54 protein-coding genes and 1 pseudogene (2 of these 55 running past the window's edge) are annotated in these 56,829 nt (G+C 66.8%); 31 read left to right on the top strand and 24 right to left on the bottom strand.

Features of this window, described 5'->3' with window-relative positions; all coding sequences use genetic code 11:
- Positions 1–298: the 5' portion of a type III secretion system chaperone gene (locus IAI54_RS17515; RefSeq protein WP_187968414.1), read on the bottom strand. Its footprint begins 176 nt before the window's first position; 298 of the gene's 474 nt are visible here — the first part of the coding sequence; its start codon is at positions 296–298; the stop codon falls past the left edge of the window.
- A 291-nt stretch (positions 299–589) separates the two neighbouring features.
- Between IAI54_RS17515 and glmM the strand changes: the two genes are divergently transcribed.
- The 3 genes from glmM to IAI54_RS17500 all read left to right on the top strand — a co-directional run bounded on the left by glmM (position 590) and on the right by IAI54_RS17500 (position 4,189).
- Positions 590–1,942 (top strand): phosphoglucosamine mutase, encoded by a 1,353-nt coding sequence (gene glmM / locus IAI54_RS17510; RefSeq protein WP_187968413.1) that lies wholly within the window; start codon positions 590–592, stop codon positions 1,940–1,942.
- Between the two features lie 227 nt (positions 1,943–2,169).
- On the top strand, positions 2,170–3,027 hold the full coding sequence (locus IAI54_RS17505) for an outer membrane protein (RefSeq protein ID WP_187968412.1): 858 nt from the start codon (positions 2,170–2,172) through the stop codon (positions 3,025–3,027).
- Positions 3,028–3,241: 214 nt separating this feature from the next.
- Positions 3,242–4,189, top strand: coding sequence for an outer membrane beta-barrel protein (locus IAI54_RS17500; RefSeq protein ID WP_187968411.1), 948 nt, complete (start codon positions 3,242–3,244; stop codon positions 4,187–4,189).
- Positions 4,190–4,400: 211 nt separating this feature from the next.
- Here IAI54_RS17500 and IAI54_RS17495 read toward each other — a convergent pair whose 3' ends face one another.
- From IAI54_RS17495 to IAI54_RS17435, 12 genes are all read right to left on the bottom strand, one after another.
- A complete protein-coding gene (locus IAI54_RS17495; protein WP_187968410.1) occupies positions 4,401–5,396 on the bottom strand; it encodes a tyrosine-type recombinase/integrase in 996 nt (331 codons plus the stop codon).
- A gap of 172 nt (positions 5,397–5,568) precedes the next feature.
- A complete protein-coding gene (locus IAI54_RS17490; protein ID WP_187968409.1) occupies positions 5,569–6,699 on the bottom strand; it encodes a phage portal protein in 1,131 nt (376 codons plus the stop codon).
- Between the two features lie 89 nt (positions 6,700–6,788).
- Positions 6,789–7,322: an HK97 family phage prohead protease gene (locus IAI54_RS17485; RefSeq protein WP_187968408.1), complete on the bottom strand. Its 534-nt coding sequence runs from the start codon at positions 7,320–7,322 to the stop codon at positions 6,789–6,791.
- On the bottom strand, positions 7,319–7,582 hold the full coding sequence (locus IAI54_RS17480) for a head-tail connector protein (protein WP_187968407.1): 264 nt from the start codon (positions 7,580–7,582) through the stop codon (positions 7,319–7,321). The genes IAI54_RS17485 and IAI54_RS17480 overlap by 4 nt, the downstream gene beginning before the upstream one ends.
- A complete protein-coding gene (locus tag IAI54_RS17475; protein ID WP_187968406.1) occupies positions 7,582–7,848 on the bottom strand; it encodes a spike base protein, RCAP_Rcc01079 family in 267 nt (88 codons plus the stop codon). The genes IAI54_RS17480 and IAI54_RS17475 overlap by 1 nt, the downstream gene beginning before the upstream one ends.
- 3 nt (positions 7,849–7,851) lie before the next feature.
- Positions 7,852–9,111, bottom strand: a complete 1,260-nt coding sequence (locus IAI54_RS17470; protein WP_187968405.1) for a phage major capsid protein — start codon at positions 9,109–9,111, stop codon at positions 7,852–7,854.
- A gap of 59 nt (positions 9,112–9,170) precedes the next feature.
- Positions 9,171–9,605, bottom strand: a complete 435-nt coding sequence (locus tag IAI54_RS17465; RefSeq protein ID WP_187968404.1) for a hypothetical protein — start codon at positions 9,603–9,605, stop codon at positions 9,171–9,173.
- 159 nt (positions 9,606–9,764) lie between these two features.
- Positions 9,765–10,379: a hypothetical protein gene (locus IAI54_RS17460; protein WP_187968403.1), complete on the bottom strand. Its 615-nt coding sequence runs from the start codon at positions 10,377–10,379 to the stop codon at positions 9,765–9,767.
- Positions 10,380–10,459: 80 nt separating this feature from the next.
- Entirely contained in the window at positions 10,460–10,792 is a 333-nt protein-coding gene (locus IAI54_RS17455) for a hypothetical protein (RefSeq protein ID WP_187968402.1), read from the bottom strand.
- Positions 10,793–11,048: 256 nt separating this feature from the next.
- Positions 11,049–12,674 (bottom strand): terminase large subunit, encoded by a 1,626-nt coding sequence (locus tag IAI54_RS17445; protein WP_187968400.1) that lies wholly within the window; start codon positions 12,672–12,674, stop codon positions 11,049–11,051.
- Complete coding sequence (locus IAI54_RS17440; protein ID WP_187968399.1) at positions 12,674–13,087, bottom strand: HNH endonuclease; 414 nt, start codon at positions 13,085–13,087, stop codon at positions 12,674–12,676. The genes IAI54_RS17445 and IAI54_RS17440 overlap by 1 nt, the downstream gene beginning before the upstream one ends.
- 285 nt (positions 13,088–13,372) lie before the next feature.
- Complete coding sequence (locus IAI54_RS17435; protein WP_187968398.1) at positions 13,373–14,824, bottom strand: primase-helicase family protein; 1,452 nt, start codon at positions 14,822–14,824, stop codon at positions 13,373–13,375.
- 364 nt (positions 14,825–15,188) lie between these two features.
- On the opposite strand from IAI54_RS17435, the gene IAI54_RS17430 reads away from it, so the two are divergent.
- From IAI54_RS17430 to IAI54_RS17370, 13 genes and pseudogenes are all read left to right on the top strand, one after another.
- Positions 15,189–16,361 (top strand): phosphoserine transaminase, encoded by a 1,173-nt coding sequence (locus IAI54_RS17430; RefSeq protein ID WP_187968397.1) that lies wholly within the window; start codon positions 15,189–15,191, stop codon positions 16,359–16,361.
- 191 nt (positions 16,362–16,552) lie between these two features.
- A complete protein-coding gene (serA, locus tag IAI54_RS17425) occupies positions 16,553–18,151 on the top strand; it encodes a phosphoglycerate dehydrogenase (protein ID WP_187968396.1) in 1,599 nt (532 codons plus the stop codon).
- A 143-nt stretch (positions 18,152–18,294) separates the two neighbouring features.
- Positions 18,295–22,098, top strand: a complete 3,804-nt coding sequence (locus IAI54_RS17420) for a PAS domain-containing hybrid sensor histidine kinase/response regulator (RefSeq protein WP_235679418.1) — start codon at positions 18,295–18,297, stop codon at positions 22,096–22,098.
- 266 nt (positions 22,099–22,364) lie between these two features.
- Entirely contained in the window at positions 22,365–23,402 is a 1,038-nt protein-coding gene (locus tag IAI54_RS17415) for a PstS family phosphate ABC transporter substrate-binding protein (RefSeq protein WP_187968394.1), read from the top strand.
- Positions 23,403–23,499: 97 nt separating this feature from the next.
- Complete coding sequence (pstC, locus tag IAI54_RS17410; protein WP_187968393.1) at positions 23,500–24,963, top strand: phosphate ABC transporter permease subunit PstC; 1,464 nt, start codon at positions 23,500–23,502, stop codon at positions 24,961–24,963.
- Positions 24,960–26,270 (top strand): phosphate ABC transporter permease PstA, encoded by a 1,311-nt coding sequence (gene pstA, locus IAI54_RS17405; protein WP_187968392.1) that lies wholly within the window; start codon positions 24,960–24,962, stop codon positions 26,268–26,270. Before pstC ends, pstA begins: the two co-directional genes overlap by 4 nt.
- A gap of 14 nt (positions 26,271–26,284) precedes the next feature.
- The gene (pstB, locus tag IAI54_RS17400) at positions 26,285–27,100 is read left to right on the top strand and encodes a phosphate ABC transporter ATP-binding protein PstB (protein WP_187968391.1); all 816 of its coding nucleotides are present in this window, start codon (positions 26,285–26,287) and stop codon (positions 27,098–27,100) included.
- A gap of 28 nt (positions 27,101–27,128) precedes the next feature.
- Positions 27,129–27,836: a phosphate signaling complex protein PhoU gene (gene phoU / locus IAI54_RS17395; protein WP_187968390.1), complete on the top strand. Its 708-nt coding sequence runs from the start codon at positions 27,129–27,131 to the stop codon at positions 27,834–27,836.
- A gap of 14 nt (positions 27,837–27,850) precedes the next feature.
- Positions 27,851–28,540, top strand: a complete 690-nt coding sequence (gene phoB / locus IAI54_RS17390) for a phosphate regulon transcriptional regulator PhoB (protein WP_187968389.1) — start codon at positions 27,851–27,853, stop codon at positions 28,538–28,540.
- A 73-nt stretch (positions 28,541–28,613) separates the two neighbouring features.
- The gene (locus IAI54_RS17385; protein WP_187968388.1) at positions 28,614–29,000 is read left to right on the top strand and encodes an MbcA/ParS/Xre antitoxin family protein; all 387 of its coding nucleotides are present in this window, start codon (positions 28,614–28,616) and stop codon (positions 28,998–29,000) included.
- A pseudogene (locus tag IAI54_RS17380) lies at positions 28,997–29,513 on the top strand (RES family NAD+ phosphorylase). The gene IAI54_RS17385 and the pseudogene IAI54_RS17380 overlap by 4 nt, the downstream one beginning before the upstream one ends.
- A 102-nt stretch (positions 29,514–29,615) precedes the next feature.
- Positions 29,616–30,941, top strand: coding sequence for a vanadium-dependent haloperoxidase (locus tag IAI54_RS17375; RefSeq protein ID WP_187968387.1), 1,326 nt, complete (start codon positions 29,616–29,618; stop codon positions 30,939–30,941).
- 2 nt (positions 30,942–30,943) lie between these two features.
- Complete coding sequence (locus IAI54_RS17370; RefSeq protein ID WP_235679083.1) at positions 30,944–32,554, top strand: CRTAC1 family protein; 1,611 nt, start codon at positions 30,944–30,946, stop codon at positions 32,552–32,554.
- Positions 32,555–32,570: 16 nt separating this feature from the next.
- Here IAI54_RS17370 and IAI54_RS17365 read toward each other — a convergent pair whose 3' ends face one another.
- A complete protein-coding gene (locus IAI54_RS17365; RefSeq protein WP_187968386.1) occupies positions 32,571–33,815 on the bottom strand; it encodes an ROK family protein in 1,245 nt (414 codons plus the stop codon).
- Between the two features lie 220 nt (positions 33,816–34,035).
- Here IAI54_RS17365 and xylF point away from each other — a divergent pair, with 220 nt between their 5' ends.
- The 3 genes from xylF (at position 34,036) to IAI54_RS17350 (ending at position 37,321) form a co-directional block, all read left to right on the top strand.
- Positions 34,036–35,070 (top strand): D-xylose ABC transporter substrate-binding protein, encoded by a 1,035-nt coding sequence (gene xylF, locus IAI54_RS17360; protein ID WP_187968385.1) that lies wholly within the window; start codon positions 34,036–34,038, stop codon positions 35,068–35,070.
- Between the two features lie 131 nt (positions 35,071–35,201).
- Positions 35,202–36,515 carry a sugar ABC transporter permease gene (locus tag IAI54_RS17355; RefSeq protein WP_187968384.1) on the top strand — a complete coding sequence of 438 codons (1,314 nt, stop codon included), beginning with the start codon at positions 35,202–35,204 and terminating at the stop codon, positions 36,513–36,515.
- Between the two features lie 14 nt (positions 36,516–36,529).
- Positions 36,530–37,321, top strand: a complete 792-nt coding sequence (locus tag IAI54_RS17350) for an ATP-binding cassette domain-containing protein (RefSeq protein ID WP_187968383.1) — start codon at positions 36,530–36,532, stop codon at positions 37,319–37,321.
- A gap of 75 nt (positions 37,322–37,396) precedes the next feature.
- Here IAI54_RS17350 and IAI54_RS17345 read toward each other — a convergent pair whose 3' ends face one another.
- The 5 genes from IAI54_RS17345 to IAI54_RS17325 form a co-directional block, all read right to left on the bottom strand.
- Positions 37,397–37,648, bottom strand: a complete 252-nt coding sequence (locus IAI54_RS17345; RefSeq protein WP_420838231.1) for a glycine zipper domain-containing protein — start codon at positions 37,646–37,648, stop codon at positions 37,397–37,399.
- Positions 37,645–37,992: a hypothetical protein gene (locus IAI54_RS17340; RefSeq protein WP_187968382.1), complete on the bottom strand. Its 348-nt coding sequence runs from the start codon at positions 37,990–37,992 to the stop codon at positions 37,645–37,647. The genes IAI54_RS17345 and IAI54_RS17340 overlap by 4 nt, the downstream gene beginning before the upstream one ends.
- A gap of 39 nt (positions 37,993–38,031) precedes the next feature.
- The gene (locus tag IAI54_RS17335; RefSeq protein WP_235679082.1) at positions 38,032–39,081 is read right to left on the bottom strand and encodes a sensor histidine kinase; all 1,050 of its coding nucleotides are present in this window, start codon (positions 39,079–39,081) and stop codon (positions 38,032–38,034) included.
- Positions 39,082–39,245: 164 nt separating this feature from the next.
- Positions 39,246–39,413 carry a DUF1328 family protein gene (locus IAI54_RS17330; protein ID WP_187973209.1) on the bottom strand — a complete coding sequence of 56 codons (168 nt, stop codon included), beginning with the start codon at positions 39,411–39,413 and terminating at the stop codon, positions 39,246–39,248.
- A 123-nt stretch (positions 39,414–39,536) separates the two neighbouring features.
- Positions 39,537–40,331 carry a response regulator gene (locus tag IAI54_RS17325; RefSeq protein WP_187968381.1) on the bottom strand — a complete coding sequence of 265 codons (795 nt, stop codon included), beginning with the start codon at positions 40,329–40,331 and terminating at the stop codon, positions 39,537–39,539.
- A 211-nt stretch (positions 40,332–40,542) separates the two neighbouring features.
- Here IAI54_RS17325 and IAI54_RS17320 point away from each other — a divergent pair, with 211 nt between their 5' ends.
- The gene (locus tag IAI54_RS17320) at positions 40,543–40,743 is read left to right on the top strand and encodes a NepR family anti-sigma factor (RefSeq protein WP_187968380.1); all 201 of its coding nucleotides are present in this window, start codon (positions 40,543–40,545) and stop codon (positions 40,741–40,743) included.
- Positions 40,740–41,291 (top strand): sigma-70 family RNA polymerase sigma factor, encoded by a 552-nt coding sequence (locus IAI54_RS17315; RefSeq protein WP_187968379.1) that lies wholly within the window; start codon positions 40,740–40,742, stop codon positions 41,289–41,291. The genes IAI54_RS17320 and IAI54_RS17315 overlap by 4 nt, the downstream gene beginning before the upstream one ends.
- On the opposite strand, the gene IAI54_RS17310 is transcribed toward IAI54_RS17315, so the two are convergent.
- The 3 genes from IAI54_RS17310 to IAI54_RS17300 all read right to left on the bottom strand — a co-directional run bounded on the left by IAI54_RS17310 (position 41,274) and on the right by IAI54_RS17300 (position 44,102).
- Positions 41,274–41,669: a response regulator gene (locus tag IAI54_RS17310; RefSeq protein WP_235679081.1), complete on the bottom strand. Its 396-nt coding sequence runs from the start codon at positions 41,667–41,669 to the stop codon at positions 41,274–41,276. The two genes, IAI54_RS17315 and IAI54_RS17310, sit on opposite strands and share 18 nt — an antisense overlap.
- 104 nt (positions 41,670–41,773) lie before the next feature.
- Complete coding sequence (locus IAI54_RS17305) at positions 41,774–42,922, bottom strand: CaiB/BaiF CoA transferase family protein (RefSeq protein WP_187968378.1); 1,149 nt, start codon at positions 42,920–42,922, stop codon at positions 41,774–41,776.
- A 91-nt stretch (positions 42,923–43,013) separates the two neighbouring features.
- Positions 43,014–44,102, bottom strand: coding sequence for an AI-2E family transporter (locus IAI54_RS17300; RefSeq protein ID WP_187968377.1), 1,089 nt, complete (start codon positions 44,100–44,102; stop codon positions 43,014–43,016).
- A 137-nt stretch (positions 44,103–44,239) separates the two neighbouring features.
- Here IAI54_RS17300 and IAI54_RS17295 point away from each other — a divergent pair, with 137 nt between their 5' ends.
- Complete coding sequence (locus tag IAI54_RS17295; RefSeq protein ID WP_187968376.1) at positions 44,240–44,587, top strand: ElaB/YgaM/YqjD family protein; 348 nt, start codon at positions 44,240–44,242, stop codon at positions 44,585–44,587.
- An 11-nt stretch (positions 44,588–44,598) separates the two neighbouring features.
- On the top strand, positions 44,599–45,045 hold the full coding sequence (locus IAI54_RS17290) for a hypothetical protein (protein WP_187968375.1): 447 nt from the start codon (positions 44,599–44,601) through the stop codon (positions 45,043–45,045).
- Between the two features lie 22 nt (positions 45,046–45,067).
- Here IAI54_RS17290 and IAI54_RS17285 read toward each other — a convergent pair whose 3' ends face one another.
- A complete protein-coding gene (locus IAI54_RS17285) occupies positions 45,068–45,982 on the bottom strand; it encodes a diacylglycerol/lipid kinase family protein (RefSeq protein WP_187968374.1) in 915 nt (304 codons plus the stop codon).
- A gap of 246 nt (positions 45,983–46,228) precedes the next feature.
- On the opposite strand from IAI54_RS17285, the gene IAI54_RS17280 reads away from it, so the two are divergent.
- The 8 genes from IAI54_RS17280 to IAI54_RS17245 all read left to right on the top strand — a co-directional run bounded on the left by IAI54_RS17280 (position 46,229) and on the right by IAI54_RS17245 (position 55,259).
- Positions 46,229–47,326 (top strand): PRC-barrel domain-containing protein, encoded by a 1,098-nt coding sequence (locus tag IAI54_RS17280; RefSeq protein ID WP_187968373.1) that lies wholly within the window; start codon positions 46,229–46,231, stop codon positions 47,324–47,326.
- Positions 47,327–47,557: 231 nt separating this feature from the next.
- Positions 47,558–48,487 (top strand): VOC family protein, encoded by a 930-nt coding sequence (locus tag IAI54_RS17275; RefSeq protein WP_187968372.1) that lies wholly within the window; start codon positions 47,558–47,560, stop codon positions 48,485–48,487.
- A gap of 20 nt (positions 48,488–48,507) precedes the next feature.
- Positions 48,508–49,137, top strand: a complete 630-nt coding sequence (locus IAI54_RS17270) for an alpha/beta hydrolase (RefSeq protein ID WP_187968371.1) — start codon at positions 48,508–48,510, stop codon at positions 49,135–49,137.
- A complete protein-coding gene (locus tag IAI54_RS17265; protein WP_187968370.1) occupies positions 49,134–49,433 on the top strand; it encodes a GNAT family N-acetyltransferase in 300 nt (99 codons plus the stop codon). Before IAI54_RS17270 ends, IAI54_RS17265 begins: the two co-directional genes overlap by 4 nt.
- Positions 49,434–49,623: 190 nt before the next feature.
- On the top strand, positions 49,624–49,959 hold the full coding sequence (locus IAI54_RS17260) for a hypothetical protein (protein WP_187968369.1): 336 nt from the start codon (positions 49,624–49,626) through the stop codon (positions 49,957–49,959).
- Between the two features lie 41 nt (positions 49,960–50,000).
- A complete protein-coding gene (locus IAI54_RS17255) occupies positions 50,001–50,297 on the top strand; it encodes a GNAT family N-acetyltransferase (RefSeq protein WP_187968368.1) in 297 nt (98 codons plus the stop codon).
- A 200-nt stretch (positions 50,298–50,497) separates the two neighbouring features.
- Positions 50,498–53,098, top strand: coding sequence for an ATP-dependent chaperone ClpB (gene clpB, locus IAI54_RS17250; RefSeq protein WP_187968367.1), 2,601 nt, complete (start codon positions 50,498–50,500; stop codon positions 53,096–53,098).
- Between the two features lie 673 nt (positions 53,099–53,771).
- Positions 53,772–55,259, top strand: a complete 1,488-nt coding sequence (locus IAI54_RS17245) for a L,D-transpeptidase (RefSeq protein ID WP_187968366.1) — start codon at positions 53,772–53,774, stop codon at positions 55,257–55,259.
- A 239-nt stretch (positions 55,260–55,498) separates the two neighbouring features.
- Here IAI54_RS17245 and IAI54_RS17240 read toward each other — a convergent pair whose 3' ends face one another.
- Positions 55,499–56,829, bottom strand: the 3' portion of a protein-coding gene (locus IAI54_RS17240; RefSeq protein ID WP_187968365.1) for a M23 family metallopeptidase. It continues 619 nt past the right edge of the window; the window shows 1,331 of its 1,950 coding nt (coding positions 620–1,950); its start codon lies beyond the right edge, outside the window; its stop codon occupies positions 55,499–55,501.

Raw genomic sequence — 56,829 nt, 5'->3', positions numbered from 1 at the left:
CGCGCACCACCCAGCGCTCGCAGAAGAAGGCGGCGTGGTCGCCGTCGACGGCCAGCCGGCCGGCACCGGTGCCCGAGCCGAGCAGGTTGGCCTCCAGCATCACCCACATCATCGCCGGGTCGGCGAAGTCGATGTCGGGGAGCGGCACGCTCCATTCCACGACGTGGTCGTCCAGGCGTGCGGCATAGAGGACGGCGCCTCGTCCGAGTTCGATCGTCAGGCGCCCGTCGGCGTCGAAGGCTGTGTCGCTCAGTCCGAGCTTGGTTGCGAGCGTGCGGATGGTCTGTCCTGCATCCATTGGGTGAATCCTCTCCATTCCATGCCTGAGACGACCGCCGGAGTTAGGACTTCGGCGGAGATGGGGGAGACTAGGTGCTGAAGGGGCGGACGGGCTGTATCGTCGGGCACAAACCGGCGGCGGATGCGGCGCGGCCGGGCTGCCGTCCTCACGCGCGCCGCGCACCGCTTTGCCCTCCCGCATTTCAACCGAACGGTTACACAAACTCATATATTGTGATTACGGGATGAGTCGTCGCTATGGCACACCCGAGGGGCTGGGGAAGCCTGAGGCGGTGAGGAACCGACACGCATGTCGAAGCAATATTTCGGGACGGACGGAATCCGGGGACGGGCCAATTCCTTTCCCATGACCGCGGAAGTCGCGATGAAGGTCGGCATGGCCGCCGGCCTCTCCTTTCAGCGCGGCAGTCATCGCCACAGGGTGGTCATCGGCAAGGACACGCGCCTGTCCGGCTACATGATCGAGAACGCCATGGTCGCGGGCTTCTGCGCCGCCGGCATGGACGTGTTCCTGCTCGGCCCGATCCCGACGCCTGCCGTCGCCATGCTGTCGCGCTCGCTGCGCGCCGATATCGGCGTCATGATCTCGGCCTCGCACAACCCCTATTTCGACAACGGCATCAAGCTGTTCGGGCCGGACGGCTACAAGCTTTCCGACGAGATCGAGGCGCGCATCGAAGGCATGCTCGACAAGGACCTGTCGCGGCAGCTCGCCAGTTCCGAAGGGCTCGGCCGCGCCAAGCGCATCGACGGCGTGCACGACCGCTACATCGAGTTCGCCAAGCGCACCCTGCCGCGCTCGATGTCGCTCGCCGGTCTGCGCGTCGTCATCGACTGCGCCAACGGTGCCGCCTACAAGGTGGCGCCGGCGGCGCTGTGGGAACTCGGGGCGGAGGTCTTCGCCATCCACGACGAGCCCAACGGCTTCAACATCAACGACAATTGCGGCTCCACCGCGCCGCAGAGCCTCTGCGACAAGGTCCGCGAGGTCCGCGCCGACATCGGCATCGCGCTCGACGGCGACGCCGACCGGATGATCATCGTCGACCAGAACGGCGAGATCGTCGACGGCGATCAGGTCATGGCGGTCATCGCCGAATCCTGGCACCAGGCGGGGCGCCTCGCCGGCGGCGGCGTGGTCGCCACCGTCATGTCCAATCTCGGCCTCGAGCGCCAGCTCGGCTCGCTCGGCCTCACCCTGCAGCGCACCAAGGTGGGCGACCGCTACGTGGTCGAGCACATGCGCGCGCACGGCTTCAACGTCGGCGGCGAGCAGTCGGGCCACATCGTGCTGTCGGATTTCGCCACCACCGGCGACGGCCTCGTGGCGGCGCTGCAGGTGCTCGCCTGCATCAAGCGTTCCAACAGGCCGGCCAGCGAGGTCTGCCGCAAGTTCGAGCCGGTGCCGCAGGTGCTGAAGAACGTTCGCTTCACCGGCGGCCGGCCGCTGGAGAGCGAACCCGTGCGGGCCATGATCGAAGATGCCCGCCAGCGCCTCGGCACGGCCGGCCGCCTCGTCATCCGGCCCTCCGGCACCGAGCCGCTGATCCGCGTCATGGCCGAGGGCGACGATCCCTCGCTGGTCGAGACGGTCGTCGACGACATCGTCGGCGCCATCGGCAGCATCCGGACCGCCGCCTGATTCCGCGTCGGGGTCAATGGTGCACCGGTCGGTGCCGGGCGCGCTCCTTCCAGTTTCGAGGAAGCCTTCTCCTCCCCCTTCCCGGGAGAGGCCGCCCGCCATCCGTCCAGACAGATTCACGGTAAACGAACAGGGTTAAATCCTGTTTAACCTTTCGGTTTCATTATCCTTGCGAGTTCAACCACGTCCCGGCCAGACCAACCCGGGACATCCCAAGGATAAGCCTCATGCTGAAGCCCGTCAGGCTGATCATCGGCGCGATGGCGCTCGCGCTCGGCCTCGTTTCGCCCGTCCTCGCCGCCGACATCTACGAGCCGCCGGTCATCGAGTACCAGCCGCCGGCACCGATCTACGAACAGGCCGGCGGGTGGTACATCCGCGGCGACATCGACTATCATGCGCCGAAGCTGCGCGGCACCGAATACATCACCTATGGCTGCTGCGATCCCGAGCCCGGCACGAACACCTTCGATTCGACGAGCCTCAAGGGCGCGCTGTCGCTCGGTGCCGGTGTCGGCTACCAGATGAGCAGGTACTTCCGCGCCGATCTGACCGGCGACTACTGGTTCAAGTCGAACTTCCGGGGCAGCACGAGCGGCACCTGCGGCGGCAATCCCTGCGTTTCGGAAGACGAGTCGGATCTCTCGGCGCTTCTGCTGCTCGCCAACGCCTATGTCGATCTCGGCACCTATTACGGCGTGACGCCCTATGTCGGCGCGGGTCTCGGCGGCGCGCATGTCCGCTGGGGCGATCTGCGCAACACCACCGGCAGCGGTACCGACATCCACAAGGGCACGTCCGGCTGGCGCTTTGCCTACGCGGTCATGGCCGGCGCCTCCTACTGCATCACCCACAACCTGCAGGCCGACCTCGGCTATCGCTACAGCCGCATTGAGGGCGGGCGCATGTTCGAGGAATACTCGCCCTCCGGCGCGTCCATCGGCGTCGGTCCGGGCTTCGACAAGGGCATCAACACCCACGAGGTCCGCGGCGGCCTGCGCTGGAGCTTCGGCGGCAACGCCAACTGCGCGCCCGAGCAGGTCGCGTTCCAGCCGGAGCCCGTCTTCGAGCCGGTCTACAAGTAGCGTCGGCGCGACACCGTCGCGTCGCGAGGGCCGCCCGGCGCCAGCCGGGCGGCCCTTCTCGTTCGTCTCGCCGCCAGGCCGGCGAAACCCTTGAAAAGACTGCGGCGGCGGTTCAGCTATGCTTAACCCGCATTTAACCACTATGGTTAATAGTGCCTCATGAACCGGTCGCGGGCGCTTTCCCGCCCGGGCGGGTGATACCGGAGTGAGGCCCATGAAACTGCTTTCGCGTCTGCTCTTGTCGGGTGCTGCGCTTTCGGTCCTGCCGTCGGCGCCTTCCGCCGCCGCCGACTACGACGCGCCGCTCTACGTGGAGGAGGCGCCGGAATACGTCCCGGTGGAAATCGGCTCTGGCTGGTACCTGCGCGGCGACGTCGGCTATGATTTCAAACGGGACTACTCGAACATCGCGTTTTCCATCGCCGATCCGCTCGACATCACGCAGGAGACCGGCTTCGACGAGACGAAGACCGTGGTCAGCGGCACGGTCGGCTTCGGCTACCACGTGAACGACATCTTCCGCGTCGACCTCACGGCGGGCTTCCTGGGAGCCAGCAAGGCCAGTTCCTTCGGCATCCGGGAGGATGCCTGTGCCGTCGAGCAGACCGTGAGCGTCGTGACCTTCGATCAGCTGGGGGACCCGATCGACCCGCCGACCGTGACGACGACCGACGCGAACGCCGACTGCTATTCCGAATCCTCGGCCGAAGCCTCGGCCTGGACCGGCATGGCCAACGTCTATGCGGATCTCGGGACGGTCGCCGGATTCACCCCCTATGTCGGCGCCGGCATCGGCCTCGTCTACACGCCTGTGCGTGGGAGTTTCAACGACCGGACCTGCAGCGCCAGCGAAACCGTCCAGACCGTCGCCGGGGTTTCCGAGACAACCACCACGCAGCTCTGCGAAGGCCAGACGAGCGCGACCGACGCCGACGTGGAGTACCCCGGCACGTCGATCGACCGCAACAAGGTCAGCCTGCTCTATTCGCTCGGCGCCGGCGTCAGCTACCAGCTGTCCCAGAATGCCTCGCTGGACGTCGGCTACAACTGGATCACCGCGCCCGGCGCCGAATCCGTCGCGATCCGCAACGACGACGTCGTCGTCGTCAAGGGCATGAACATCCATCAGGTCAAGGTCGGTCTCCGCTACGATCTCTGGTAGAGCGCTCGCGACGGCCCTTGCATCTAGCATCCCTGTAAGACGGCGGCTGGTCCGCCGTCTCATTGTTTCACGGCATCCAGACCGCCGCCATCCGTCCTTCCTGCGACGAAAACTTTCCCCTTGACGCCACCGGGCGGGAGGGACTATCGCCGTCCGTGGGCCACCCCTCCCCAACGAGGGCGCGGGTTCTTCACGGATTTTCCCTTTCTTTTCAATCATTTACTGCCTTGGCGGCGGGTTCCTGTGTCAATTCCGTGCCAAAAATCACGTTGGTGATGGTCCTGTCCGTCATCGCGTGGGCGTAGTTCTTGACCAGCGTCGCCACGTCGGCCCATCCGCCCATATCGGCGACGGTCTTCACATCGACACCCGCATGAAGCATCGTCGTCGCGAAGCCGTGTCGGCAGCAGTGCGGCGTCAGGGGCTTGATGCCGGCCCGCTTCACGGCCGTGTTCCAGACCTTCCGCAGGTTGTGCCGATCGTCGTAGCCGAACACGCGGTCGCCCGGATGCCGGTTCGATGGGATGTTGCCGAGCGCGGCCACGAGGCGCGGCTGCAGATGAGCTAGCCGCTCCGCTCCGACCTTGGTTTGCCGGATCCTCGCCGATCGGCCGGACAGGTCGACGTCGCCCCATGTCAGCGCCAGCGCCTCGCCGAGACGGGCGCCCGTGGCGAACATGAAGACGGCGAGGGCGCCAAGCTTCGGTGAGGCTTCGGCCGTGAAGGCGTCGATCCATGCCAGCGTCACCGGCTCCCTGATCTTTTTCTCCACCTTGAAGCGCTTCACCTTCAGCCAGGAGCACCAGCCCTGTTCGGCAGCGTAGTTGATGACGGCTTGCGTCGGCGCGATCATCTGGCGATTCCGGGTCGCGTTGGTCGCCTTCGGATAGAGCCGCATCGCGGCGGTCCGGATCGCGCCGTCCGTGATGTCGCGCACGAGCGTATCGCGCCAGTGGTCCTCGACCTTGGCAAGGAACCTGTCAGACCGGCCGGCGCCCCGATAGGCAATGGCCGCGTCCGAAAATCTCAGCGTCGCACCTGGTCCATCGAGATGACGCGTCCACGCCCGCTGTTCGGCTTCGGCTGCGATGCGCTGCGCTCTTGCCTTGTCCTCAGTGCGCGTAGAGCCTCGTAGCCGCCTTCCGGCGACGGTGCCCCGGTAGTGCCAGACCTTGCCGCCTTTTCGGCGGTAGATTTCGAGTGGCATGGCCGTGTCGCCTCCATAATCGTAGTGACGTCGCCCTCGGTCAGAATCATCCGTTTCCCGAACTGGCGGCAGGCGCCGAGCGCGCGCGCCGTCTCGCGCAAGCTGCGCTCGGATATGCCGAGATGATCCGCCAGCTCTGCCGGCGTGATGAAGGCAGGGAGAAGCTTTCCGCTCATTCGGTCGGCCCTCCGACACGCGCGTCGATCGGCGTCATGTTGAGCGGGGATAGGTACTCGTCGCCGCCGTCGATCGCCGGCATGTTCTCCCATCCGCGAATCTCGTTCGGTGAAAGCCAGCCCCATTCGCGGCCGATCCTGTAGCCCTCATACCGAGCCTTCATGTCGCCCCGCTGGAGACCGGCGAGGTCGTGCTCGACGAAGAGTGTGCGCCGGCTCCCGGTCGGCAGCAGCGCCACGTTCATCGCCTGCTCGACGCGCCGGGCCACCGGTGCAAGGCACCGGACGACGAGGGCGCGGCTCTCCATCTCGACGTTCGAATAGGTGCCGTGATCGAGGATGCCGACGACCGTCGGCGGCACGCCCCATATGCGGCAAATATCGAGGTTGGTCAGCTTGCGGCTTTCGAGGAACTCCGCATCGCGCGCCGTCATGGAGAAGGACTTCCACTCCACGCCGCCATCGAGCACGAGCACATTCGATGTCAACGTGTCGGCCTCGATCTTCGCCTTGAGTTTGCCAAGCGCGCTTTCCTTGCCTTCCCGCCCGATCATCTGCGGAAAGACGAGCGCCCCGGAAGGACGGTTGCCGCGCGCCGCCATGCCGGCCGCCGCGTCCTGTTGTGTCAGCGCCAGCGAGATCGTCTCGCGGGCAAGCTGGATCGGCGACAGACCCATGACGCCGTCGCGGGCGAGCCGGTAGCGAAGATGCAGGATCTCGTCCTGGAGGTAGACGCGGACGCTGCCGTTGCGGTCGGTCACGCGGTAGCGAAGCCTCCCGCTTTCGAGCCGCTCGACGACGACGCGGCCCGGGTCGATCGGGTCGAGCCCGACCACCTGTCCACGTGCGTTCCAGTCAAGCACGGCATAGGCGTTGCCGGAAATCAGGAGGTTCGCGATCAGCATCTCGCGGGCCTCGAACGCGGTCATGACGCCGTTCGGCGCATCGTGGAGCACGCCATAAAGCGGGTGCTCGGTCGCCCGCTCGCGCCCGCCGTTGGCCGTGCGGCGGTAGAGGTTGAGCGGCACGGATGCCAGGGCCTGCGACACAAGCGAGATGCAGGCCCCGGCCGTGGCGAGGCCGCTGGCGCGCTGCGGATCGACATAGGCGCCAGTTCCACCATTCATCCCGAACCACTCCGCAATGAACGGATCGCTGGACTGGATGCGGGTTTCAACGGCTCGCCTCTCACGGCCAAGGATCCGGGAAAGCAGGCTCATCGGGTCAGCTCCCAAAGCTTGAGGGTGCGCTCGGCATAGCGCCGGAAGGGCGCGGGCGCCTCGGAGGCGCGCGCCTGGATGATGGTGCCGTCATAAGCCGGCCAGGCCAGCACCACAGACACCTCGTGCAGATCGACCGCGCGCAGCTCGCGGCGGTCGCCGTCGCGGTGCTCGTCGATCGCCGTGAAGCCGAACGACATGCCGCCGAGGTCGCCACGCTCGGCGAGCGCCAGCACGTCGCGGCCGGCGGTCGTGTCGGGCACGTCGAGATCGAAGGACAGACCGCGCGTGTCCTCGGCGAGCCGCAGCGTGCCGGAGCGGGTGCGGGCCAGCACGCGGCCCGGATCATGGTCGACGAGGGCGAGGATATCGCCCCGGCTTCGCAGCGTGGCCGCGAAGGCCCCGCGCGCGATCGTCTCTGTGAACCGTCCGCCGATCGACGCGGGGTTGTCGAAGGTGGCGGCGTAGCCTTCCAGCCGCCGCCCCTTGGCGCGGATGTCCATCGCGATTGCGCGGCGTTCGGGTGTCATAGGTGAACCTCGCGATATGGCCGAATGAGACGGTCGACTACGCCTTGCGGCGTGGCGTCGGTATCGTCGCGGTGGTCGTAGAAGAACGCGGTCAGCATGAGCACCGCGAGTTCTACGGCAGGTGGTATCGGATCGGCGTCCGTGTCGACGCCGATGCTTGCGAGATGGTCGGTTGCCGCCGCGATCATGCTCGTGATCGATGCATCATCATCGGAGGTATCGACGCGGCAGAACTCTTTCGCGGCGGCAAGGTCAACCATCAGAGAAGCCCCACGATCCCGGTTGCGGTCGTCCCCGTCGCCATTACCTTGACGGCCCGGCAGGGCAGGAGCGTTGCATCAGGGACGTTCAGAAGCGTCACCGGCTCATCGTCGTCCTTCATCAGGAAGGTGACGTTGCCCGACGCGCCAATCCAGAACGCCCGCGGAACGGACGGAAGGATGTCGTCATCATCGGGAACGACCGCAAAGGCGCTGGTGGCCGGCGCCGTGAGGCTGCTCGCCAGGTTCTCGAAGGGATCGGACATGTGTCAGAACTCCGCAAAGGCGAACGCGTCGGTGTGGCGCACGGCCACATCGGCATCGAGGAAGGCGTGCATCAGCGCGCCTCCATTGGAGGCGACGTCGGGGTGATACGGGTTGATCAGGATGTCGACCGCCGACCAGTAGCCGAGCACCAGCTCGCCCCACTGCCCGTAGATCAGCGCCGACTTGTCCCCTCCGCTGCCGATGTTGGTGGGAACCTGCGTCGACGATTCGACCCGCTGATTGTGGAACAGCTCGGCCATGGGGATGACATGGCCGTCCGCGTCCCGCAGCTTGCGGACCTGCTTCATCACGGTCGGGTTCGTCAGGAACGCCCCGGTGCCGGTCACGTCGTCGAGTTCCAGAGCGCCGATGAGGTCGGACGTGCTGTCGACGAAGCCGTTGGACACGAGCGTCACCCCCCCGATGTTCTCGACGCCGGGCGTGTTGAGGATGCCGAGCGGCTCGGAGTTCGACCCGCTGCCGTTGATGGCCGCCAGGTCGAGGCCCTGCGCCAGCAGGAAGCCGAGGTCGCGGCGCAGGAGATCCTCGATCGACGCGCCGGACTGCAGCATCAGGCGCCGGGACAGGCGATACTCGCCAGTGATCGTCTTCGGCCCCATGCTGACCTTTTCGAACGCGACGGCGCTGCGCGTTGCGTCGCCGTTCTCGTCCACCCACGCCGCCGCACCGGACGAGGCGAGGTTCGGCAGGTCGAGGAAGCCGGTCAGGTTCGCCATGACCATCGCGCCCATGGACTGGACACGAAGCGCCGGCCGGAAGCGGTCGGCCACGGCGGCAACCTGCGTCGCCACGGTGTAGCCGCCGGCCGGGTCGCTGCCGACCGTCTGCCCGGCGCGCGTCTCGCCGAGAAGGATCTCGGTCGGAACGGCGAGGTGGATGCCGGCGCCGGTTCGCTGCTCGCGACCGCGCGAAAGCTCCTGATGTACTTCGGCCTCGCGCCCGCTCAGCCGCCCGCCGAGCGCGCCGTTGATGGCGTTGGCGAGGGAGTAGTTCCGCAGCTCGCGGCGCATCTCGCCGTCGCCGCCGACACGCTCGCCGTTCGCCTCGAGCCGTTCATAAGCGGCCAGCCGTTCGGCGCGGCCGATCTGCTCGTCGAGCGCGCGGATCTCGGTATCCAGCGCGCCGAACTGGCGGCGCTCGGCGTCATCGAGGTCGCGGTTTTCGTTCATGGCTTTGTCGTTGAGGGCGCGCGCTTCCGCGATCTTGGCGGCGCGCTTTTCGCGAAGTTCCTGAATTCTCATTGAAAAATCTCCATCTAAGGGACTGTACTGTCGTCGCGACGTTCAATCGGGGTTGAAGATCAGGCCACCGGCGCGTTGCGCGGGTAGCCCAGGATTGCGACCGCGCCGATCGGCGTGGCCGCGCCATGGGTGCCGGAGAAGTCGGCGAGAAGCTTGGCGAAGGGCTTGCCGCCGACGTAGCCGACGCGGGTGACGGTCGCGGCGGCATGGGCGGCAGTGAGGCTGTGGATGATGCCACCGGAACCGACGGCGTCGATGCCCTGCACGTCGTCGATGGTGACGGCGGTATAGGTGCCGTCTTCCTCGTCGGCATGGGTGAGCTTGAACTCGACCTTGTTCGTGCCGGAGAAGGTGATGCCGCCGACGCCGACGTGAATGGCGAAGATCGCGCCGTCGAAGCCGCGAAGGTCGATCGCCGGCGGCGTGTTGTCGGCGCTGTAGCTGGCGGCGGGGATGGCGATTTCCACGCCCATGTTCGAGATCAGGTCACGCATGTTGAAGTTCTCCATCGGTGGGACATGCCGCCTCACGGCGGGGGAAAAGGTGCCGGCTTGCCGTCCTTGAATGCTCCACGATCTCGCACCCGCACAGGACGGCTTCCCGCTGTTGGCCGGCCGGCACGGCCGCAGAAGAGTGGGTGCGAGGGAAAGGGTTCATGCGGATTTCTCCGCAATCGGAGCCAGCGAACGAAGCCTGTCGACGACCTTCGTTCCCTCCGGCGTCGCCTCGGGCTGCCTGGCTCGCATGAGCTGGCAGGTGAACAGAAGAGCCTCGAATGGGATATGCGCGGATCGGGCGAAGAAGGGGTTCGGTTCTAGAACGAACCTCTCAATTTCGTCCACGTCGAGACCGGCCGGAAGCCGGAACCGCAACACCCGGTCGCCCTTGCCGCCGTCAGGCGAGGCGGGCAGGTGGATGTCAATGCCGAGTCGCGTGTCATAGACCGTGATCGACACGTCACCCCATTCGCGATCGCGGATGCCGCCTGCCGATGCTGCTCCGAACATGTCACGGATGACGGCAATCGCCGTCAGCGGTCCCATGTTCGTCATCGCCACGAGGCGGGAATAGACGTCGACATAAAGGCCCACCGTCTTGATCTTCGGCTTCAGGGCGAGGGCCAGAAGCAGTTTCGCCGCGTGTTCGGCCCGGACGTGCGCGACAGCCCGCCCGCTGCTCTTCGGCAGCGCGCCCGCGTCGATGAGGGCGCGCGCGTAGACGTTGACGGACTTGCGTTCCGTCATCGTTACCGTCGCCATCATTTCCACGAGCTGCTGAACCGTTGCCATATGGCCTCCTGATTTGAATTTTTACAATCCAAATCAAAAATATTCAAGGGCCGATATAGCTAGGCGGGATTATTTCGGAGCGCCGCGTGCCACTTCTCGTTCACCCGGCCGATCCGGGCGTCGAGGGCGTCAGCCCATTCCGAGGAGCGGTTCGCCGCGAAGCCGAGGATCTCGCGGTCTCGACGCGACATGTGGTAGTAATCCGGGCTGGTCGGATGCCGGTGTGCCGGCGGGAAGAACAGGGTCTCGATGTGTTCGACCAGGATCATCACCATGCCCCGGAGTTGGTACGCGTCGCCGATCACGTCGTCGAAGTCATTGAGGATGTCTTCCAGTTTCGGCGCGGGCGCGGAGGTGCTATCGTGAATGTCAGCCATGATCGATCCCTTCATGATCGTTTTGGTTAGGGCCGGGAAAGCGTTGGCGCGCTTGCCCGGCTCGTTTTTTTATGACACTATAAATTTATTATGTCAAATTCTAATGTTAAAAAATCGCGCAGGGGTCGGCCAAGGGTTGAAAGCTCGGCTGTTACGGTGCGCGTGCACGCGGAAATGATGCATCAGATTGATCAATGGCGCCGCGAGCAGACCGACATGCCAGGCCGCCCGGAAGCAATCCGCCGGCTCGTCGAGGCCGCGCTTGCCAAGCCTACTCCATGAGCTCCTGAAGGCATGCCGGCATCTCTTCCGGCTCATGCCGCTTTGCCACGCACAGCGCCATCGCCAGCGCCACCAGGCCATCGATGCGCCCCGCCGCCTTGTGCTTGTCGAGCTTGCGCCCGCCGGCTGGATCGCGGCTGACGACGGCGTTCGCCGCGCACATGTTCATGACCGGGTTCCCACCGTGCCGCAGCAGCTTTTCGGCGACACACCGCTCGAGCATGTCGACGGCCGGGCTGAAATCCTTGTAGCCCTGTCCGAAGGGAACGATCGGCAGCGACGCGCCGAAAATGCCAAGCTCGCGCTTCAAATCCTCGATGCGCCAGCGGTCGTAAGCGATCGACTGGACGTCGAACCGGTTCGCCGCCATCGCCAGCACCTCGGCGATGTATGCCGGGTCGTTGGTGGCTCCGGGAATGAGCGTGATAAAGCCCTGCTTCGCCCACAGGTCATAGGGCACGCGGTCCTCGTTCGATCGCTCTTCGATGTTCGATTCCGGCATGAAAAATTGGGGCAGCACGTCGATGCGCCCGGCCTCGTCTGGGAAGACCAAAACGAAGGCCGTCAGGTCGCGTGTCGCGCCCAGGTCAAGGCCGCCGTAGCAGACGCGGCCGGGAAGCTCGTCCACGGCCACGGGCGCGGCGTTGGCGTCCCATTCGGCTTTATGGATGAACCGCGAGACGGCCGAAACGCGCTGGTTCAGGATCAGGTTTCTGAAAGCCGATTCCTTGGACGGGACGAGCCGGGCCTGCGCGGCCTGCCGCTGGACGTCCTCCATGGATCGGAAGTCGCCGATCGCCGGATTCGCCAGTGCCCACGTGTCGGGATGCCATGGGTCCGCATCCTCCGGCGCAGCGTAGATCGTCAGGTGAAAGCTCGGGTCTTCGACGTCGCCATCGAGGACGCGCAGGCCATAGTCCACAAGCTCCGACATGACGGCGTGGTCGGCCGCCGCCTGCGTGCTGATGACCATCATCAGCGGGTTTTCCCGGGCGCCTGTGGCCGTGTCGAGCGCGTCAAAAAGCGCCCGGTTCGGCGCGCTGCCGAGCTCGTCATAGACGACGAAGGATGGCGATAGGCCAAGCTTCGAACCGGCGTCGGCAGACAGCGCGGAGTAGAAGGAGCCAGCCCCGTCACCGGTCAACACTTCGATCGTCTTCGTGAACTTCACGATGTTGCAACGGTCGGCCAGCTCGTCATGCGCCATGAGGATCGCGACCATCTCGGCGAACAGCTTGGCCGCCTGGTCGCGTGTCAGCGCGCAGGAATATACCTCGCCGCGGGGTTCGGCCTCCGGTCCTACCAGGTGGCAGAGCGCCAGCGCCGCGGCGAGCTGCGTCTTGCCGTTTTTCCGGCCCATGGAGAGCACCGCCGTCCGCACCGGCCGGTTGCCCGTCTCGTCCTCGGCGTAGACCGCGCGGACAAATTTCCGCTGCCACTCGCGCAGCCGCATGGGCGTGCCGGCGAGCTTGCCGGCCGTGATCGGGAGATCCTCGCAGAAGGCGATAACCCGCTCGGCCCGCGTGAGACCCGGCGCCTGCCAGGGCGTCACGGCCCGCCCGGCGACCTTCCCGCGCGATGAAAGCGGCTTCGCCCCTACGCCTCGAAGTGACATCAGGCAAGCCCTTCTTCATCTAAGTCATTGGAAACTAAGTATTTGTTCATTGAGGACGACGGTCCAATCCGTTGGCCATTGCCGTGATTTGAGGCCCCCCCACCATGCCAATCATCGCATGGATCGATCGGATTGCCGTTCGCATCGAAGCCCTTGAACCGGCGCGGCACGGCGGTCAGGTGTCCGCGATCAACCGCGCTTGTCTTCTCATTGTGGCATCGCTCGCACATGCTCATCAGTCCATCGAGCGGAGGGAATGGATGGCCTCCTGCGTTGATGGCTTTCACATGATCGACCGCCACGGCCGCGACCGCACGCCCGCGCAAACCGCAGGCGTAGCAGAGCGGATCGCTGGCCAGCTTTGCCTTGCGCAACCGCTGCCATGTGCCGGTATTGTAGGGCCAATCAGCCAAGGCCTATCATCCTTCCCTATCAGCAGTGCCCCAACTGCCCCAACGAATTGAATATTAGCATGTCGTTGGGGCACCGAAATTCACAAGCGAATTCAATACCTTGCCCTAACTGCCCCAACTGCCCCAACAAAAATAGAAGTAGTTGGAATTTTCCGTCTCGTGGTTCTTGTGGGGAACGCGCGCGCGTACGGGTGCGCGAAAACCGTTGGGGCAGTTGGGGCACATAGGGCACCCTATTGATATCTTTGAGGTTTTTCGCGCCCCAACGAGATGAAGTGCCCCAACTCATGTTGGGGCACTTTCATCATCGGTGCCCCATTCATTGCCCTGACTGACCTGTCCATCGAAGGCTTCGCGGCAGACTTCCAGCGGAGGCAGGAAGTACACCCATGGGCGCCGGGTCGACGCCCCGTCTTCGGCGGGCACGGTCTGTTTCCGGCGACGAAGATCGGGGATAAGCCGCGCGATCTGGGTGCCGAACGACTGGCTGGAAACCCGTCGCTTGATGCCGAGCTTCTCAGCATGTGCCAGATAGTCGGCGTATAGGCTAGAGCATTCGACGTACTCGGGCCAGGCCTCCATCCGCGAAAGCGGCCCGCCATCGCCGAGTCGGTCAAACCACCACTGCTCGACTGCATCGAGGGAGCGCAGCTTCTGCTCCAGGAGTGCCCCCGTCTTCGGAATCTCGCGAAGGTTGACGCGTGATAGGTCGAGCGCCAGGAGATCATGCAGGAGCGCCTCCCGGCCGCCCGCATCAAGCTCCGCCTCCATCTCGGCGAAATAGTCCGTGTTCTGCGCGCATCGCGGGTTGACGTCGAAGACCGCGAACCTGCGCTCATCCTTGCCAGCCGGGATCACCCACGCCTCATTCGAGGTCATCATCAGCCGGACGAAGTTCGACACTCGGATCGGGTCGACGCCCTTGCTCTCGATCATCTGCTTGTCGGACGTCACCAGTCCGCGAAGGTGTCCTTCGGCGGCCTTGTCGCCGGCAAAGACCGCCTCATCTGCCTGCAACAGGAGGCAGGCCGCCATAAAAGCATTGAACTGCCCTACGACGTAGCGCGGGTTGTCGACGTGGAAATAGTGCGACTGTACGAGTGATCCGAAGACCTCGCCGACCTTCGTCTTGCCGGCGCCCATCCCGCCGCGCAACACGATCGCGGTGCCCGGCTTCTCGCGCGGCCGCTGGACCATTTGCGCAAACCATCCGAAGAGCCAGGCGAAGTTTCCCTCGTCGCCGTCGCAGACGTTTGTCAGAAGATGATCGCGGAAGATGGCATAGGAGCCGCCCGGCTTCGGCTCGACGGAAAAGCCGCGCCAAAGGTTATAATATCCGGGTCGGCCCTCGACTTTTTCCCGGTCGGGATGGAACTCGATGCCGTTGAACTGCCGACGCCGCCGGCTGTCGAGCCAAGCCTCGGCGAAGGTTTTCCACTTGGGCTTTCCGTCCGCCCCACGAACCTCGGTGTAGCGGTTGCCGTGAAGGAGCTGGAAAGCGGATGGCTTCAGGAGCTGCAACCGCTCCTCGGCTGGCGCGTCCGGCTTTTCCCACAAGATCACGGCTTGACTGCCGATCGGCACGACCGCGAATTCAGCATTGAATTCGTCGAGGTCGAAACCGTTCGCGTCCGGCTCCAGGTCATCGCCGGTCGGCACATCTGAATGCCCGGCCGAGCGCATCGAGGCGGCAACCCGATCGATGTCCTCGCGGTCAGCTTTCTTGCGCCGAGCCATCAGCTGCGCGACCTTTGGGCGGCTTCGACGGCAAGCCGAACGCGATCTCTGAGCGCGTCAACCGCGATCTCGACTGCATCAGGGTCGACGTCCGACAGGTCGGCCATGAGATCCTCGATAGCTTGGGAGAGCGCGCGTTTCAGAGAAGGGAAGGGGTCGCGAACGTCGGGAACATCCGGGGAACTGCCTGTGTCAGTTTTGTGCCACTCGCAGCGTCTGGTTTCCGCTTCGTTCCGCACGATCCGACCCGCACCTGCACAGCAAATGCCGACAGGACTTGCGGAATTCGGCGGCTTCCGGTATTGCCCGGAGTGGGCCACCCCTCCCCAACGAGCGGGCTTACTATCTGGAAGGATAGACCACGATGACCATCTCCAAGCCCGGACTCCGTCCGGCATCCCCCAATTTCTCCTCCGGTCCCTGCGCGAAACGTCCCGGCTGGTCGCCGGAGGCGCTCAAGGGTGCGCCGCTCGGCCGCTCGCACCGCGCCAAGGTCGGCAAGGCCCGCCTCGAACGCGCCATCGATCTCACCCGCGAGATCCTCCAGGTCCCCGCCGGCTACCGCATCGGCATCGTTCCCGCCTCCGACACGGGAGCGGTCGAGATGGCGCTATGGTCGCTGCTCGGCGAGCGCGGCGTCGACATGGTCGCCTGGGAGAGCTTCGGCGCCGGCTGGGTCACCGACGTCGTCAAGCAGCTGAAGCTGAAGGACGCGCGCACCATCGAGGCGCCCTACGGCGAACTGCCGGACCTCTCGACCATCGATTTCGACCGCGACGTGGTCTTCACCTGGAACGGCACCACGTCCGGCGTGCGCGTGCCGAACGGCGACTTCATCCCCGCCGACCGCAAGGGCCTGACGATCTGCGACGCCACCTCGGCGGCCTTCGCCCAGCGGCTCGATTTCGCCAAGCTGGATGTCGTCACCTTCTCCTGGCAGAAGGTGCTGGGCGGCGAAGGCGCGCACGGCATGCTGATCCTCTCGCCCCGCGCCGTCGAGCGGCTGGAGACCTACAAGCCGGCCTGGCCGCTGCCCAAGATCTTCCGGCTCACCTCGGGCGGCAAGCTGATCGAGGGCATCTTCAAGGGCGAGACCATCAACACGCCCTCGATGCTGTGCGTGGAAGACTACATCGACGCGCTCGAATGGGCGAAGTCGGTCGGGGGGCTCGACGGTCTCGTCGCCCGCGCAGACGCCAATTTCGCCGTGCTCGACCGCTTCGTCGAAGCTTCGTCCTGGCTCGGCCATCTCGCCGTCGATCCCGTGACGCGCTCCAACACCTCCGTCTGCCTGGCCATCGTCGATCCCGACATCGCTTCGCTCGACGGCGACGCGCAGGCCGTCTTCGCCAAGAACCTCGCGGCGCTGCTCGAGAAGGAAGGAGCCGCCTACGACATCGGCGCCTATCGCGACGCGCCTCCCGGCCTGCGCATCTGGGCCGGGGCTACGATCGAGACGGCCGACCTCGAGGCGCTGCTCCCCTGGCTCGACTGGGCCTTCGCCACACAGAAGGCCGCGCTCAAGGCGGCGGCCTGAACCTTCCTGCCCTCCCCTTGCGGGGAGGGTGGCCCGCAGGGCCGGATGGGGGTCGTCGCCACACGCTGGACCTGACCGGTCCCGGTCGCCCTCCCGCATCCGCCAGCCAAGCATCACCACACCCGCCCGTCGGCTTTGCCGACACCCTCCCCGCAAGGGGGAGGGGCGCACATCCACGAAGGATCCCATCCATGCCCCGCGTTCTCGTTTCCGACGCCCTTTCCACAACCGCCGTGCAGATCTTCAGGGATCGCGGCGTCGACGTCGACTACCTGCCGGAGATCGGCAAGGACAAGGACAAGCTCGCCGAGATCATCGGCCAGTATGACGGCCTCGCCATCCGCTCGGCCACCAAGGTCACCGAGAAGCTGATCGCTGCGGCCGAGAACCTCAAGGTGATCGGCCGTGCCGGCATCGGCGTCGACAACGTCGACATCCCGGCCGCGTCCCGCAAGGGCATCATCGTGATGAACACGCCCTTCGGCAATTCCATCACCACGGCCGAGCACGCCATCGCGCTCATGTTCGCCGTTGCGCGGCAGATCCCGGAGGCCAACGCCTCCACCCATGCGGGCAAATGGGAAAAGAACAAGTTCATGGGTGTCGAGATCACGGGCAAGACGCTCGGTGTCATCGGCTGCGGCAACATCGGCTCGATCGTCGCTGCCCGCGGTATCGGCCTGAAGATGCACGTCGTCGGCTTCGACCCCTTCCTGTCGGAGAGCCGCGCCTCGGAACTCGGCATCGAGAAGGTGGAGCTCGACGAGCTCTTCGCCCGCGCGGACTTCATCACGCTGCACACGCCGCTGACCGACAAGACCCGCAACATCATCAACAAGGCCGCCATCGCGAAGATGAAGGACGGCGTTCGCATCATCAATTGCGCCCGCGGCGGGCTGATCGTCGAGGCCGATCTCGTCGAGGCGCTGAAATCCGGCAAGGTCGCCGGCGCCGGCATCGACGTGTTCGAGGTCGAGCCTGCCACGCAGAACGCGCTGTTCGACATGCCCAACGTCGTCTGCACGCCGCATCTCGGCGCCTCCACGTCGGAAGCGCAGGAGAACGTGGCGCTGCAGGTGGCAGAGCAGATGGCCGACTACCTGATCAAGGGCGCCGTCTCCAACGCCATCAACATGCCCTCGATCAGCGCCGAGGAAGCACCGCGGCTGAAGCCCTTCGTCAAGCTGGCCGAGGTGCTCGGCGCCTTCGTCGGCCAGGTCACCGACGATCCGATCAAAGAGGTCGAGATCCTGTTCGACGGCGCGACGGCGACGATGAACACCAGGGCCCTGACGAGCGCTGCGCTCGCCGGCCTGATCCGTCCGCAGGTCTCCGACGTCAACATGGTGTCGGCCCCGATCATGGTGAAGGAGCGCGGCATCATCCTGTCGGAAGTCCGCCGCGACAAGTCGGGCGTGTTCGACGGCTACATCAAGCTCACCGTCAGGACCGAGCACATGACGCGGTCGATCGCCGGAACCTGCTTCTCGGACGGCAAGCCGCGCTTCATCCAGATCAAGGGCATTAATCTCGACGCCGAGGTGGGCCAGCACATGCTCTACACCACCAATGCCGACGTCCCGGGCATCATCGGTCTGCTCGGCTCGATCTGCGGCGGCAACGGCGTCAACATCGCCAACTTCCAGCTCGGACGTGACAGGCCGGGCGGCGATGCCATCGCGCTGCTCTATCTCGATGAGCCGTTCCCGCAGGACGTGCTGGCCGAGCTGCGCGCCAATCCGAAGATCGATTCGGCCAAGCCGCTCCGCTTCGACGTCAACGCGGCCTGATCCTTGCGCGTCCTGCCATTCGCGGTCTTCGCGGCCGCGAATGGTTAGTCACTCCTTAAAACTTCTCCTGCATCACTGTCTCCACGTGCGCTGTCGGGGGATTGCGGGTGGAAGGTGTCAATGGCAGGGCTTCGTTGCCGGGCATGCCGCAGGCCGCGGCAGGTGCCTGGCCGACGTCGACCGATGCGGCGGGAGCGGCCGGCGTCTTTCGCGAGATCGAGGGGCAGTTCGGGGCGCACGGCTTTGCGACTCTGCTCGAGCTCTCGGCCGACTGGCTGTGGGAGACGGACGAGTTGCATCGCTGGTCCTGGGTGAGCGACCGGGGCATGGAAGTAACGGGCCTGAGGCGCGCCGACATCATCGGGCGTCCGGCCATGCAGGGGTTTTCTCGCAAGGCGCTCGACGATCCGCGTGTCGCCGCCCATCTGGCGCTCATCGAACAGTGCAAGCCTTTCCGCGACTTCCTGATGGAACTTCCCGCCGGTAATCCGGGGTGCCGCTGGATCTCCGTTTCCGGCGTGCCGATCCTCGACGAGCAGGGAAACTTCCGCGGCTATCGCGGCGCGTCGCGCAACGTCACGGCGCTGGTCGAGGCCGCGGCGCGGCACGCGCGGGACGAGGAAACGCAACCGCTCCCGCCGCCGTCGTCGGGTGCAGCCGCGAGCGGCGACGCCGAGACCCTGCGCGCAGCGATGAACGTCATTCAGGACGCGGTCGCCATCTACGACGCGGACAACTGCATCGTCATCTACAACGAAGCGCTGCTGACGATGTATCAAGGGGTTTCCGACGTCGTCCGTCCCGGTATCCATATCGCCGATTTCCTTCGCGCCGGACTGGAAAGGGGCCTCTTCGACCTCGAGGGCGAAACTCCGGCGCAGTGGCTGCAGACCTTCCTGCGCAACCGTGCATCCGATGCACCGGAACCGATGGTCCTGCGCTTTGCCGACGGACGCTCGATCCTTCACCGCGAATATGTGACGGTGGGCGGCGGCCGCATCGGCATCTGCAACGACATCACGGCCGCCAGACAGCGCGAAAACGACCTGGCGCGTGCCACCGTAGCGGTGCAGGGTGTACTCGGGGACTTCAAGACCGCGCTCGACGCCATGAACATGGGCGTGATGCTCCTCGATTCGGAACTCCGTATCGAATCGGTGAACCGTGCCTTCCGCGACCTGTGGGGGATCGACCAGGAGGCGGTGCCGCTCGGCACGCCGCTGCGCACGGTTTTCGGCATGGAATCGGTACGGGCGCTCTACGACGTGCCCCGCGAGCAGCAGGACGCCTATTTCGACGAACGTATCGAGGGGATGAAGACCGGCCGGATCGTCACCGGCGAGATACATCGGTCCAACGGTTCGATCCTGCTCTATTCGATCACGCCGCTTTCGGCGGGCCGCACCTTCCTCGTCCATTACGACATCACGCCGCTGAAGCAGCGCGAGGCGGCACTCGAGATCGCCCTCGAGCGGGCGGGACTGGTGGAAGCCGCGCTCGATGCCGTCAGCGATCCGGTCTTCGTCAAGGATACCGACCTGCGCTACGTCTTCGTCAACGAGGCCTTCGCCCGGCTCGTGGGCGAGAGCGCGGAATCCCTCATCGGGAAACGATCGAAGGACGTCTTCGACGTCCGATGGGCGCTTCCGGCCGAGGCCGACGAGCGCAGGATCCTCGAGACCGGCGAACCGCTCGAGATGGAAGACGATCCCGAGCGCCATGGAGACGGCCGCTTCCGCATCCTGCGCAAACAGCTGGTCACCATCGACGGCGGCAAGCGCTTCGTGTCGGGCTTCCTGTTCGACATCACCGATGTACGGCGGCGCGAGCAAGAGGCCGAGGATGCACGGCGCCGGCTCGCGCACGTCCTCAAGACGCTTCCGGCCGGGGTCGTCATCTACGACGACCAGGATCGCTTCGTCCTGTGCAACGAGCACATCGTCCGGCGGCTGCCGAAGATCGCGCACCTCCTCGTGCCGGGCGTCCACCTGCGGGAGGTGCTGGAGGCAGGGCACGCCGCCGGCTATTTCCGCTTCCCCAGCGAACCGGAGATGGAGCGCCTGTACGTCGAGGATCCGCGCGGATGGCTCGACGCCTGCCACCGGCGCTATCACGATACGAAGGCGGTGCGCGAACAGCAGAATGCCGACGGCACCTGGCTGCAGGTCTACGACGAGAGGACCAGCGACGGTTACTTCGTCGGCGTACGCGTCGACATCACCGAGCTGAAGCATCGCGAGGACGAACTGCGGCGCGCCGAGCAGCGCGCGGTGCTCGCCGACCGGGCGAAGTCGGAATTCCTCGCCAACATGAGCCACGAGATCCGCACGCCGATGAACGGGGTGCTCGGCATGGCCGAGCTTCTCGCGCGCACGCATCTCGACGTGAAGCAGAAGACCTTCACCGACATCATCGTCAAGTCGGGGAACGCGCTCTTGACCATCATCAACGACATCCTCGACTTCTCCAAGATCGACGCCGGCCAGCTCGTGCTCGATCCGCTGCCCTTCAACCTCGCGGAATCGGTCGAGGACGTCGCCACCCTGATGTCGACGCGCGCCAACGAGAAGGATCTCGAACTGGTGGTGCGGGTCGATCCGGCGCTGCCGCCCGTGGTGGTGGGCGACGTCGGGCGCTTGCGCCAGATCGTCACCAATCTCGTCGGCAACGCGGTGAAGTTCACGGATGCCGGCCACGTCCTCGTCGACGTTTCCGGAACCGTCGCCGAGGGTGTCGCGAGCCTGCGCTTCGAGATCGAGGATACGGGGATCGGGATACCCGAGGACATGATCTCGCAGGTGTTCGAGAAGTTCAGCCAGGTCGATTCCAGCTCGACGCGCCGGCACGAAGGCACCGGGCTCGGCCTGGCGATCACCTCGCGGCTGGTAGCCCTGATGGGCGGGCGGGTCGGCGTCGAAAGCCGCGTCGGCGAAGGGTCCACCTTCTGGTTCGAACTCGACCTGCCCGTCGGCTCGGTCGTTGCGGCGCCGCGGGCGGCACCGATGGACCTCACGGGCGCCCGCATTCTCGTCGTGGACGACAACGCGGTGAACCGCTCCATCCTGATGGAGCAGATGGCCGCGTGGGGTTTCGATGCCTGCGCGGCCAGCAGCGGGCGCGAGGCGCTGGCGGTGCTGGCCGAGACGGCACGTCTCGGGTTCTCCGTCGACTGCGTCGTGCTCGACTACCAGATGCCGGGAATGAACGGTGCCGACGTCGCGGCGCGTATCCGCTCCACGCCGCTGATCGACGACACGCCGCTGATCATGCTCACCTCGGTCGATCAGCCTCTCAGCGGAAAGCAGCACCGCGACCTCGGCATCGCCATGCAGATCATCAAGCCGGTCCGTTCCAACGCGCTGCTCGAGGCCCTTCAGGCGGAAATCCAGCGCCGGCGTCTCGCGCGCGGCGATGTCGCGATGCAGCCGGCCGTCGCGCCGGCGGAGGAGCCGGCCGCCGGCCAGCGCGACGTCATCCGGCTTCCCGAGCGCGCGGCAGCTGCGGCCCTGCCGGACGACGAGCCCGAGGACGATCCCCTCGGCTGGACCAGCCATCTCGACATCCTCGTCGCCGAGGACAACGAGGTGAACCAGCTGGTCTTCGCGCAGATACTCGGAGAAACCGGCTTCACCTTCGAGATCGTCGGCAATGGCGAGCTGGCGCTTCAGACCTGGCGCAGCCAGCGCCCGTCGATGATCCTGATGGACGTCTCCATGCCGCAGATGAGCGGTCTGGAAGCCACGCAGGCGATCCGCGCAGAGGAAGCGGAAGGCGAGCGCATTCCCATCGTCGGCGTCACCGCCCATGCTCTGAAGGGCGACCGCGACCGCTGTCTGGAGGCCGGCATGGACGACTACCTGTCGAAGCCCATCAGCCCGAGGACGCTGCGCGAGAAGATCGGCCGCTGGGTGGAACATTCGCGCCAGGCCCAAGCGGCCAGCGCGTGAGCCTTCGCCCGCAGGGCCTTCCTTCTTTCTGTCTATAGGCGGTGGCCGGCCGACGCGCGGCGGATCGGGCAAGCGTCTGATTCCGGCGAAAGAATCGCGGCCTTCCGGCGGCGGCCGCCGTGCGCCGGGACCGGCTGCCCCGCAAGGGGGATCCGAACCTTAATCGAGGCGACACGAATGTGTCATCGAACTGTAACACGGCGGGTCTAATCGGGCCGCGACGCCAGACTTCAGCGTCAGAGGAATTCCCAAGAGGAGTAGGCCCAATGAAGAAATTTCTCGTCTCGGCGTCGGCCGTGGCCATCGCGCTCACCGCGTCGGCCGGCATCGCCGCCGCCCGCGACCAGGTCCAGATCGCCGGCTCGTCGACGGTGCTGCCCTATGCCAAGATCGTTGCCGAGAACTTCGGCGAGACCTTCCCGGACTTCAAGACCCCGATCGTCGAGTCGGGCGGTTCGTCGGCCGGCCTGAAGGAGTTCTGCAAGGGAGTCGGCGAAGGCACCATCGACATCGCCAACTCGTCGCGCGCCATCCGCGAATCGGAAGTGAAGGCCTGCGCCGAGGCCGGCGTCACCGACATCCAGGAAATCCAGTTCGGCTATGACGGCATCGTCTTCGCCACCGACATCGCCGGTCCGGACTGGGCGCTGACCCCCGCCGACGTCTACAAGGCGCTCGCCGCCAAGGTCGCCGTCGACGGCAAGCTCGTCGACAATCCGTACAAGACCTGGGCGGACGTCAACCCGGCCCTCCCGGCGTGGAACATCGTCGCCTACATTCCCGGCGAGAAGCACGGCACCCGCGAAGTGTTCGAGGAGAAGCTCCTCATCGCCGGCTGCAAGGAACTCGGCGGCATCGAGGCTGGCAAGGCCTCGGGGCTCGACGAGAAGGCTGCCGACGCGGCCTGCAAGCAGGTGCGCAAGGATGGCAGCGCGGTCGACATCGACGGCGACTACACCGAGACGCTCGCCCGCATCGACTCCAACAAGACCGGCGTCGGCGTGTTCGGCCTCTCCTTCTACGAAAACAACGCCGACAAGCTGAAGGTCGCCACCGTCGGCGGCGTGACGCCGTCGGTCGAGACCATCTCCTCCGGCGAATACCCGGTTTCCCGTCCGCTGTACTTCTACGTCAAGAAGGCCCACATCGGCGTGATCCCCGGCCTCAAGGAGTACGTCGAGTACTTCCTCGACGACCAGATGGTCGGCCCCGAGAGCCCGCTCGCCGAGTACGGCCTCGTCCCGGCGCCGGATGCCGAGCGCGATGCCCAGCGCGAGGCCTTTTCGGCCGGCAAGACCATGTAATCCGGCCTTCGGGCCAGGATGACAGGCCGCGGGCGGAGATCCGCCCGCGGCATCGTTCCTGCCGCTGTCGCAGCGGCGATCCGATGAGGGGATATCGGTGACACCATCGCTCGTCTTTCTGCTGGTCGTCGCCATCGGCGCGATCGGTTACGTGGCTGCCACGCGCCGTGCCGCCGGGCATGCCGCCACAGCGACGATCAAGCCGCATTCCCGCAATCACTATCACGGCTGGTGGGCCTTCTGCCTCGCCGTACTGCCGCCCCTGTTGTTCCTCGGCGTCTGGCTGCTCGCCAGCTCGTTCTACATCGAGAACGCCATCGAGGCGATGCTGCCGCCCCAGACGGACCAGAGCGCGATCGCCAGCCGCGGTCTCGCCTTCGGCATGGTCGGCAGCCTTGCCGACGGCATCGCCCGCCTCCAGGTCGAGGGGATGGCCATTCCCGCCACATTCGCCGAACTGCGCCCGCTGCTGGCCGAGCGCGGCGTGGCGCTCGCCAGCGAGACGCAGGACTACATGATCGCCATGGCGATCGAGATGAACGGCCTGCGCGCCGCCTCGTCCTGGATCGGCTCGATCGTCGCGATCCTCCTCTCGGCCGCCGGCGCCGCCTTCGCGGTCTCGCGCGTCCAGCCGAGGGGGCGGGCCCGCAACCACGTCGAGCGCGTCGTCCTGGTCGCGCTGATGGCGGCCTCGACCATCGCCATCCTGACGACCGTCGGCATCGTGTTCTCGATGCTCTTCGAAACGATCCGCTTCTTCCAGTCGGTCTCGCTCACCAACTTCTTCTTCGGCACGGTCTGGGATCCCCGCTTCGCCGCTGCCGGCTCCGGCGGTGCCGAGGGCCAGTATGGCCTGATCCCGCTCCTGGCCGGTACCCTTTACATCGCGCTCGTGGCGATGCTGTTTGCGGTGCCGATCGGGCTCCTCTCCGCAGTCTACATGGCCGAATACGCCTCGCCGCGCGTCCGTTCCGTGGTCAAGCCGCTGCTCGAAGTGCTGGCGGGCATCCCGACGATCGTCTACGGCTTCTTCGCCCTCGTCACGGTCGGGCCGTTCCTGCGCGACCTGTCGACGGCGATCGCCGGCTTCACCTTCATCCAGGCGCAGAGCGTTCTGACCGCCGGCATCGTCATGGGCATCATGCTCATCCCGTTCGTTTCATCGCTGTCGGACGACATCATCACGGCCGTACCGAGGGCCATGCGCGATGGCTCTCTCGGCCTCGGCGCCACCCGGTCGGAGACCATCAAGCGCGTCGTCCTGCCGGCGGCCCTGCCGGGCATCGTCGGCGCGCTGCTCCTGACCGCCTCGCGGGCGATCGGCGAGACCATGATCGTGGTGCTGGCCGCCGGCGTCGCCGCGAACCTGTCGGCCAATCCCTTCGAGGCCATGACCACCATCACCGTGAAGATCGTCAACCAGCTGACCGGCGACCTGGAGTTCACGTCGCCGCAGACGCTCGTCGCCTTCGCCCTCGGCATGACGCTCTTCGTGCTGACGCTCGGCATGAACGTCTTCGCCCTCTACATCGTGCGCAAGTACCGGGAACAGTACGAATGACCGACGCAACGCTCGACACGACGGCCGCCGCCCGACCGCGCCGCGACATCGGCATCAAGCAGCGCTACCGCGCCGAACAGCGTTTCCGCTGGTATGGCATCGTCGCCATCGCCATCGGTCTGTTCTTCCTGGTCGCACTGATGTGGTCCGTCTTCTCGAAGGGCTATACCGCCTTCTGGCAGACCTCGATCCAGCTCGAGGTGCAGTTCGACGAGAGCGTCATCGACCCGAAAGGCGAACGCCAGACCGAGCCGAACACGCTGCTGACGGCGAATTATCCCAAGCTCGCGCAGGATGCGATCGTGCGCCAGCTGGGCGTCGATCCGCAGGACCGGACCGCCGCGCGCGCCGCCGGGCAACTCGTCTCGAACGGCGTGCGCAGCCAGCTGCGCGACATCGTGGTCGCCGACCCGTCCGTGATCGGCGCGACGCGGACCGTCTGGGTGCTCGCCACCGGCGACGTGGACTCCGTCGTCAAGGGTCAGGTCGACCTGACCGTCGACGAGGCGCGCCGCAAGGTATCCGACCTTCAGGTCGAGTGGATCCGCCAGATGCAGCAGGCGGGCACGCTCGAGCAGCGCTTCAACACCGGTCTCTTCACCTTCGGTGCCTCCAGCCGTCCCGAGACCGCGGGCATGGGCGTTGCCATGATCGGCTCACTGTTCATGATGCTGATCGTCCTCGTGCTTGCGCTGCCGATCGGTGTCGCCGCTTCGATCTATCTCGAAGAGTTCGCGCCGAAGAACCGGCTGACGGATCTCATCGAGGTCAACATCAACAATCTCGCTGCCGTGCCGTCCATCGTGTTCGGCCTGCTCGGCCTGGCCGTCTTCATAAACTTCATGGACCTGCCGCGCTCGGCCTCGCTGGTCGGCGGGCTGGTGCTGACCCTGATGACGCTGCCCACCATCATCATCGCCACCCGGGCGGCCCTGCGCGCCGTTCCTCCGTCCATCCGCGCTGCCGCGCTCGGCATCGGTGCCTCGAAGGCCCAGATGGTGTTCCACCACGTGCTGCCGCTCGCAGCACCGGGAGTGCTTACGGGCACGATCATCGGGCTGGCGCAGGCGCTGGGCGAGACCGCGCCGCTGCTTCTGATCGGCATGGTCGCCTTCGTGGCGAACTATCCGTCCACGCCGCTCGATCCGGCCACGGCGCTGCCGGTTCAGATCTACATGTGGGCCAACGAGGCCGAGCGCGCCTTCGTGGAACGCACGTCGGGCGCCATCATCATCCTGCTGATGTTCCTGGCGGTCATGAACATCGGCGCCATCCTTCTCCGTCGCCGCTTCGAGCGCCGCTGGTAATGGAGTAGAAAGACATGAACATGCTGAACGAAGCCTCCATCGAGCAGAAGCTGTCGCCCATGAAGAACGAGCCCACCATCAAGATGCGCGGCGACAAGGTCACGGTGCACTACGGCGAGAAGCAGGCGCTGTTCGGTGTCGATCTGCAGATCCCCGAGAAGCAGGTGACGGCGCTGATCGGCCCGTCTGGCTGCGGCAAGTCCACCTTCCTGCGCTGCCTCAACCGCATGAACGACACGATCGACGGCTGCCGCGTCGGCGGCAAGATCACGCTCGACCAGGAGGACGTCTACGATCCCTCGATCGACGTGGTGGAGCTTCGCGCCCGCGTCGGCATGGTGTTCCAGAAGCCGAACCCCTTCCCGAAATCGATATACGATAACGTCGCCTACGGTCCGCGCATCCACGGCCTGACGAAGTCGAAGACCGAGTTGGACGAGGTGGTCGAGAAGAGCCTGCGCAAGGCTGCGATCTGGGAAGAGGTGAAGGACCGCCTCTCGGAATCCGGCACCGGCCTGTCCGGCGGACAACAGCAGCGCCTGTGCATCGCCCGCGCCATCGCGGTGTCGCCCGAAGTCATCCTGATGGACGAACCCTGCTCGGCGCTCGATCCGATCGCCACCGCCAAGGTCGAGGAACTGATCGACGAGCTGCGCCAGAACTACACGATCGTCATCGTCACCCATTCCATGCAGCAGGCGGCCCGCGTGTCGCAGCGCACGGCGATGTTCCACATCGGCTATCTCGTCGAGGAGGGGCCGACCGACAAGATGTTCACCAACCCCGACGACAAGCGCACCCAGGACTACATCACCGGCCGCTTCGGCTGACGCCGGTCCAGACAGACGAGGACAGATCATGGGTGAGCACACCGTTGCCTCCTTCGACCAGGAACTGGAATCCATCGACCGGCTGATCCGCGAGATGGGGGCGCTGTCGGCCACGATGGTCGCCGACGCCACCCGCGCGCTGCTGTCGTCGGACAATGCCCTGGCGCAGCGCGTCATATCCGACGATGCGATCATGGACGCCAAGCAGCGCGAGATCGACGAGCAGGCGATCACGCTGATCGCCCGGCGCCAGCCGATGGCGCAGGATCTGCGCGCCGTCGTCTCGGCCATCCGCATGGCGTCCGACCTCGAGCGCGTCGGCGATCTCGCCAAGAACATCGCCAAACGGGTCGGCGCGGTCGGCCAGTCGGCGACGCCCAAGCCGCTGTCGCACTCCATCGATGCGATGGCCGCGCTGGTGCACGACCAGGTCGGCGGCGTGGTCGCGCTCTATGCCGAGCGCCGCGCCGAGGCACTGCCGGCACTGCGCGCCGATGACGAGAAGATCGACATCCAGTACACGGCGATCTTCCGCGAACTCCTCACCTACATGATGGAGGATCCGCGCAACATCACCGCCTGCACGCATCTCCTGTTCTGCGCCAAGAACCTCGAGCGCATCGGCGACCACGTGACCAACATCGCCGAGAACGCCTATTATGTCATGACGGGCCGGCAGCTGCCGATGGCCCGCCCGCGCGTCGACGAGACGGCCGTCTCCGACGCCACGGCCTGAAGGACGAACGATAGATGATCGCCGCCAAGGTGATGGTCGTTGAGGACGAGGAGCCGCTCTGCGTCCTCCTGAAATACAATCTCGAAGCCGAGGGCTACCAGGTCGAGATCATCACGCGCGGCGACGAGGCCGAGATCCGGCTGCAGGAGAGCGTGCCCGACCTTTTGGTGCTCGACTGGATGGTGCCCGGCATCTCCGGCATCGAGCTGTGTCGGCGCCTGCGCGTGCGGCCGGAAACCGAGCGCCTGCCGATCATCATGCTGACGGCGCGCGGCGAGGAGAGCGACCGGGTCCGCGGCCTCTCGACCGGCGCGGACGACTATCTGGTCAAGCCCTTCTCGACGCCCGAGTTCGTCGCCCGCGTCCGCGCGCTGCTGCGCCGGGCCAAGCCCGAGGTGCTGTCCTCCGTGCTCAAGGTCGGCGACATCGTGCTCGACCGCGAGGCGCACCGGGTCTACCGGCGCAAGGCCGAGATCAAGCTCGGCCCGACCGAGTTCCGCCTGCTCGAGTTCCTGATGCAGCATCCCGGCCGCGTCTTCTCGCGCGGGCAACTGCTCGACAACGTCTGGGGCGAGACGATCTACATCGACGAGCGCACCGTCGACGTCCATGTCGGCCGCCTGCGCAAGGCCGTGAACAACGGCCGCATGCCCGACGTCATCCGCACCATCCGCGGCTCCGGCTACGCCATCCGCGAGGCGTGACGCGGGAGGTTCGCTTGGGGTCCAGTCGGTATTGCCCTATCTTCTGTCTCGTACGCAGGCAGGAGAGCAGGCAATGAATGTCATTTCAGTCTTGCCGCACGATGCGGCTCTGATAGCCCATGTCTCTGATGGGACCGGCCTTATCCTGGTCGATCGGATTACAGACAGTTTCGGGATGTCCAAGTCGCAGTTGGCGGAAACCGCTGGGATTGCGTCGGAATCCATCTTCAAGTCAGCCCGCAGTCGCTCGCGAAAGACGCAGTCCCGGCTTCGTGAGATGCTCGAAATCCTAGGACGCGTGGAAGAATGGTCCGGCGGACCCAAACAGGCCATGTCCTGGTACAGGGCACAGCCGATTCCCGCATTCGGTGGACGAACGGCTGAGTCTCTCGTCAAGGAAGGGCGCGCCACCGCGGTGCGCGAATACCTCGATCACGTCGCGCTCGGCGGCTTTGCGTGAGATTTCGCGGGGTCTGCTTCCGCGCCCATGATCCTCGCTGGTCGTTCAAGCCGATTTCCGGCGATGGGGCCGCGATCCGGGGTGGACGGTTCAATCCGCAAGGCGTGCCTGCCCTCTATCTGTCCCTCGAAATCGTTACCGCGATAAAAGAAGTCAGCCATGGGCTCGCGCGCCGGATCGATCCTCTGGTGCTTTGTTCCTATGACGTTGATTGCGACGGGATCGTCGATCTTCGCACCGACGAAGCGGCGTTCCAACGCCGTGTCGATCGACGACATGGCTTGCGGCTGGATGGAATTGACCACACGTGGTCGCCGTCCACCCTCATGGGCGATCTATGACCGTCTTTCGTTCGAAGGCGTGTCTGGCATTCTCGTTCCCAGTTTCGCCATCGGAGCCGATGGTCGCGATGCAGATCTGGTCCTCTGGAAATGGGGCCGCGCCCATCCCCATCGGGTCGACGTCTTCGATCCCAGCGGGCGGCTCCCGAAGAACCAGCTCTCCTGGGACTGATCGTTCGACCGCGGCGCAGCCGCCCATTGCCCTTGTTCTCCGCGACCAGGCCATGCTTACTTCGCCAAGCGGTCATTCGTGGCCGGTGGGGAGGAGATGTCGATGCGGTCTTTGTACAAGGTCCTGGCGCCGATAGCGGTTACGCTTCTCGTGCTCCTTCTTCCCAATTTCGGCCCGGCTGCCCGCGCAGACGACCGCTCGGCCGTCGATCCGATCCGCGACTGGTATCGCCTCACCCTCGAACTCGTCCGCCACACGCCGACCTATTCGCCGCCGGTGGCCAGCCGTGCCTTCGCCTATCTCGGCGTCACCGCCTTCGAGGCGCTGGCATCGGGCGACGAGCGGCTCCACACGCTGGCGGGCCAGCTCAACGGGCTTACGCCACTGCCGGCTCGGGAAAGCGGCGCGGCCTTAGACGATGCGGTCGTCGTGCAGGCGGCGATGGCCGCGGTCGTCGGCGACCTCTTCGCCAACACCGGCCCGACCGGCCAGCGCGCGATCGCGGCCTTCGGAAAGAAGCTGCAGGCGAAGGCGGCCGCCGGCCTTCCCGCCGAGACGGTCGCGCGCAGCGATGCGTACGGGCGGGCGGTCGCCGCCCACATCCTCGCCTGGTCGCGCAGCGACGGCGGCGCGGTCGTCGAGAACATGGGCTTCCCGGCGACCTATCAGCCGCGCAATGCGCCGGATGCCTGGGTGCCCACAAGCCTCGTCGCGCAGCAGCAGGCGCCGCTCCTGCCTCTCTGGGGATCCAACCGCACCTTCGCCATGCCGGACGGCAGCGCCTGCGGCATCCCCGCGCCGCCGGCCTATTCGGAGGAGCCCGGCAGCGCGTTCTACCGCGAGGCGGCGGAGGTGCACCGAACGGTGCTGGACCTGACGCCTGAACAGCGCGCCATCGCGCGCTTCTGGTCCGACGATCCGATGCTCTCGCCCACCCCGCCCGGCCACTGGATTTCGATCGCGCTGCGGGTGCTCGAGGATGACGGCGCGGATGCCGGGCGCACGGCCGAGACGCTGGCGCTGCTCGGCGTCAGCATGGCCGACGCCTTCATCGGCTGCTGGCACGCCAAGTTCGAGTACGACCTGATCCGTCCGATCACCTACATCCGACGCGTCATCGATCCGGCATGGGAGCCGATCCTCAACACGCCGCCCTTCCCGGAATACCCGAGCGGTCACAGCACCCAGTCGGGCGCCGCCGCAACGGTGCTGGCCGCGCTTTTCGGCGAGGACAGGGCGTTCGAGGACGCCACCCATGTCGATGACGGGCTGCCGGCCCGCTCCTATGCGAGCTTCCGGGCGGCCGCGGAGGAGGCGGCGCTGTCGCGGCTCTATGGCGGCATCCATTTCCGCGCGGCCATCGAGCGCGGGCTGGAGCAGGGGCGCTGTATCGGCGCCCATGTGACCGCCCTGCAGACCCGGAGGTGACCTTGCGCGCCACCCGACCGATCCCGCCGCTGCTGGTGGCGGCATTGCTGCTCGCTGCGGCGCCCGCCGCAGCGGATGAGGCCGTCGCCGTCCCCCGTTTCGTCGAGGCGACCGCGACCGCCGGCATCGACACGGTCTATGCGGGCGACTGGGAGTTCATGGTCGGCGGCGGCACCGCCGTGTTCGACTGCGACGGCGACCGCGCCGCCGACGTGTTCGTCGCGGGCGGGGCAGGGACGGCGGCGCTCTTTCGCAACGCCAGCGCCGTCGGCGGTCCGCTGCGCTTCGAGCGTCTGCAAAGCGGCCTCGACGTCGAGGGCGTCTCGGGCGCCTGGCCGCTCGACGTCGACGGCGACGGCATCCAGGACGTCGTTCTGCTGCGTGTCGGCGAGAACCTCGTCATGCGCGGGCTTGGTGGCTGTCGCTTCGAGCGCGCCAACGAGGCCTGGGGCTTCGACGGCGGCGATGCATGGTCGACCGCCTTCGCTGCCACCTGGGAACGCGGCATGGACTGGCCGACGCTCGCCGTCGGCAACTACATCGACCGCAACGAGGAGGCCTTTCCCTGGGGCTCCTGCACCGACAACTGGCTGCACCGTCCCGCCGCGGCCGGCGCGCGCCGCTTCGCCGCGCCGCAGCCGCTCGCGCCCAGCTACTGCGCACTGTCGATCCTGTTCACCGACTGGAGCCGGTCGGGACGGCCCGACCTGCGCGTCTCGAACGACCGCGAATATTACAAGGGCGGCCAGGAGCAGCTCTGGCACCTGACGCCGGGCAAAGCTCCGCTGCTCTACGGACCCGCGGAAGGCTGGAAGCCGCTGAAGATCTGGGGCATGGGCATTGCCGGCTACGACGTCGATCTCGACGGCTACCCGGAATACTTCCTCACGAGCATGGCCGACAACAAGCTGCAGGCACTGGCCGATCCCGGCGCGGCCGGCGGGTTGCGGCCGGTTTTCAAGGACATCGCCTTCGCGCGCGGCGTCACGGCCCACCGGCCCTATGTCGGCGACATGGTCAAGCCGTCGACGGCCTGGCATGCGCAGTTCGACGACGTCAACAATGACGGTCGCGCCGATCTCTTCGTCGTCAAGGGCAACGTCGCCGAGATGCCCGACTTCGCGGCCGAGGACCCCAACAACCTCCTGCTGCAGAAGCCGGACGGGACCTTCCTCGAAGCAGGCGACACGTCCGGCGTCGCCAGCACGGCGATCGGCCGCGGCGGCGCGCTCGCCGACTTCAACCTCGACGGCCGGCTCGACATGCTGGTGGTCAACCGCTGGAGGTCGGCGCAGCTCTGGCGCAATGCGGAGCCGATGCCCGGACGCTGGTTGCAGCTGGACCTGCGCCAGGATGGTCCCAACCGCGACGCCATCGGCGCCTGGATCGAGGTGCGTACCGGCGACCGCGTGCAGCGGCGCGAGGTGACGGTCGGGGGCGGCCACGCGTCGGGACAGGCCGGGTGGCGGCATTTCGGGCTGGGCGAAGCGACGTCGGCCGAGCTGCGCGTGCTCTGGCCGGACGGCGAGGCCGGCGCCTGGCAGCGGCTCGACGCCGACGGCTTCTACATCGTCGAGCGCGGCCGCCCGGCCGTCACCTGGACGCCGGGCTGACGCCTTTCGGGGCCGCTCAGGCGATCTCGCGCTGGAGGTCCTGTGGACCGGCCGCGCCGGCCGCGAAGATCTCGCGGTCCACGACGGACAACGCCAGGCTGGCGCAGCCCTCGCGGATCAGCGGCCGCTCGTCGGGCTCGGTCTCGAAGCGCGGCAACCGGTGGTGCTGGCCGCCCGCGGTCTTCGCCATCGCCTCGCGCATCGGCGCCTCGATCAGGTCGTAGGCCCGCGCGCCCTGGCCGATGAAGATCACCGGCGCGGGATCGATCAGCGAGAACAGCGAGCCCAGCCCGTAGCCCAGCGCCTCGCCGGCGCGGCGATAGGCCTCGCGCTCCGGTCCGTCATGGTCGCGCGCGACGTCGGCCAGCGCCTGCATCTCCGCGTCGCCGATGTCGATCGCCGGCGCGTCTTCTTCCGGAAGGCCCTTGGCGCTGCGCCAGATCGCATAATTGCCGGCATAGGCCTCCACGCAGCCGCGCCGGCCGCAACGGCAGAGCGCGCCCTCCGGAACGTGGTTCATGTGACCGAACTCGGCGCCGGACGAGGTCGTGCCCATGAAGAGCTGACCCTTCAGCACGAGGCCCATGCCGATGCCGTGCGACAGCATGACGGCGATGAAATTGTCGCGCAGCGCGTCCGGCCGGCGCTCGCGCAGCGCCAGCGCGATCATGTTGCAGTCGTTCTCGATCGTGGTCGGTATGCCGAAGGCATCCTCCACCGCGTCGGCGAAGCCGACGTCCGTGTGCTGGGTGATCGGCGACCACAGGAGCATGCGCGATTCCGAATCGGTGATGCCCTGCACGCCGAAGACGATGCGGCGCACGCGCATCCCCGACTTGGCCGAGCGTGCGATCAGGTCGCCGGTGACCGCGACGGCCGCATGCACCAGCTCGTCGCGGGGCAGCGTCAGCGTGGGCAGCCGGCGCTGCACCGTCGCCACCACGTCGCCGGCATAGTTGATCAGCGCCGCCGAAAGCGAATTCATAGAAAGCACGATCGCGATCACCGTCGCGGCCTCCGGGTTGAGGCCGAGCGCAACCTGCGGCCGGCCCCGCCGCGCGCCGGTCGCCTCGGCGTCGCGCACCTCACGCAGGATCGTCTCGCCGATCAGGTCGGCCGTGATGGCCGAGACGGTGGAGGCCGACAGGCCCGTGGTGGCGCAGATGTCCGTGCGCGACAGGCGTCCGTGGCGCCGCAGCACGGAAATCACCACGCGCCGGTTCTGCCGCCGCACGTCGTCGGATCGCGTGATCGCCGTCATTGCGGCCGTTTCCTCCTTCGCGAACCACACGACTGCAATGCAACAGAAAGAATGTTGCATTGCAATATGTTAGGTCGCTCCAGATTCATGTTGACACGGCTTGCCGGGTAAGTCACTATTTTTTTCGAGCCTCGAATTAAAGGGGCTGGTTGCCGGACGGTCCCGCCGTGCAGGGACCCGTACCGGTTCTGCATGTGCAACGATGCACCGGGAGGATAGCATGAAGAAGACGATTCTGGCGCTCAGCTGCGCCGTATTCAGCCTGTCGTTCGCTGGCGGCGCGCTCGCCAAGGACAAGATCATCGGCGTGTCCTGGTCGAACTTCCAGGAGGAGCGCTGGAAGACCGACGAGGCCGCGATGAAGGCCGCCATCGAGGCTGCCGGCGACAAGTACATCTCCGCCGACGCGCAGTCCTCTGCCGCCAAGCAGCTCACCGACGTCGAGGCGCTGATCGCGCAGGGCGCCAATGCCCTGATCATCCTCGCGCAGGACGCCTCGGCCATCGGCCCGGCGGTCGAGAAGGCCGTCAACGAGGGCATTCCGGTGGTCGGCTACGACCGCCTGATCGAGAACGAGAACGCCTTCTACCTGACCTTCGACAACAAGGAAGTGGGCCGCATGCAGGCCCGCGAGGTGTTCAAGGTCAAGCCGGAGGGCAACTACGCCTTCATCAAGGGCTCCTCGTCCGATCCGAACGCCGACTTCCTGTTCTCCGGCCAGATGGAAGTTCTCAAGGAAGCCATCGATTCCGGCAAGATCAAGAACGTCGGCGAGGCCTACACCGACGGCTGGCTCCCGGCCAACGCCCAGAAGAACATGGAGCAGATCCTGACGGCCAACAACAACGCGGTCGACGCGGTCGTGGCGTCGAACGACGGCACCGCCGGCGGCGTCGTCGCTGCGCTCACCGCGCAGGGCCTCGCGGGCATCCCGGTCTCCGGCCAGGACGGCGACCAGGCGGCGCTGAACCGCGTCGCGCTCGGCACCCAGACCGTGTCGGTCTGGAAGGACGCGCGCGAACTCGGCAAGAACGCCGCCGAGATCGCCTCGGCTCTGGCCGACGGCACCGAGATGAGTGCCATCGCCAATGCGGTGAAGTTCACCACCCCCGGCGGCAAGGAAGTCGACGCGGTGTTCCTGACCCCGGTTCCGATCACCAAGGACAACCTCAACGTCGTGGTCGATGCGGGCTGGATCTCCAAGGACGCGCTCTGCCAGGGCGTCGCGGCCGGCAGCGTCGCCGCCTGCAACTGACCTGACCCAACCGACCTGAATTGCGCCGCGGTTTGACGAAAACCGCGGCGCAAGCCTAATCTGACCTCGGAACATCCGCGCCGGCAGCCGCAGAAGACGGTTCGGCGAAGCACCCCCACGGGGAGGAAACAATGTCCGACGCGACGTCCACGGCATCCCCGGATCGCGCCCGCTCGACCGAACTCGGGCCCGTTGCCGGCTTCCTCCGGGCCACCGAACTCGACACGCGCATGCTCGGCATGATCGGCGCGCTGCTGGTCATCTGGCTCGGCTTCCACGTCTTTTCCGACGGCCTGTTTCTCACGCCGCGCAATCTCTGGAACCTGTCCGTGCAGTCGTCCTCGGTGGCCGTCATGGCTACCGGCATGGTGCTGGTCATCGTCACCCGCAACATCGACCTGTCGGTCGGTTCGGTGCTGGGCTTCGTGGGCATGATCGTCGGCGTCACCCAGGCCGAGATCCTGCCGCGTTACCTCGATTTCGGCCATCCGGCCATCTGGGTCATCGCGCTTCTCGTCGGCCTTCTGGTCGGCATCCTCATCGGCGCGGCGCAGGGCTACGTCATCGCCTTCCTCGGCGTGCCCGCCTTCATCGTCACGCTCGGCGGCCTCCTGGTCTGGCGCGGAGCGGCCTGGTGGGTCACGTCCGGCCGCACGGTCGCGCCCATGGACGAAACCTTCCGCCTCATGGGCGGCGGTCCGGCGGGCTCGATCGGCGCGACCGCGAGCTGGATCGTCGGGCTCGTCGCCTGTGCTGCCGTGGTGCTGATGCTGTTCAACGGGCGCAGCCAGCGCAAGCGCTTCCGCTTCCCGCTGCGGCCGGTCTGGGCGGAATTCTTCCTCGGCGCCGTCGCCTGCGCGGTCATCCTCGGCGCCGTCTGGATCGCCAATTCCTATCCGTGGCCGGTCGGCATCGTGCGGGCCTACGCCCGCGACAACGGCATCGAGATTCCGGATGGCGGTCTCTTCATCGCCCACGGCATCGCCATTCCGGTGCTGATCGCCATCGGCGTCGGCGTCATCATGTCCTTCGTCTCGACGCGCACGCGCTTCGGGCGCTACGTCTTCGCCATCGGCGGCAATCCCGAGGCGGCGGAACTCGCCGGCATCAACACGCGCTGGGTGACGATGAAGATCTTCATGGTCATGGGGGGGCTGGCCGCCATCGGCGCCGCCATCTCGACGGCGCGCCTCAACGCAGCCACCAATGCCCAGGGAACGCTCGACGAGCTGCTCGTCATCGCCGCGGCCGTCATCGGCGGCACCTCGCTCGCCGGCGGTTCCGGCACCGTGGCCGGCGCCATGATCGGCGCCGTCCTCATGCAGTCGCTGGCCACCGGCATGATCCTGCTCGGAGTCGACACGCCGCTGCAGAACATCGTCGTCGGTCTCGTTCTGGTGGTCGCCGTCTGGCTCGACACCATGTACCGCAAGCGGATGCAGTAGGGAGAGGGACCGTCATGGAACGCAAGGGCCCACCGCTCGTCGAACTGAAGAACATCTCGATCGCCTTCGGCGGCATCCGCGCCGTCGACGACGCCTCCGTCGATCTCTATCCCGGCGAAGTCGTGGCGCTGCTCGGCCACAACGGTGCCGGCAAGTCGACCCTGATCAAGATCCTCTCGGGTGCCTACAAGCGCGATTCGGGCGAGATCCGCGTCAATGGCGAGGAGGCAACGATCGCCAATCCGCGCGACGCCAAGGCTTATGGCATCGAGACGATCTACCAGACGCTGGCGCTCGCCGACAACGTCGATGCCGCCGCGAACCTGTTCCTCGGCCGCGAACTCGTCACCGCCTGGGGCACGCTCGACGACGTGGCCATGGAGGCGGAGGCGCGCAAGGTCATGGGCCGGCTCAATCCGCGCTTCGTCCGGTTCAAGGAGCCCGTGGTCAAGCTTTCCGGCGGTCAGCGCCAGTCGGTCGCGATCGCGCGCGCCATCCTGTTCAATGCCCGCATCCTGATCATGGACGAACCGACGGCTGCGCTCGGGCCGCAGGAGACGGCGCAGGTCGGCGAACTCGTCAAACAGCTGAAGGCCGACGGCATCGGCATCTTCCTGATCAGCCACGACATCCACGACGTCTTCGATCTCGCCGACCGCGTCTGCGTCATGAAGAACGGTCAGGTCGTGGGCACCGCGCGTACGCAGGACGTCACCAAGGACGAGGTGCTCGGCATGATCATCCTCGGCAAGTGCCCGCCCGGCGCCACACCCGGTCCCGGTGCCATGGCTGCGGCGGCCGCCTGATCCATCCGCGGTGGTTCCAGAACGAAAAAAGCCCGGCGACGCCGCCGGGCTTTTTCTCGTTCTGGTTCAGGCTGCTCAGTAGCAGCGGTCGTAGACCGTGCGCCCGTCGCGGGTCCGGTATTGGCAACGGCCGTCCGCGGTGCGGCCGATCAGATAGCCGCCGATGCCGCCGGCGACCGCGCCGATCAGTGCGCCCTGCGTTCCGCCTGCGGCTGCGCCGATCAGGCCGCCGCCGACTGCGCCGACCGTGCCGGCCTGCTCCGCGGTGGTGCAGCCCGTGATGGCGAGCATGAGGGCTGCGAGCCCTGCGTAGACGATCTTCATCATTTCCCGTTCTCCTGATTCATTGACCGGTTGCCCGTCCCGCGACAGGCTTCGCCGAAGAATTTGCCCCAAATTTGTCCGAGCGCCGCGATCGCGGCAAAAATTCGGCCAACCCGGCGCATCACCGGCGCTTCCTTGAACTCCCCGCGATGGCTTAGGTTCCGCCGCGTTTCGGCTTTCGTCGTCGACTGTCCGATGCTGCGAAAAAAATCCAGAAAAATGAAGAAGCCGATGGAACAGTTGCCGCGGTCGGGCGTTTGCTGCTGGCGTCTTGCGATATCCCCCTTCGCAAGGCGAGCGACGGAGGCACACGCCCCCCGCCCATGTCTCCGTCGCGAGTTTTCCACGCCGGCCTTCGGGCCGGCGTTTCGCGTTCATGGTCCGGGTCAGCCGATCTCGTAGTTCTCCGGCGGGATCACCAGGCGGTACAAGAGTTCCCCGTCCCCGATGGTCAGGCTCGCGGTCCCGTTCAGCGAAGCCGGAACGACACGTTCGAGGGCAAGGCTTCCGAACCGCCCGTTCGGAGCCGCCGGCGCCGGTCCGGACGCGAGCGTCTCGCGCCAGGTCAGTTCCATGGCTGCGCCACCGCCGGAGTCGTCGCTTTCCCCATCAAGAAGCGGTCGTGCGGCGATGGTCACGAGTCCGTCCGGCCGCGACAGCGCGCCATGGCTCACCGCGTTGACGGCGAGTTCGTGCAGGGCGAGGCCGACATGGAGCGCCGCGTTCGGGTTCAGGTAGGGATTGCCGCCTTCGAGCCGCAAATTGCGCACGGGATCGGGGCAAAAGCGGATCACCTGCCCGGCGACGAGCTCGTGCAGGTCCGCGCCGCGCCAGTTGGAGGAGGTGACCAGATCCTGCGAGGCCGCGAGCGACTGCAGCCGTCCGCGGAAGCGCTGCAGGAAGTCCGCGATGGTCCCGGAATAGCGGCCGGTCTGATTGGCGATCGACTGGATGATCGCGAGCAGGTTCTTGGACCTGTGGCTCACCTCGCGCAGCAGCATCCGCAATGCATCCTCGCGGCGGCGGCGTTCGGTGATCTCGACTGCGGTCGTGATGACGCCGAGCACCTCGCTGCCGTCCAGATCGGCATCGATCCAGATTTCGAACCAGCGGACGCCACCCGCGTCGGGAAAGCGGACCTCGAGGTGGCTGCGGTCGCCGCCTGCCAAAGCCGCCTGGCGGGCCGCGCGCAGCCGATCCTCGTCGTCCGCCGACAGCAGTCCGGCGCCGTCCTGGTTGCCGCACAGGACGCTGCCGATCCAGCCGGCGGGCTGATTTTCCGCCCACAGGCAGTGCAGGCTCCTGTCCAGATAGAGCACGGAAACGCTCGTGTTGTGCAGCGCCCTGAGCAGCCCGCGGTCGAATCGCGACGGACTCGATGCCGTGTCGGCCCCGCTCGGGGTCATCCCCTCCTGATCCTCGCCGGGTCTCGTCATGTCGTCCATCGCCCTGCCAACAGCGTGTTATTCTTGTTTTTTTCGCAACGAAGCGGATGCTTTAGGGTTCCCGTGAAAACGAAGACGCCGGTCCATGGTGAGTCCACGGACCGGCGCACGGTCTCCGGCTGAGGGGGAAAAGCCGGCCACCGAAACCTCTTCGGTCACCTCGTCGAACGCCGCAGGCCGGCCACCAGCGACCAAGCGAGCAGCGCCAGGAACACGAAGAAGAGCACTTGCGCGATGCCGGCCGCCGCGCTCGACAGGCCGCCGAATCCGAGGGCGCCTGCAAGCAGGGCCAGAACGAGAAAGATCAACGTCCAGTAGAGCATGAGTGCCGCTCCCGTTTCGAACCGCATCCTTCGCGACCTTTACACAACGCCTCTGCGTCTCCCGTGTTCCAACGAAAAAGGCCGCCGGGGAGGGCGGCCTTTCGCGACGACGAGCGCCGGACGTCAGGCGGCGGCTTTGGCCTGGCGATCGAAGAACAGCGCCTGGCTGATCAGCGCCTTCACCATGTCGGGGTTGAAGGGCTTGGTCACGAGGAAGGCCGGCTCGGGGCGTTCGCCCGTCAGGAGCCGCTCGGGGAAGGCGGTGATGAAGATCACCGGAACCGGGGTGTTGGCGAGTATCTCGTTGACGGCGTCGATGCCCGAGCTTCCGTCGGCCAGCTGGATGTCGGCCAGCACCATGCGCGGCTGTGTCTTGCGGAACAGCGCGGTGGCTTCCGAATGGGTGCGGGCGGTGCCGACGACGCGGTGGCCGAGGCTCTCGACCATCTCCTCGATGTCCATCGCGATCAGCGGCTCGTCCTCGATGATGAGGATGTCGGTCGCCACCTGGCGCGAGATCTCACCGGAGGCCTCGTTGAGGAGGTCGGAGAACTCGTCCTCGCTGACGTCGAGGACTTCGGCGGCCTCGCGGTCGCTGAACCCTTCCACCGCCACGAGCACGAAGGCCTGGCGCGGGCGCGGCGCGATGGACGAGAGACTGGCTGCGGCGCGCGCTTCCCAGGGTGAAGCCGGCGCGCTCGCCGGTACCTTCACGTCGATGGAAGAAAACAGCTTGGCGAAGATCTTGTAGAGCCCGACCTTGGGATTGGACGCATCCGGGAAGATGCTGATGTCGGCGATGATGGCCTCGAGGACTGCGGCAACCAGCGCGTCGCCGCTCGCCTGCGACCCGGATACCGCTCTGGAGAAACGACGCAGATAGGGCAGATGGGGCGCTATACTGGCGGAAAGGCTCATAATGTCGGTGTCTCCCTCATGAGTGAGCGCGCGGAGGGCCGCGCGTTCGATTTCGATAAACGAGCCCTGCGGAAAAGAGTTCCGGGGCGCGGAACTTTTTTCGATCGTCCCCATTTATGAGCCGATACGAGGTGCGCCGCTCGGCGGATCTTACTCGCAGGCGTGGCGCCGGTCGCGGTGTGTCCGGCCAAAGGCAGGGGTTATACAGCATATGAACGAAGAAAAGACGCGCTCGGCAGGCGGCAAGCCGCGTCGTGACGATCCGCTCGGAACGAATTCCGAGATCGGCCGCAAGTTGCGCGAATATTACGACGGCCTGATGACCCCCGAGGTTCCGGACCGCTTCACGGAACTCCTCAGCCAGCTCGAGACAGCCGAGAGCCGGCGGAAGAATTCCGGAGAGGCCGAATGAGCCACGGTGCCGATTTCAAGACCGGACTGCTCGGCGCCATCCCCAGCCTGCGCGCCTTCGCTGTTTCCCTGTCGCACAACAGCGACAAGGCCGACGACCTGGTCCAGGAGACGCTGGTCAAGGCCTGGGACAAGCAGATGAGCTTCCAGCCGGGGACGAACCTCAAGGCCTGGCTCTTCACCATCCTGCGCAACGAATTCTACTCGCAGATGCGCAAGCGCGGGCGCGAGGTTCAGGACAGCGAAGGGACGATGACGGCGAGGCTCGCCGTGCATCCGAGCCAGCATGGCTCTCTCGACCTGAAGGATTTCCGCGCCGCCCTGGAGCGCCTGCCGGAGGACCAGCGCGAGGCCGTCATCCTCATCGGCGCATCCGGCTTCTCCTACGAGGAAGCGGCCGAAATCTGCGGGTGCGCGGTCGGCACCATCAAGAGCCGCGTCAGCCGGGCGCGGGTGCGGCTGCAGGAACTCCTGTCGATCGAGGGCGAGGGCGAATACGGCCCCGACGCCATCGCCGCGCAGGTGATGGGGTCAGGCGCTGCAGCTTGACCGGGTCCGCTCGATGACGCCGGCGAGGATGCGCACCAGCTCGTCGCCGGAATAGGGCTTGCCGATCACCGGCACGTCGGGGAAGCTGTCGGTAAGCTCCCCGACATCGGTCATGCCGGTCGCGAAGACGAAGGGCACGCCGCGCGCCACGAGTTCGCGTGCGAAGTGCACCGTCGATTCCCCGCCGAGCCTGAGGTCGAGGATCGCCGCGTCGAACCGGTCCTGTTCGGACGCCCGTCCCCGCAGCTGCTCGAGGCTGCGCAGGATCGTCACCTCCCGGGCTCCGCGCTCCAGGCAGGACTGCTCCACGTCCATCGCGATCAGATATTCGTCCTCGAGAATCAGGATCGAGCGACCGTCCAGTCGAGATTCGGGCAAAGCATTCGACTCCGGTTCCGGTTCCATTGTCATTTGTTGCACTGCGTGATTGTGGTGTCATTTAAATATGACGTTTCGTGCCGCCCGGCGCCGGAGGACGTCAGTCAGTCCGGTGCTTCCTCTTCCCGCGCGAGTTCCGCCAGGATCGCGGCCGTATTCTCGCCCAACGCCGGAACCGGATCCATGCGCGGCTCCCAGCTTCCGCCCACGGGTTTGAGTGCCGGGATCGGACCGAGCGGCGTGGCGACGGTGGTCCAGCGGTTGCGCGCGGCGAGCTGCGGGTGGTGCCACAACCCCTCCATGTCGTTGACCCGTGCCATGCCGATGCCCGCCTGCTCCAGCCGCTCGATCGCCTCGGCCGTGGTCAGCCGCGAGAGCACCGCATCGATGGCCGCCTGCAGTTCCGCCCTGTGTCCGGCGCGGCCGTCATTGCCGACGAACCGCGGATCCTCGGCCAGGTCGGGGCGCTGCAGCACGGTCCGGGCAAAGGCCGCCCATTCGCGGTCGTTCTGCAGGCCGAACAGCACCGTTCCATCGGCGGTGGCGAAGGGGCCATAGGGGAAGATCGTCGCATGGCCGGCGCCGGCGCGGGGCGGCGGGGGCGCGCCGTCGGTGGCGAAGTACATCGGGAAGCCCATCCATTCCGCCATCGCCTCCAGCATCGACACCTCGACGTGGTCGCCGGCGTCGGTGCGGCCGCGCTGCAGCAATGCGGCGAGAATGCCCTGGTAGGCCATGGTGCCTGCGGCGATGTCGGCGACCGAAATGCCGGCCTTCGCCATCCGGTCGGGCGTTCCGGTCACCGACAGGAAGCCCGCCTCCGCCTGGATCAGCAGGTCATAGGCCTTGCGCGTTTCGTAAGGGCCGCCGGTACCGTAGCCCGAGATCGAGCAGGTGATCAGTCGGGGGTGCGCGTCGCGCAGCGTCCGGTGTCCGAGGCCGAGGCGATCGGCCGCTCCGGGCGCCAGATTCTGCACGAACACGTCCGCCTTCGCCGCCAGCCGCAGGACGACGTCCCTGTCGGCCGCCCGCTTGAGGTCGAGCGCGAGGCTTTCCTTCGAACGGTTCGTCCATGCGAAATGGCTGGAGACACCCCGCGCCCGCGCATCATAGGCGCGCGCGAAGTCGCCTCCATCCGGCCGCTCGATCTTGATGACGCGCGCGCCGAGATCGGCGAGCTGGCGCGTGCAGTAGGGCGCCGCGATGGCCTGTTCGAGTGAGACGACCAGCAGGCCGTCGAGCGGTCGAGTCATGGCATGGTCCGGGAGTCGTTCCGCGGCCTCCGCAGGCCGCCAGCGTCACCCAAGGCTTAGCACGCGGCTACCGCATGGCAAGCCGGTCGCGTCAGTGTCCCTCGTACCAGTCCATGCCGGGCACGATGTTGCCGGCGATGGCGTAGAAGATGAGCATCATCGGAATGGCGATGAAGCCGCCGAGCGGTCCCCACAGCCAGATCCAGAAGGCGATCGCCAGGATCACGATGAAGGGATTCATAACCATGGTACGCCCGATCACCTGAGGCGTCACGAACTGCGCCTCGACAAGATTGACCGCGAGATAGACGAGCGGCGGCAGCAGGCTGCCGCCGAGCGAATCATACTGCGTCAGCCCGACAGCGAAGAGGATCGTCGCCATCACCGCCGGACCGAGATAGACGACGAAGTTGAGGATGGCGGCCAGCGCCCCCCAGAGAGCGGCCGAGGGCATGCCGATCGCAAGCATCGCCAGTGCCACGGCGACGCCGAGCCCGAGATTGATCACGGTGATCGATATAAGGTAGCGCGAGACGCGGTCTTCGACGTCGCGGAAGATATGCGCCACGCGCCAGCGGATCTTGCGGGTGGTGCAGACGCGCAGAACCGCATTGCGGCTCTGCTGGCGCGTCGCCACGAAAAAATAGAGGCTCGCCAGGAACAGCAGCACCTGGCCGATGATCGCTGGGGCCAGCACCGCGACGCTTTCCACCGCGGTCTCCTCCTCCACGGAGACCGTCACGCTGTCGCCCGAGAACGAGCGCAGTTCCTCGCGAAGGTCCTCCAGAACATTCATAGGCTCGCGGAACTGCGCCAGGTGAAACTGCAGCTGGTTCCAGATCTGCGGCGCACGGTCGATCCAGGTCGACAGCGGAGCCGCCAGCGCCAGCATGCCGAGCGCCAGGATCAGCAGGAAGAGCAGAACCACTGCAGCGGCCGAGACCGCGGGATTGACGCCGCGTCGCTCGATCCAGGTGGCCACAGGCCCGAACATCAGGCCGATGACGACCGCCATGAGGACTGGCGACAGCACGAATTCGGCGGTGTCCAGTGCGAACACCACGGCCACAAGGCCGACGGCGATCGTGCCGAGCTGGGCACCCTTCGACAGGAGCACCTCGACGTTGGAGCGCGGCGGGAGCCGCACGATGGGCGGCTTCTTGAAGATCCGCTGCTGCATGATGCTCTGTGTTTTCCGGCTGGACTCGGCGGTCGAAACGCCGTTTCATGCGCCCGGGTTCCTTCGTCGCGAAGGGAAAGCGGAACCGCGGCCGCACCGGCGCGTTGAACGGTTCCAGCAGAAGAGGAAGAACCTTCATGAGCCCAAGCCAGGCAAGCCCCGACGATGCCGGGACCGCAGCGCGTCCGAAGATCGCGTCCCGCGAGGAATTCGAACAGCAGATCGCGATCCTCAAGGAGGAGATGGAACTGCTGAAGGCTCAGCTCGCACGGTCCTCGGAACGCTCGGCATCGGCTGCGCGCAAGGCGGCGCAGAGCGGGGCGGAGAACCTCCGCGAGCATGGTGAGGCGGCCCTCCACGAGCTGCGCGCCGGAGCGCGTGACGTCGAGGCGCAGCTCATGGCCAGCGTGCGCGAGAAGCCGGTGACGTCGCTCGCCATGGCGGCCTGCGTCGGCTTCCTGTTCGCCCTGATCGCGCGCCGCTAGAGGGCGGCCGCGTGCTCGCAACGCTCGTCGCCGCGCTCGCTTCGCTCGATACATCTCGCGTGAAGCGGCGGGTTCGTCGCGCCGTGATCGACTACGCCTTTGCCGGCGTCGCCTTCCTTCTCGGCGTCGGCTTCCTGCTTGCCGCCGCCTTCATCTGGGCGGCCGCGCGCTTCGGGGCCTTCGAGGCGGCGCTGGGATTCGGCTTCGGGTTCCTGTCGCTTGGCGCCATCATCATGGTGATACACCGGCTGGTCGTCGCCCGCCGTGCCCGGCGGCGCGCCGAGCGCGAGAAGGCCGAGCAGTTCCGCTCCTTCGCGACCGCCGCGGCGCTGGCGGCCGTCCCGGCTCTGGTCCGCAAGGCCGGCGTGCTCGGAACGCTGGCGCTGCCGCTGGCGGCGCTCGCAGCCTTCGCGATCTGGCAGGAGAACAGGCCGCGTCCGCGCGACGACCTGGACTGAAGCATCGACGGGTTGCGGAGGTTCAGGCCACCGCTGCGTGCGGATCCGGCACCAGAACCTTCAACGCCCTGGGATGGATTTCGAGGACCGTCTCCTTTTCCAGCGCCGCCAGTTCTCCGTCGATCACGCAGCGGTGTCGATTCGTCGGCGACCGGATCTTCAGCGTCGCCTTCTCGCATTCGTGGATTTCCACGATCTCCGTCTCCTGCCACCGGCCGAGCGTCATCGCGAGGAACAGCCAGGCCAGTTCCAGCCGGTTTGCGGTGCCGGCGACATAGATGCCGAGCACGCCGCCATCGGGCGTATCGGCGTAGGGAAGGTGGCCCTGGCCGAACAGGTTGTTGGAGATACCGAGGCCGGTGGTCGTCGTTCGAATCTCGGCCTCACCGATGTCCAGCGCGATGTCGATGGCCGGCGGGTGGCGCAGAACCGCGACGGCCGCTCGCACCGATGCCCAGATCTTGCCGATGCGCGACCCGTATTCGAAGCGGGAGCGCAGCTGGACCATGCGGGCATGCAGCCCGATCGAGAACTGGTGGACGAAGGGACGGCCGTTCGCCGTGGCGATGTCGACCGCCTTCATATGCCCGAGCGCGTGTCCCTCGATTGCCTCTTCAAGGGTGAGCGGCACTCCGAGGCCGCGCGCGAACAGGTTCATCGTGCCCGCCGGCAGCACTGCCAGTGCCTTGTTTCCGTTCATCAGCGCCGCCGCCGCGGCCGAGATGGTTCCGTCGCCGCCGCCGGCCAGCACCACGTCGACGTCCTGCCTCGCCGTTGCACGCTCGAGTGCTTTCACGATCTCCCGGCCACGGACGATCTCGATGTCCACGCCGTGTCCCGCTCTTTCCATCGTGCGGACGAGAAAATCCGACAGGGCGTCCAGGTCGGTCGTGCGCAGGGTGCCGCCGTCGCGGTTCAGGATCGCGAGAAACTGCATGGGCTCCAGGGTCCGGTCAGGGTGGGAGAAGCACGCACGGACATGCGCGCGTCCCAACGTCGGGAAGGGTGACGGGTTCCGCCGGATTCATGCTGCGGGAGACGTCAAATCTCGCGCCGCACCATGCGGAACCACTTCAAAGTCACGGCGTTGTGAGCAGGTGAAAGGGCCACGCGACCGGCGTCACCTGCAAGTTCTGTCAGTCGCGCGGCCCATGCATCCGAAAATGCACAAGGAGACCATAACATGATCCGCAAGCTTTTGGCGACCACCGCCCTCGCAGCCCTGATGTCCACCGGCGCCTACGCCCAGACCACTGCACCGACCACCACCCAGCCCGGCGCGACCGTGCAGGATCCGGCCATGCAGAACACCGCTGCGGGCGAGAACCGCATGGTCACGCAGGCCGACGGCAACCTCGCTTCCAACATCATCGGCGAGACCGTCTACAACAGCACCGCCGACGACGCCGAGAGCATCGGTGAAGTCAACGACATCGTCATCGGCGCGGACGGCTCGATCGAAGCGCTGGTGATCGGCGTGGGCGGCTTCCTCGGCATCGGCGAGAAGGACGTGGCCATCGAGTACGATCTGGCCGAATGGGTCGAGCGTGACAATGACCGCTGGATCGTCGTTCCCACGACCACCGATGCCCTGAAGGCGCAGCCCGAGTTCGACCGTCTCGCCTACCAGCCGATGCCGGAAGGCACGCAGGTCGGCCAGACCGAGCCTGCAACGGCCGAGGATCTCGCCGCGGCCCCGGTCGAGGGTGATGGCCAGGCTGCCGCTCCGGCGACGGATCGCCAGGCAACCACCGCCGCGCCTGCGGCCGAGGGCCAGGCGAACCAGAACATGGCCGCCGAGCAGGACTCCGACGTCGACGTGGTCGTCGTCGAGCCGAACGGCACCGAGCAGCCGGCTGCCGGCGAGCAGACCGCAGCCGGTCAGCAGACCGCTCCGGCTGCGGGCACGGACGAGACCCGCACGGCGGCGATCGACCGCTCGACGCTTCAGCCGATGGCTGCCGAGGACCTGACGGCCGAGAACATCATCGGCAGCACCGTCTACGGCAACAACGAGGAGAATGTCGGCGAAGTCGGCGATCTCGTGATGAGCCAGGACGGCCAGATCGACGCGGTCATCATCGACGTCGGCGGTTTCCTCGGCATCGGCGAGAAGGAAGTCGCGGTCGGCATGGACAATCTCGAGTTCATGCTCGACGAGAACGGCAACCGCTACCTCTACACGCCGTTCACGCAGGAGCAGCTCGAGGCGCAGCCCGCTTACGACGAGACGAACTATGCCAACAGCCGCGACGAGATGCGGATGGTCGTCCCCAACTGATCGATCGGCACAGGCTCTCTGACCGAGCCGATGCCGGAGGGCCCCGTCGCGCAAGCGGCGGGGCCTTTCCCGTATTGGCGGCGTTCTTATAAACAGTGAGCGGGGCATCGTTCACAAAAAATAGACGATCCATTCTGAATCCCCAGCCTTTCATTTCCCGTCGGAACGCCGAAATATCGTCCTGAACAGAAACAAGCGGGTCCGCCCGCGACGAGCGAAAGGACGAGACCAATGCTCGACCAGATCAAGGGCCTTCATCACGTCACCTCCATGGCGCGCGACGCCCAGGAAAACAACGCCTTCTTCACCCACAAGCTCGGCCTGCGCCGGGTCAAGAAGACCGTCAACTTCGACGCGCCCGACGTCTACCATCTCTATTATGGCGACGAGCAGGGGACGCCGGGATCGGTGATGACCTACTTCCCCTTCCCCAACATCGGCCCGCGCCGCGGCGGCGCCGGCGAGGTCGGCACCACGGTTTTCGCCGTTCCGGAGGGATCGCTGCCGTTCTGGCGTGAGCGGCTGGCCGCCCAGGGCGTCGCCGGGCTTTCGGAAGGCGAGAGCTTCGGCGAGAAGCGGCTTTCCTTCACCGGACCCGACCACGACGAGTTCGCGCTCGTCGAGGCGAAGGACGACGCGCGCCGGCCCTGGACGAAGGGCAGCGTGGCCGGCGACGAGGCGATCCGCGGCTTCCACTCGGTGTCACTGCGGCTGCGCGACGGCGGTGCGACGGAGGAACTGCTGACCTTCATGGGCTACCAGCCGGTGGACAAGTCGGGCGCCGTCACGCGCCTAGCCGTGCCGGGCGGTAACGGCGCGCACGTCATCGACGTCGAGACGATCGCCGGCAACCGCGCCGATCTCGGCGCCGGCTCGGTCCACCACGTCGCCTTCGCGGTGGAAAACCGGGCGAAGCAGCTCGAGGTGCGCAAGGCGCTGATGGACACCGGCTACCAGGTGACGCCGGTGATCGACCGCGACTATTTCTGGGCGATCTATTTCCGCACCCCGGGCGGCGTGCTGTTCGAGGTCGCCACCAACGAGCCGGGCTTCGACCGCGACGAGGACACCGCGCATCTCGGACAGGCGCTCAAGCTGCCGACCCAGCACGAGCATCTGCGCAAGATCCTGGAGAGCCATCTCCAGCCGATCGCCGACTGACCGCAGAAAGGACCGACCCGATGTCCACCGACAGCTACGTCCACCGCCGGGCCGAAGGCGCGCCCGGCGGGCCGCTGGTCTTCGCCTTCCACGGCACCGGCGGCGACGAGCACCAGCTCGTCGACCTCGCCCGCGAACTCGTGCCGGGCGCCACCATCGTGTCGCCGCGCGGCGACGTCTCGGAGTTCGGCGCGGCGCGCTTCTTCCGCCGCACGGGGGAGGGCGTCTACGACATGGACGACCTCGCCCGGGCGACGGCGAAGATGGCCGGGTTCGTGCAGGCGCACGTCGCGGCCGAAAACCCGTCGCGCGTGCTTGCCTTCGGCTATTCCAATGGCGCCAACATCCTCGCCACCGTGCTTTTCGCGCATCCGGATCTGTTCGACGCGGTGGTGCTGATGCATCCTCTGATCCCGTTCCATCCGGCGATCGCCGGCTCGCTCGATGGCCGACCGATCCTGATCACCGCCGGCCAGCGCGACCCGATCTGTCCGCCGACCCTGACCCACCGGCTGGAAAGCTGGCTCGAGGAAGCGGGCGCCTCCGTCACCCTGCAGTGGCACCCGGGCGGCCACGAATTGCGGCCCGACGAGGTCGCCGCCGCCGCCCGCCATTTTGCCGCTGCCGTCTCCGGAAGGAACCCGTCATGACCGAAGCATCCGTCACCGTCGAACATGAGGACTACGGTTCCAAGGGCCGCTATTTCGTTCGCGCGCCGGGTGGCGCCGTGGCCGAGATGACTTTCTCCAAGGTGGGAGAAAGCCGAATCATCATCGACCACACCGAGGTCCCCGACGCGTTCCGGGGCCAGGGCATTGGCCTGATGCTCGTCACCCGCGCCGTTGAAGACGCCCGCGCCGGCGGCAAGTCCATCATCCCGCTCTGTCCCTTCGCCCGCGAACAGTTCCGCCGCCACCATGAATGGGCCGACGTGCTGAACGGGTGAGACGCGGGGCAGGCATCGCCTGTCCCACATTCACGCCGTCGCCCGGTCTCGGTCTCGGGCCCGCCCGGCAATCCGGCGTTAACCACCGGATGCGCCGAAACCCCTGCATTCATGCGGCATTCATCGTGCCGGACGGATTCTCCATCCCGCGCGCCGGGCCGTCGCCCGCCGCCAAAGGGGAGAGTTCAAGATGCATCGCCTTCTCGTGCTTGCCGCCGTCGGCGCTTCCACCTTCGCGGCCTCCGGCCTGCCCGCCTCCGCCGCCTCGCAGGTCCACTACTGCCCGCCCGAGGCGCGCGGCGTCGTCAGCCACACCGGCGACGCGGCCTGGACGGCGACGAACCAGTCGAGCCGGGTCACCGGAACCCGTGTCGAGACGATCGGCGGCCAGCCATCGCTCGTCTGCGTCTACCGCATGTTCGGCGGCGACTACTGGATCCACCGCCGCCCCGAGGCGCCGTTCATGCAGTGCAACGGTGGCGACATGGGCTCCGGCCGCCTCGGTTTCCTGTGCGTGCGCGGGTGACATGAGCTAGCCTGCTGCCTCGTGCACACGGAGATTCGCCCATGACCGCTCCCGTCATCCAGTTCGAGGAAACCGCCCGCGGCGGCCGCTACTTCGTCCCCATGCCGAACGGCGAGGATTCTCGCCTCACCTTCGTGCGGGCAGGGGAGGGGCGGATCGTGGCCGACCACACCTTCGTGCCGGTGCCCTATCGCGGCGACGGCATCGCCGAGGCGCTGGTCGAGCGGCTGGTGGCGGATGCCCGGGCGCAGGGGCTCACCATCACGCCCGCCTGCTGGTACGTCGCCGACGAGATCGCCCGCCACGCGCCGGAGTGGGACGACGTTCTGGCGCGGTGAAGCGCCAGGGCATCCGGCTTCGGGCACCCGCGCGGTGTGCGGTCGGGCGCCTCGGTTTGACCCGCGTCAAGCCATCTTGAGGAACGCTGTCCTAATATCCATATCAGCCCGAGTTGGACCGGCTTCAGGAGAAGCGGTCCGTCACCTCGAGCCGAACCGGTGCCGCGAAGCGGGCCGGGGTTGGGAATGGAGACAGGCATATGAACATCGAGAAATACTCCGAGCGGGTCCGCGGCTTCATCCAGTCCGCGCAGACCATGGCGCTGTCGCGCAACCACCAGCAGTTCATGCCCGAGCACGTGCTGAAGGTCCTCGTCGACGACGAGGAGGGCCTCGCGGCCAACCTGATCGAGCGGGCCGGCGGCCGGCCGAAGGACGTCCAGTCGGGCGTCGAGACGGCGCTCAAGGCGCTGCCGCAGGTCGAGGGCGGCAATGGCCAGCTCTATCTGTCGCAGCCGGTCGCCAAGGTGTTCGCCACCGCGGAGGACATGGCGAAGAAGGCGGGCGACAGCTTCGTCACCGTCGAGCGCCTGCTCACCGCGCTCGCCGTCGAGAAGTCGGCGAAGTCGGCCGACATCCTCGCCAGGGCCGGTGTCACGGCGCAGGCGCTCAACGCCGTCATCAACGACATCCGCAAGGGCCGCACGGCCGATTCGGCCAATGCCGAGCAGGGTTTCGAGGCGATGAAGAAATATGCGCGCGATCTGACGGCCGATGCCCGTTCGGGCAAGCTCGATCCGGTGATCGGCCGCGACGACGAGATCCGCCGCACCATCCAGGTGCTGTCGCGCCGCACCAAGAACAACCCCGTGCTGATCGGCGAGCCCGGCGTCGGCAAGACCGCCATCGCCGAGGGCCTGGCGCTGCGCATCGTCAATGGCGACGTGCCGGAGAGCCTGAAGGACAAGCGCCTGATGGCGCTCGACATGGGCTCGCTGATCGCCGGCGCCAAGTATCGCGGCGAGTTCGAGGAGCGGCTGAAGGCCGTGCTGTCGGAGGTCACGTCGGCCGAGGGCGAGATCATCCTGTTCATCGACGAGATGCACACGCTGGTCGGCGCCGGCAAGGCGGAGGGCGCGATGGACGCGTCCAACCTGCTCAAGCCCGCGCTCGCCCGCGGCGAGTTGCACTGCGTCGGCGCCACCACGCTCGACGAGTACCGCAAGCACGTCGAGAAGGACGCCGCCCTTGCCCGCCGCTTCCAGCCGGTCTTCGTCAACGAGCCGACGGTCGAGGACACCGTCTCGATCCTGCGCGGCCTGAAGGAGAAGTACGAGCAGCACCACAAGGTACGCATCTCGGACTCCGCGCTGGTTGCCGCCGCGACCCTGTCCAACCGCTACATCGCCGACCGCTTCCTGCCCGACAAGGCCATCGACCTCGTCGACGAGGCCTCCTCGCGCGTGCGCATGCAGGTCGATTCCAAGCCCGAGGAACTCGACGAGATCGACCGCCGCATCCTGCAGCTGAAGATCGAGCGCGAGGCGCTGCGGGTCGAGAAGGACGAGGCCTCCAAGGACCGCCTCGCGCGTCTGGAGCAGGAGCTGACCGGTCTGGAGGAGCAGTCCTCCGGCATCACCTCGCGGTGGCAGGCCGAGAAGCAGAAGCTCGGTCTGGCCGCCGACCTGAAGCGTCAGCTCGACGAGGCGCGCAACGATCTCGCCATCGCCCAGCGCAAGGGCGAGTTCCAGAAGGCAGGCGAGCTCGCCTATGGCCGCATCCCCGAGCTCGAGAAGAAGCTCGTCGAGGCCGAGGCGCAGGACGGCAAGTCGTCCATGGTCCAGGAGGAGGTCACGCCCGACAACATCGCCCAGGTCGTCTCGCGCTGGACCGGCATTCCGGTCGACAGGATGCTGGAGGGCGAGCGCGACAAGCTCCTGCGCATGGAAGACGAGATCGCGCGCCGGGTCGTCGGCCAGGGCGAGGCCGTGCAAGCGGTTTCGAAGGCCGTCCGCCGTGCTCGCGCCGGGCTGCAGGACCCGAACCGGCCGATCGGCTCGTTCATGTTCCTCGGCCCGACGGGTGTCGGCAAGACCGAACTCACCAAGGCGCTCGCGTCCTTCCTGTTCGACGACGAGAACGCCATGGTGCGCATCGACATGTCGGAGTTCATGGAGAAGCACTCGGTCGCCCGGCTCATCGGCGCGCCTCCCGGCTATGTCGGCTACGAGGAGGGCGGGTCGCTGACGGAGGCGGTGCGTCGCCGTCCCTATCAGGTCGTGCTGTTCGACGAGATCGAGAAGGCGCATCAGGACGTCTTCAACGTGCTCTTGCAGGTGCTCGACGACGGCCGCCTCACCGACGGGCAGGGTCGCACGGTCGATTTCCGCAACACGCTGATCATCATGACGTCGAACCTCGGCGCCGAATATCTGGTCTCGCTGCGCGACGACCAGGACGTCGATGCCGTCCGGTCGGACGTGATGGGCACGGTGCGCGGCCACTTCCGGCCGGAGTTCCTGAACCGCATCGACGAGGTCATCCTGTTCCACAGGCTGCGCCGCGCCGACATGGGCCAGATCGTGCGCATCCAGCTGAAGCGGCTGGAGAAGCTGCTTGCCGACCGCAAGATCGCGCTCGACCTCGACGACACCGCGATCGAGTGGCTGGCCGAGAAGGGCTACGACCCGGCCTATGGCGCGCGCCCCCTGAAGCGCGTCATGCAGAAGGAGCTGCAGGATCCGCTCGCCGAGAAGATCCTGCTCGGCGACATCCGCGACGGTCAGACCGTCGTCATCGCCTCCGGCTCCGACCGCCTGCTGTTCCGGCCGCGGGCGCAGGTGGTGAGCGAAGCCGCCTGACCCGACCGCCCGTCCTCTCCCCCATGGAAACGAGGGGCTGGAGGACGGGCGCGACCGGGACGGAGCGGCGACGCTCAGTGCTCGACGACGCCCCCCTCTGCCTTGCCGGGCATCTCCCCCTCGGGGGGAGATCACGCTTGGCCGGTTTGGCCCAATCGGCACCCTTGCAGTACCGGCGTCGACGCCGAAGCTGCCGTTCTCCCTCCTTGAGGGGGAGATGCGCGGCAAGGAAGAGGGGGGTGTCGTCGAGCACCAACGCTTCCCTTTTCGAGAGGAAGGGAAGCAAGGTCTCCTGCGGCCGCATCCGCAACCACCCGCGTCAACCATATCAAACGCTTGTGGAAAATCCGTCCACGCCTCCGCCACCTCGCGCTGCAGCGCCATGCCGAGAGCGTCTTCCGCAAGGCCCTGATCGACGAGACGGGGTGGAGCACGGCCGACCTGGAGCAGGTGCTCGGCGCCGGCGGTGAGCCGTACGGCGGGCGCCCGCGCCCGCCCCGCCCTTCACGCACCGCGCCCTGTTCGCTACTCTCTATTCGGCATTCGCCATTCGCGCTCACACGCCGCCGCCGCCATCTTCATGTCCCGTTCATGTGGAACCCTGCATCGTAACGACGCATTTCCAGGCTGCGCGCGCCTTTCCGCGACGTGGCCGCAGACCGAGATGAGGGATATGATTCCACGACACCTGCTCCTTTCCGCCGCAACTGCCGTGACGGCCGGCCTGGCATCCATCGCATCGGCGGCCGTGTCGGAGACCGGCGCGCCGTCGGCGGCGCGGCTGGCGGCGCCCGGGCTGCAGCTCGCTCAGAGCGACGGCGTCGACGTCTACGTCGATTCGCGCGGCCGACGGGTCCTCGTCGACGCCCGGACCGGCGAGGTGATTGCGGTGGAGGAGCGCCGCTCCGGCATAGACCGGCTCCGCGACGCCGGCATCCTGTCGTCGATTCCCGGCGATCCGGCAGCCGTCGAGCGCTACCGCCGCTTTCGCGAGCAGCAGCTCGGGCTGCGCGAGCCTCCGGGGCCGGACGACGTGCCGCTCTACGACGACCGGCGCTATGGCCGGAACGACGGCTTCGACGATTTCGGTGACGATCCGTTCGGCGACGACGACTATCGCATCTACCGCGAGCGCAATCGCCCGATCGAGCGGCGCCCGCTGCCGGCTCATCCCGACGAACGGACCGCGCGTGGCGAACCCGCCGAGCGTCTGCCGCTCCCCGAGAATCCGGTCACCGGTTCGACTCCGCCGCGGAGCGTCGAGCCGGCCGTCCGACCCGGCGAAGGCCCGCCGGCCGTCGTCCAGGCGCCGAAGATCGAGACCGAGCGGGTGGCGCGGCTGCAGATCCTGCTCGACCGCGCCGGCGTCTCGCCCGGCGTCATCGACGGCAAGATGGGCTCGAACGTCCAGAAGGCGCTCGACGCGCTGGCCGAGATGACGGGCGACCGGCTCGACCCGACCGATGCCGCGACGATCGAGGCCTCGCTGGCCGATACCGGCGGCCCTGCATTCGTCACCTACGAATTGACGGCCGAGGACGTCGCCGGCCCCTACGTCGCGTCGATCCCGGAGGACTACGGCCATAAGGCCACGCTCGACCGGCTGTCCTTCACCTCGACGTCGGAGATGCTGGCCGAGCGCTTCCACATGGACGAGGACTATCTGAAGGCGATCAATCCGAGCGTCGACTTCAACCGGCCGGGCATGCTGGTCCGGGTCGCCAATCCCGGCAAGCCGAAGACCGGCTCCGTCGAGCGGATCGTCGCCGACAAGGGCCGCAAGCAGGTGCGGGCCTACGACGTCGACGGCAATCTGGTCGCCGCCTATCCGGCCACGATCGGGTCGACCGACACGCCGTCTCCGTCGGGCACGGTGAAGGTCGAGCGGATCGCGCTCGATCCGCAGTACACCTACAATCCGAAGATCAACTTCAAGCAGGGCGACAACGACAAGGTTCTCACCATTCCGCCCGGCCCGAACGGGCCGGTCGGCACGGTGTGGATCGCGCTGTCGAAGCCCACCTACGGCATCCACGGCACGCCGGAGCCCTCGCGCATCGGCAAGACCAACAGCCATGGCTGCGTGCGGCTCACCAACTGGGATGCGGCCGAACTCGCGAAGATGGTCAAGCCGGGCATCTTCGTGCAGTTCATCGACTGACCGGCTGGCGACCGGCGCGCGCCCGCAGCCGGCAGGCATGCCGGATGCGCGGGCAGTGGCGAGAGGAGGGGCGGCCCCGGGGCCGCCCTTCGTCGTTCCGGGGACGGCAGCCGCCTGTCTCGTTCCGGCGGCGCGTCAAGGCGAGTCGCGATCTAACCGATCCGCTCCGCACGCTTCAGGTCTTCGTCTTCGCGCCGGTCTCTCACCCGAAACCGGTGCCCACGTTCGGGGGACATGCTTCAGCGCGCGGCGCTGGCCAGCCGCAGCGACCCGGCGGCGCCGGTGGACAGCAGGGCGTCGATGCGCTGCCGCTCGGCCTGGAAAGCCGCCAGTTCCTCGTCCTTCAGAGCGCGTCCGTTCGGCAGGCGAACGCGCATCGGATCGACCTTGGCGCCGTTGACCAGAAGTTCGTAGTGCAGGTGCGGTCCGGTGGACATGCCGGTCGAGCCGACATAGCCGATCACCTGGCCCTGGCGAACGCGGGCGCCGGGGACGACGCCCTTCGCGAAGCGGCTCTGGTGGTTGTAGGAGCTCTCGTAGCCGTTGGCGTGGCGGATGATGGTCTGCCGGCCATAGCCGCCCGCCCATCCGGCCTTCTTCACCACGCCCGAGCCGGCGGCGATGATCGGCGTGCCGGTCGGCGCCGCCCAGTCGACGCCGGTGTGCATCTTCACGTAGCCGAGGATCGGGTGGCGGCGCTTGCCGAAGCCGGAGCGGAACTTGCCGTTCGGCAGCGGATTGCGCAGCAGGAACTGGCGGGCGCTGCGGCCGTCGGCATCGAAATAGTCCACCGTGCCGTCAGCCATCCGGAAGCGGTAGAAGGCGCGCTCGTTGCCGCCGAAGTTCGCGCGCACATAGAGCAGTTCGGATTCCTCCGAGGCCGTGTCGTCCTCGCTCGGCTGCGAGAAGAACACGTCGATGGCGTCGGTCGGGTTGATCCGCGACTGGAAGTCGACGTCGGCCGCGACCAGCCGGATCAGCTGCTTGGTCATGTCGCTCGACATGCCGTAGGAATAGGCCGCCCGGTAGATGCCGTCATACACCCGCGGAAGCTCGCCGCGCATGCGGACCGGCGGACGGTCGTCGTCGAAGGCGGCGATGACGGCGGCACTTTTCTCCGGCTCGTCGGCCGGGACGTACTGGTTGCGGTCGTCGAGCGCGATGGTGACCAGATGCGTCTGGCGGTCGTAGAGGCTGGTGCGCACGATCCGCGGCTGATCGCCCGCCGCCTCGATGCCGAGCCGCAGCACCGTGCCCGGCTTCAGCGCTGGCGCATTCATGATCCTGCCGATGGCCTCGGCCATGCCCGTCGCATCGCTTTCGGTGAAACCTGCGTCCGCCAGCACGTCGACCGTCGGGCGGTCGTTGCGGACGATCAGGATCTCTTCCGCGAAGCTCGGCGCGGCGGTGACGTCGTTGTTGCGGTGCGCCACCGAGACGTTCTCCTGGACGATGCGCACGCCGTAGGACTGCGTCAGCGTCGCGGTCGCCGCCGATTCGCCGAAGCGCAGCGGGTCCACATAGTGCAGCGCGGCGAGCTGCACCTCGCCGTCGGTCAGGATGGCACCGG

It is taken from the genome of Aquibium microcysteis (genome assembly GCF_014495845.1).
GTDB classification, from domain to species: domain Bacteria; phylum Pseudomonadota; class Alphaproteobacteria; order Rhizobiales; family Rhizobiaceae; genus Aquibium; species Aquibium microcysteis.
Note: the sequence above shows the minus strand (reverse complement) of the source record. Positions and strands in the feature narration are given on the sequence as shown.

Coding starts and splice junctions, on each gene's coding strand:
- IAI54_RS17320 (WP_187968380.1), top strand. CDS start 40,543: ATGAACGAAGAAAAGACGCGCTCGGCAGGCGGCAAGCCGCGTCGTGAC.
- glmM (WP_187968413.1), top strand. CDS start 590: ATGTCGAAGCAATATTTCGGGACGGACGGAATCCGGGGACGGGCCAAT.
- IAI54_RS17305 (WP_187968378.1), bottom strand. CDS start 42,922: ATGACTCGACCGCTCGACGGCCTGCTGGTCGTCTCACTCGAACAGGCC.
- IAI54_RS17325 (WP_187968381.1), bottom strand. CDS start 40,331: ATGAGCCTTTCCGCCAGTATAGCGCCCCATCTGCCCTATCTGCGTCGT.
- IAI54_RS17420 (WP_235679418.1), top strand. CDS start 18,295: ATGCCGCAGGCCGCGGCAGGTGCCTGGCCGACGTCGACCGATGCGGCG.
- IAI54_RS17435 (WP_187968398.1), bottom strand. CDS start 14,824: ATGGCTCGGCGCAAGAAAGCTGACCGCGAGGACATCGATCGGGTTGCC.
- pstA (WP_187968392.1), top strand. CDS start 24,960: ATGACCGACGCAACGCTCGACACGACGGCCGCCGCCCGACCGCGCCGC.
- IAI54_RS17415 (WP_187968394.1), top strand. CDS start 22,365: ATGAAGAAATTTCTCGTCTCGGCGTCGGCCGTGGCCATCGCGCTCACC.
- IAI54_RS17480 (WP_187968407.1), bottom strand. CDS start 7,582: ATGGTTGACCTTGCCGCCGCGAAAGAGTTCTGCCGCGTCGATACCTCC.
- IAI54_RS17500 (WP_187968411.1), top strand. CDS start 3,242: ATGAAACTGCTTTCGCGTCTGCTCTTGTCGGGTGCTGCGCTTTCGGTC.
- IAI54_RS17285 (WP_187968374.1), bottom strand. CDS start 45,982: ATGCAGTTTCTCGCGATCCTGAACCGCGACGGCGGCACCCTGCGCACG.
- IAI54_RS17505 (WP_187968412.1), top strand. CDS start 2,170: ATGCTGAAGCCCGTCAGGCTGATCATCGGCGCGATGGCGCTCGCGCTC.
- IAI54_RS17295 (WP_187968376.1), top strand. CDS start 44,240: ATGAGCCCAAGCCAGGCAAGCCCCGACGATGCCGGGACCGCAGCGCGT.
- IAI54_RS17475 (WP_187968406.1), bottom strand. CDS start 7,848: ATGTCCGATCCCTTCGAGAACCTGGCGAGCAGCCTCACGGCGCCGGCC.
- IAI54_RS17455 (WP_187968402.1), bottom strand. CDS start 10,792: ATGAAGGGATCGATCATGGCTGACATTCACGATAGCACCTCCGCGCCC.
- IAI54_RS17275 (WP_187968372.1), top strand. CDS start 47,558: ATGCTCGACCAGATCAAGGGCCTTCATCACGTCACCTCCATGGCGCGC.
- IAI54_RS17375 (WP_187968387.1), top strand. CDS start 29,616: ATGCGGTCTTTGTACAAGGTCCTGGCGCCGATAGCGGTTACGCTTCTC.
- serA (WP_187968396.1), top strand. CDS start 16,553: ATGCCCCGCGTTCTCGTTTCCGACGCCCTTTCCACAACCGCCGTGCAG.
- IAI54_RS17335 (WP_235679082.1), bottom strand. CDS start 39,081: ATGACGAGACCCGGCGAGGATCAGGAGGGGATGACCCCGAGCGGGGCC.
- IAI54_RS17280 (WP_187968373.1), top strand. CDS start 46,229: ATGATCCGCAAGCTTTTGGCGACCACCGCCCTCGCAGCCCTGATGTCC.
- IAI54_RS17495 (WP_187968410.1), bottom strand. CDS start 5,396: ATGCCACTCGAAATCTACCGCCGAAAAGGCGGCAAGGTCTGGCACTAC.
- IAI54_RS17270 (WP_187968371.1), top strand. CDS start 48,508: ATGTCCACCGACAGCTACGTCCACCGCCGGGCCGAAGGCGCGCCCGGC.
- IAI54_RS17330 (WP_187973209.1), bottom strand. CDS start 39,413: ATGCTCTACTGGACGTTGATCTTTCTCGTTCTGGCCCTGCTTGCAGGC.
- IAI54_RS17345 (WP_420838231.1), bottom strand. CDS start 37,648: ATGATGAAGATCGTCTACGCAGGGCTCGCAGCCCTCATGCTCGCCATC.
- phoU (WP_187968390.1), top strand. CDS start 27,129: ATGGGTGAGCACACCGTTGCCTCCTTCGACCAGGAACTGGAATCCATC.
- IAI54_RS17300 (WP_187968377.1), bottom strand. CDS start 44,102: ATGCAGCAGCGGATCTTCAAGAAGCCGCCCATCGTGCGGCTCCCGCCG.
- IAI54_RS17315 (WP_187968379.1), top strand. CDS start 40,740: ATGAGCCACGGTGCCGATTTCAAGACCGGACTGCTCGGCGCCATCCCC.
- pstB (WP_187968391.1), top strand. CDS start 26,285: ATGAACATGCTGAACGAAGCCTCCATCGAGCAGAAGCTGTCGCCCATG.
- IAI54_RS17490 (WP_187968409.1), bottom strand. CDS start 6,699: ATGAATGGTGGAACTGGCGCCTATGTCGATCCGCAGCGCGCCAGCGGC.
- IAI54_RS17385 (WP_187968388.1), top strand. CDS start 28,614: ATGAATGTCATTTCAGTCTTGCCGCACGATGCGGCTCTGATAGCCCAT.
- IAI54_RS17355 (WP_187968384.1), top strand. CDS start 35,202: ATGTCCGACGCGACGTCCACGGCATCCCCGGATCGCGCCCGCTCGACC.
- xylF (WP_187968385.1), top strand. CDS start 34,036: ATGAAGAAGACGATTCTGGCGCTCAGCTGCGCCGTATTCAGCCTGTCG.
- IAI54_RS17365 (WP_187968386.1), bottom strand. CDS start 33,815: ATGACGGCGATCACGCGATCCGACGACGTGCGGCGGCAGAACCGGCGC.
- IAI54_RS17485 (WP_187968408.1), bottom strand. CDS start 7,322: ATGACACCCGAACGCCGCGCAATCGCGATGGACATCCGCGCCAAGGGG.
- IAI54_RS17350 (WP_187968383.1), top strand. CDS start 36,530: ATGGAACGCAAGGGCCCACCGCTCGTCGAACTGAAGAACATCTCGATC.
- IAI54_RS17245 (WP_187968366.1), top strand. CDS start 53,772: ATGATTCCACGACACCTGCTCCTTTCCGCCGCAACTGCCGTGACGGCC.
- IAI54_RS17465 (WP_187968404.1), bottom strand. CDS start 9,605: ATGCGTGACCTGATCTCGAACATGGGCGTGGAAATCGCCATCCCCGCC.
- IAI54_RS17260 (WP_187968369.1), top strand. CDS start 49,624: ATGCATCGCCTTCTCGTGCTTGCCGCCGTCGGCGCTTCCACCTTCGCG.
- IAI54_RS17445 (WP_187968400.1), bottom strand. CDS start 12,674: ATGTCACTTCGAGGCGTAGGGGCGAAGCCGCTTTCATCGCGCGGGAAG.
- IAI54_RS17255 (WP_187968368.1), top strand. CDS start 50,001: ATGACCGCTCCCGTCATCCAGTTCGAGGAAACCGCCCGCGGCGGCCGC.
- clpB (WP_187968367.1), top strand. CDS start 50,498: ATGAACATCGAGAAATACTCCGAGCGGGTCCGCGGCTTCATCCAGTCC.
- IAI54_RS17470 (WP_187968405.1), bottom strand. CDS start 9,111: ATGAGAATTCAGGAACTTCGCGAAAAGCGCGCCGCCAAGATCGCGGAA.
- phoB (WP_187968389.1), top strand. CDS start 27,851: ATGATCGCCGCCAAGGTGATGGTCGTTGAGGACGAGGAGCCGCTCTGC.
- IAI54_RS17265 (WP_187968370.1), top strand. CDS start 49,134: ATGACCGAAGCATCCGTCACCGTCGAACATGAGGACTACGGTTCCAAG.
- IAI54_RS17430 (WP_187968397.1), top strand. CDS start 15,189: ATGACCATCTCCAAGCCCGGACTCCGTCCGGCATCCCCCAATTTCTCC.